The organism is Jatrophihabitans sp. (assembly GCF_035474675.1).
Taxonomy (GTDB): Bacteria; Actinomycetota; Actinomycetes; order Mycobacteriales; family Jatrophihabitantaceae; genus Jatrophihabitans_A.
Window position 1 is genome coordinate 1 of record NZ_DATINC010000087.1, and the last position, 40,827, is coordinate 40,827.

The following is a 40,827-nucleotide window of genomic DNA, read 5'->3' on the forward strand; positions in this document are numbered from 1 at the left end:
CGAGGACCTGGATCGGTCGATCCGGATGGTGCTGCTCACCGCGCCCGGGGAGCGGTTGATGCGTCCGGACTTCGGCTGCCGGATCTGGGACCTATTGTTCGAACCGGTCACCGGCAACCTGCTCGGCCTGATCGCCGAAGCCGTCCGGGATTCCCTCGCCCGCTGGGAACCGCGGATCGTCGTCGACGACGTGCAACCGGTCATCGACGCCGACGACGCTGCGCTGATCCGGATCACCATCAGCTACCGGGTCCGGGTGACCAACGACCGGCGCAATCTGGTGTACCCGTTCTACGTCATCCCGCACGAGCCGGAAGTCTGAGCCATGCCGCTGCCCGCCCCCAACCTGGACGACCGCACCTTCCAGGACATCGTCGACGAAGCCAAGCGGCTCATTCCCCGGTTCTGCCCGGAGTGGACCAACCACAACCTGTCCGACCCGGGCGTGGCGCTGATCGAGCTGTTCGCGTGGATGAGCGAGATGGTGCTGTTCCGGCTCAACCAGGTGCCCGAGCGGCTCTACGTGCACTTCCTGAACCTGGTCGGCATCGAGCCGTTCCCGCCGTCGGTGGCCCATGCCGACCTGACCTTCTGGCTGTCGGCGCCGCTGGACCAGCCGGTCGCGGTGCCACAGGGCACCCAGGTGACCACCGCGCTGAGCACCACCGCGGCCAACGCCGCCCGCGAGCCGGTCATCTTCACCACCAGCTCCGAGCTGGTGATCAGCCCGCCGGTGTTGCGGGCCGCACTGACCAGCACCGCGGCCGACGACCGGGTCACCGATGTCTGGGACGACCTGCGCTACCCCAACGTCACCGCCACCTGCTTCGCCTCCACCCCGCTCGCGGTCGGCGACGCGTTCTACCTCGGCTTCGCGCATAGCCTGGCGGGCCTGGCGATTCGGTTGACGGTGGCCGCCGATGCCGAGGGGATCGGGGTGGATCCGGAGAACCCGCCGCTGGTCTGGGAGGTGTGGAGCGGCGAGTCCTGGATCGCGGCACTGAAGCACTCCGACACCACCGGCGGCCTGAACCGGGCCGGCGAGATCGTGCTGCTGATCCCGATGCGGCACCAGCTGCTGACGATGGCCGGCAACGCCGCGTTCTGGTTGCGGGCCCGGCTGATCGCGCCGCGGCCGGGCCAGCCGTCCTACCAGGCCTCGCCGCGGATCGGCTCGCTGACGGTAGCCGCGATCGGCGGCACGGTCGGGGCGGAGCACGCCCAGCACGCGCCCGGCGAGGTGATCGGGCGCAGCGACGGCACGCCGGCCCAGTCCTTCGCGGTGAGCCGGGCGCCGGTGCTGCCCCGCTCCGACGGCGAGCACGTGGTGGTGATCGACCGGGGAGTGGCCACCGCCTGGCAGGAGGTCGAGGACTTCACCCGGTCCGGCCCGGACGACCCGCACTACCTGTGGGAGAGCGGCGGCGGGGTGATCCGGTTCGGCCCGCGGGTGCGCTACGCCAACGGGGTGGTCCGCCAGCACGGCTCGATTCCCCGTGACGGCAGCGAGATCACCGTCACCGGGTACCGGCACGGCGGCGGCGCCAGTGGCAACGTCGGGGCGCGCACCCTCACCGTGCTGCGCTCGACGGTGCCCTACGTCTCCAGCGTCTCCAACCGGCACCCGGCCACCGGCGGGGTGGACCCGGAGACCGTGGCCGAGGCGAAGGTGCGCGGCCCGCTGACGTTGCGCACCGGCCAGCGCGCCGTCACCGCCGGTGACTTCGAGCGGCTGACCAAGGAGGCCTCCATCGAGGTGGCCCGGGCCCGCTGCCTGCCGGCCGCCACCGGCAGCGGCCCGGTGCGGATGCTGGTGGTTCCGCAGGTGCGTACCGACCCGCGCCAGCACGCGCTGGACGACTTCGCGATCTCGGTGCCGCTGCTGCGCCAGATCACCGAGCACCTCGACGAGCACCGGCTGGTCGGCACCGCCGTCGAGATCGGCACTCCGTACTACCAGGGCGTCAGCGTCGTCGCCCTGGTGCACACCCCGCCGGGCCGGCCGGCGCCGCTGGTGCGGCAGCGGGCGGTCGACGTGCTGACCCGCTACATCAACCCGCTCACCGGCGGCGCCGAGGGCATCGGCTGGATGTTCGACACCGACCTCAACAGTTCGGTGGTCGCCCAGCTGCTGGAGTCGGTGGAAGGCGTCGAGCGGGTCGAGGAACTGCTGCTGTTCGAGTACGACCTGCGCAGCGGGCGGCGGCTGGGCAGCGGCCGGGACACCATCCGGCTCAAGCCGCACTCGCTGTTCCTGTCGGCCAAGCACCAGGTGGTCGTGCGTTGAGTGATTTTCGATGAGCGTCGAACCGATCGGCGGGACGGCGGCGGGACTGACCGGCAGCGGCGCGGTGGCCCGGGCCGGCCGGCCGCTGCCGGACTCCGTACGTACCCGGCGCCGCCCGGCCCGGCATCCGAACTGGCTGGTCAACCAGATGCCGATCGGCATGCTGGACAGCGACGAGGGCTTCTTCGTCCGGTTCCTGTCGCTGTTCCAGGAGCTGGGCACCACGCTGGTGGAGGGCGCCGACAACATCGAGAACGTGGTGGACCCGACCGTCGCCCCGGACGCCATGGTGCGCTGGATGGGTTCGTGGATCGGCGTCGACTCGGTCGACCCTTCGCTGCCCCGGGAGCTGCAGCGGATGATCGTGCGCAGCTCGGCTCGCACCATGAGCTGGCGCGGCACCCGGGCCGGCCTGGAGCAGTTCCTGGAGATGACCAGCGGCGGTCCAGCCGAGGTGGTCGACGGTGGCGGCATCTGGCGGGAGGGCGAGGCACCGGCCGACACCGCGCACGTGACCATGCGGGTGGCCTCCACCGGCTGGCTGGAGGAGGGCGACTTCGTCGCCCTGGTGCGCGACGAGGTGCCGGCACACGTCCGCGCGGAGCTCTGGATCGGCGACCGGCGGGTATGGTCATCGGCTGTGGAGGCCGGCACATGACCGTCGCCCGGGGCACCGATGCCGAGGCGGGACAGCCGGCCGACCAGATGCCGCTGGCCGACCAGGTGCCGCCGGCCGGCGCGCTGCCGCCTGCTGACCAGGTGCCGTGGACGGCGTCCTGGGAGTCCACCCCGCCGCCCGGCCTGACCGACGCCGAGCTCGCGACCGAACAGCAGCTGATCGCCCGTCGCTACCCGGCAGGACCCTCCGATGCCACCCAGGTACTGCCGGCGATCCCGGCCGCCTCGGTGCCTCCGGAGCCGCCGGTTTCGTCCGCGGCACCGGCCCGGGTCCCGAACGCCCCGCAGCACCCGGTGGCCATCACCTGCCCGGACTGCGGAGCGTCCGCGATGGTGGAGCTGACCCGGCGGGACGCGCTGGACTTCTGCCAGCGGTGCGACTTTCCGCTGTTCTGGGCACGGGATCAGGTGGTCATCGGCGATCCCGTCGACAGCAACGACGACGCGCTGCGCCGGCTGCCCGGCACGCTCGGCCGGGTGGTGATCGCCTCGCTGCCGTGCCCGCACTGCAACGAGCCGAACCTGCCGACCGCCAGCCTGTGCGTCCGGTGCGGGCTGAGCATGCAGGCCAGCGCGCCGCCGCCACCGCCCCGGCCGGTTCCGGTGCTGCTGCCCGAGCCGCCGATGGAACCGCTGGAGGACGAGCCGCACCACTGGTGGATCTGGCTGCTGGTGCTGCTCACCCTGCTGCTGGTGGCCGGCATCGTGCTGCTGGCCGCCCAGCCGTGGAACTGACAGCACTAACAGCATCGACGGCACTGGTTCCATAAACCGGTGGACTACCTGACCCTGGCCGGCGAGGTGCACGCCGAGCTGGAGGTGAAGCGGTCGAGGTTTCTGGCCACGGTGCGGCGGGTCGCCGACGAACCCGCCGCGCTGGAGCTGGTGGCCGAACACCGCCGGCTGCACCACGGAGCGCGCCACTCCTGCTCGGCGTTCGTGCTCGGCCCGGGCCAGGCGCTGGTCCGGGCAAGTGACGACGGCGAACCGTCCGGGACCGCCGGCGTGCCGATGCTGAACGTGCTGACCGGCATGGGCCTTTCCGACGTCGCGGCGGTGGTGACCCGGTACTTCGGTGGCACGCTGCTCGGAGCCGGCGGCCTGGCCCGGGCCTATTCGGGAGCGGTGTCGAAGGCGCTGGAAGACGCGGCCCTGGTCCGGCGCCGGCTGCAGGAACTGTTCCGGCTGTCGGTCGACCCCGGACAGGCCGGCCAGCTGGAATCCGCCCTGCGCGGCAGGGGAATTACCGTGGCCGAGGTGCGGTACGCCGCCACCGAGGTGCTGCTGACGGTGGCGGTGCAGCCGGACGCGGCGGGCTCGGTGCGGCAGCTGGTCGGCTCGCTCACCTCGGGCGGCACGGTGCTCGAACCGGCTGGCCAGGCCTGGGTGGACCAGCCGCTCTAGAAGTCACCGCCGGTGGGCAAATGGAGCGACTTTCGACCCGAACAAGACCTTTCGCCGTTGGCCGGTACCGCGCGGCACGGCTCGTTAAGATCCGCCGCATGACCAACGTCGTCTACTGGCCGGACGTCAGCCACTACCAGGTGAAGGTGAACGACCAGTTCGCCCGCCCGTTCCTGATGTTCAAGGTCTCGGAGGGTACGACCTATGTCGACCCGAATGCCGCCGCCAACGGTGCCTGGTGCCGTGCCAACGTCGGCCGTGGCAAGAAGCTCGTCGGTTACGGCGGCTATCACGTCTGGGCGCCCGGCAACGAGCAGGCCCAGGCCAACCTGTTCTTCGCGAACGCCCCGGTCAACCCGTACCTGGTCGCGATGATCGACGTCGAGTCCTGGGGCGGCAAGAACAAGGGCGACAACTCCAAGAGCATCACCGCGCTCGCCAACCTGTTCGCGGCCAAGCTCGGGCAGCGCCGGGTCAAGGTGTACGGAAATTCCGGCGACCTGGCCAGCCTGTACCCCACCCGGCCGTCCTGGCTCGGCGTCATCAAGGCCCGCTACTCCAGCGCCGCGCCGCCCGAGCCGTGGGTGGGCTGGCAGTACACCGACGGCTCGACCCAGTGGCCGGTGCTGTCCGGCTGGCCGCGCTCGTCCGCGCCGTTCGGAAACTGCGACCACAACGCCTACTACGGCACCGTGCAGCAGTTCGCGGCCGAGTACGGCCTGCCGGCGCCGGCCTAGCCGCTGAGGGTTCACCCGGCAGCGCCGGACAACCGGGTCAGTCGAGCAACCGGGTCAGTCGAGCAGCTGGGCGGCGTGCCGCAGGTCGGCGACCAGCCCGGCGTACATCTCCTCGCGGGCGTCACCGGCCCGCAGGATCGCCGACGGGTGGACGGTCACCACTACCAGCGGGTCCACCTCAGCGGGCTCCGGCAGGTGCAGCACCTCGCCGCGGTGCTGGCCCAGCCGGAACGACGGGCCGAACAGCGACTGGCTGGCCGTCGCGCCCAGCGCCACCAGCACCGCCGGCCGGACGGCCCGGAGCTCGGCGGCAAGCCACGGCCGGCAGGCCACCACGTGGCTGCGCTTGGGTGTCTGATGGATGCGCCGGCTGCCCCGCCGGGTGAACGCGAAGTGCTTGACGGCATTGGTGAGGTAGCTGCGGGCCGGGTCGACCCCGGCCTCGGCCAGCGCCCGGTCGAGCAGCTTGCCGGCCGGGCCCACGAACGGTTCGCCGCGCTGGTCCTCCACATCGCCCGGCTGCTCGCCGACCAGCATCATCGGCGCAGCCGCCGGGCCGCGGCCGAAGACCACCTGGGTGGCGTCGGCGTACAGCTCGCACCCGCGGCAGCCGGCGGCCGCCTCGGCCAGCGCGGGCAGCCGGTCGGTGTCGGGCAGGTACGGCTCGGCGGTACTGGTGACGACCATCTGCGTCCCTTCGCAGAACGCGGTCCGCGCGGGCTGGGCGGCCTGGACAACTCAGTCCGAGATCCTACCGAGCAGCCAACCCGCCCGGACGAGCATGCTGGAGGCATGACCGACACGACTACCGAGTTCACCCGCTCCGGCCCGCACTTCACCGACCGCATCACCGCCCGATCGAGCGCCACCGACGGCCCGGACGGCAACGGCGAGTGGCCGGTGGTGCCGGGCCGGTACCGGCTGGTGGCCAGCCGGGCCTGTCCGTGGGCCAGCCGCGCCATCATCGTGCGCCGGCTGCTGGGCCTGGAGGACGCCCTCTCGCTGGCGATCGCCGACCCGATCCAGGACGAGCGCAGCTGGCGGTTCACCCTCGATGAGGACGGCCGCGATCCGGTGCTCGGCATCCGGTTCCTGCACGAGGCCTACGACGCCCGGGAGCGCGACTACCCGAACGGGGTCAGCGTGCCGGCCATCGTGGACATACCCAGTGGCCAGTTGGTGACCAACGACTACCCGCAGCTGACCCTGGACCTCGAGACCGAGTGGACGGCCCACCATCGGCCGGGTGCGCCAGACCTGTACCCGGAGCCGCTGCGCGCCGAGATCGACGAGGTCAACGCCGCGGTGTTCGCCGACGTCAACAACGGCGTCTACCGGGCCGGCTTCGCGCACAGCCAGCAGCGCTACGACGAGGCCTACCAGAAGCTGTTCGACCGGCTGGACCAGCTCTCGGACCGGCTGGCCGGCCAGCGCTACCTGGTCGGCGAGTCGATCACCGAGGCCGACGTCCGGCTGTTCGTCACCCTGGTGCGCTTCGACGCCGTCTACCACGGCCACTTCAAGTGCAACCGGCACAAGCTCACCGAACTGCCGGTGCTGTGGGCCTACAGCCGCGACCTGTTCCAGACGCCGGGCTTCGGCGACACCGTCAACTTCGACCACATCAAGCGGCACTACCACTGCGTGCAGCACGAGATCAATCCGAGCCGGATCGTGCCGCTGGGGCCGGACCTGTCGGGCTGGCTCACCCCGCACGGCCGGGAACGGCTGGGCGGCCGGCCGTTCGGGGACGGCACCCCGCCGGAGCCGGCGGAACCGGAGTGGGCAGGACAGCTGTAGCCAGCTCCCGGACCTCCCGGCCGGATACCCCCGGTAGGCACGGTACCGAAAGTGGGCAATGATGGGATGGGGCCGCCGTTGGTCCGGATCAGCGACGGCTCAAGGCTTCGGAGGTTGGACAGACAGCTTCCGGAGCCGCCCCACCGCCGGCCATGCCGGATCGGTGGGGTCGGCGCTCGAATTCCGGTCTTACCTGACGGAGCTAGGCTTGAGAAACTGCTGATCCGGGTTTGCAGTCCTCTAACGCACGGCGTGAGAACGCGCGCGGGGGGGGAGGATGTCGTGACGACGGAGCTATCCGAATTCCTGGCCGACCTGGGCAGCCGCCGTCAGCGACTGCTGCAACTGGTCCGCCCGGACGAGCCCGCAGCCCTGATCGAGGAGCTGACCGAGCTCGGTGAGCAACTGATGATCGCCGAGGAGGAGCTGCGCGTCCAGCAGGAGGAACTGGCTGCGGCCGACGCCCGGATGCGTGCCTTGATGCAGGAGCGGGAGGAGTTGTGCGGCGACGCCGCGCAGCCGTACCTGCTGACCGACCGGCGCGGCGTGGTGCTGCGAGCCAATCCCGCCGCCTACCGGCTGATCCGGCAGCCCGCCATCCGGACCACTCCGCGGCCTGTCGCGACCTGGTTCGAGGTGGCCGACCGGCCGGCCATCCGCACCATGATCAGCCGGCTCGCCTCGGGTCAGGATGGTCAGGCTGAGGGGCGGGCGGTGCTGGTACGGGCTGACCGCAGCACGCTCGCCGTGCACGTCACGGTGACCGCCACGACCGGTGCCGACCCAACCCAGCTGGAGCTGCTCTGGCGGCTGGAGGCCGAGCCGACGGACGGCGAGCCGCCCGATCAGCACCGTGCGGAAGCCGACCCGCCGGTGGCCCTGCGGCTGGTGCCCGAGCCGGCGGAGGCCGCCGTCGGGGAGCGTGCCGCCCCGGTGCGGTATGAGCTGGCCGACGACCTGGTCATGCTGGCGGTGGAACTGGCCGGCTGTGAGACCGAGGAGCACCTGCTGTCGGTCGCGGTCGAGGAGGCCCGGCGGCTCGTCCCGCACGCCGAGCACGCCGCGCTGCTGTTACCGCGCCGCCGCGGTCAGTTCGACCGGGTGGAATCGGCCGGTGGGCCGGGGGTGGTCTACCTGCGGCAGGAGATCGACCTGCGGGAAGGGCCCACCTTCGCCGCGCTGGCCGGGCCCTCTCCGGTGCTGGTCGCCGACACCCGGTCCGAGACCCGCTGGAAGGCCTTCGCCGCGGCGACGGCCGGCGCGGGTGCCCGCAGCGTCCTGTCGGTGTCGGTGTCGGTGTCGGTGCCGGCTGGCGACCGGGTGCTGGGCGCGCTGAGCGTCTACGCCTGCCGGCCGAACGCCTTCGACACCGGATCGGCCGCGGCCGCGTCGATGCTGGCGATCCAGCTCGGGCTGAGTCTCGACCACCTTCGCACGGTGCACAACCTGCGGGCCGGTCTCGCCAGCCGCGCGGAGATCGGCGAGGCGATGGGAGTGCTCATGGAACGCCACCGGGTCACCCGCGAGATGGCCTTCCAGATGCTGGTGCGCGCCTCGCAGCACAACAACGTCAAGCTGCACGAGATCGCCAGGAACGTCTCCGAGACCGGTGAGAACCCCCGCATGCGCGACCAGCGATGACCGGACCGGCGCCGGCCGCCGGCACCAACGACACCCTCGTGGTGGTCGGTGCCTCGGCCGGCGGGGTCGATGCGCTGCGCTCCTTCCTGGGCGGCCTGCCCGCCGGCCTGCCGGCGACCGTGCTGGTGGTGCTGCACATCCCGATGGGGACCGGCAGCATGCTGCCCGACATCCTGCAGCGCGCCGGAGCCCTCCCCGCGGCGTTCTGTTCGCCGGGCGAACGGCTGCGCGCCGGCCGGGTGCTGGTGGCGCCGCCGAACCACCACCTGGTGGTGCGGGACAACCGCGCGCACCTCACCCACGGGCCTCGCGAGAACGGTCACCGGCCGGCCGTCGACGTGCTGTTCCGCAGCGCTGCCCGGGCGGCCGGCAGCCGGGTGATCGCGGTGGTGCTGTCCGGCATGCTGGGCGACGGCACCGCGGGGGCGGTCGCCGTCCGACAGCGTGGTGGGCTGGTCGTGGTCCAGGATCCGGCGGACGCCAGCTTCGCGAGCATGCCGCAGTCGGTGCTCGACCAGCTCACCCCGGACGCGATCGCGCCGGCGGCCGAGTTGGGCAAGCTGGTCGCGGACCTGGTGGAAAACCTGGACGCCGGCGCCGGGCCGCCCGGGCCGGTGCGGTTACTGGAGTACGAGGTGGACATCGCCGAGCTGGACGAGCAGGCGATCAATGCCGACGCCCGGCCCGGCCGTCCGGCCGGCTTCGGCTGCCCGGACTGCGCCGGCTCGCTGTTCGAGATCGAGGAGGCCGGCATGGTGCGCTACCGCTGCCGGGTCGGCCACGCCTGGTCCCCGCACGGCCTGCTGGTGGAGCAGAGCCAGGCCCTGGAGACCGCCCTGTGGACCGCGTTGCGGGCACTGGAGGAGCGCGCCGCGCTGAGCCGCGAGCTGGCCGCCCAGGCGGCTGACCGTGGCAGCACGCTCAGCCGCCAGCGGTTCCTGGAACAGGCTGACGAGGCGACCACCTCGGCAAGCCTGGTCCGGCACCTGCTCGAGGTGCCGCCGCCGGCCGGCGCGGACAGCGCTATAGGCTCAGCGGCCGAAAGCTGAGCAGCGCCAACCTGCGGTCGAGTCGCCACGAGGGAGGCGAGCCATGTCGGAGACGGAGAACCCGGCGCCGGACAGCGAGGAATGGGACGGCGACGACGATCCCGACGGCCCGGAGCCCGCGGAGCTGGCCGAGGATCCGCAGTTCGAACGGTTGTTGCAGTTCCTCAAGGAGAGCCGGTCGTTCGACTTCACCGGCTACAAGCGCCCCAGCCTGATGCGCCGGGTGCGCTACCGGATGCGGGAGCTGGGCGTCCAGACGTTCGAGGACTACCAGGACATGCTGCAGCTCGACCCGGACGAGTTCACCGCGCTGTTCAACACCATCCTGATCAACGTCACCAGCTTCTTCCGGGACTCTGAAGCCTGGCAGACGCTGCGCGAGGACCTGCTGCCGGCAATCCTGCAGGCGTCCGGCAGCGCGCCGATTCGGGTGTGGAGCGCGGGCTGCTCGGCCGGTCAGGAGGCGTACTCGGCCGCGATGCTGCTGCACGACCTGATGGGTGGCGACTTCCGCGAGCGGGTGAAGATCTACGCCACCGACGTGGACGAGGAAGCGCTGAACCAGGCCCGGCAGGCTTCCTACACCGAGCGGGAGATCCGCGGCCTGCCCGAGTCCTACCGGGAACGCTACTTCGATCTGAACAGCGGCCGGTACGTCTTCACCCCGGACCTGCGGCGCAGCGTGATCTTCGGCCGCAACGACCTGACCCGGGACGCCCCGATCTCGCGGATCGACGTGCTGCTGTGCCGCAACACGCTGATGTACTTCAACGCCGAGACCCAGTCCCGGATCGTCAACCGACTGGCGTTCGCGTTGCGGCCCAACGGCGTGCTGTTCCTGGGCAAGGCCGAGATGCTGCTCAACCACGCGTCGATCTTCGACCCGGTCGACCTCAAGCGCCGGTTCTTCCGCCGGGCCCGTTCCGACGTGGCCGAAGGAGCCGGCTTCGGCAGCGCCGGCCATGCCCCGATACGGGCGGTGCTTGCCGACAACGCGGCCCAGCTGCGCAACCAGATCATCCTGACCAACCCGGTGGCCCAGATCGCGGTGGGCGCGGACGGCCGGCTGGCCATGATCAACCACCGGGCCAACGGCATGCTGGGCCTGTCCGACCGGGATCTCGGACGCCCGTTCCAGGATCTGGAGGTGTCCTACCGGCCGCTGGAGCTGCGTACCCACCTGGCGGCGGTCGCCGAGAGCCGCGTTCCGGTCTGGTTGCGGGAGGTGGAATGGTGGCGCGGCGGCGGCCTGGACCCGGTGTTCGTCGATGTGCACATCGTGCCGCTCACCGACCACACCGGTGACGTGCTCGGCGCCTCGATCAGCTTCACCGACGTGACCAGGGCCCGGCACCTGCGGGTGGAGGTGGAGGCCGCGAACCGGCAGCTGGAGACCGCCTATGAGGAGTTGCAGTCCACCAACGAGGAGCTCGAGACCACCAACGAGGAACTGCAGAGCACCGTCGAGGAGTTGGAGACCACGAACGAGGAACTTCAGTCCACCAACGAAGAGCTCGAGACCATGAACGAGGAGCTGCAGTCGGCCAACGACGAGCTCCAGATCACCAACGAGGAGCTGCGCGACCGGACCCTGGAGATCAGCGCGCTGAACCGCTTCCTGCAGTCGATCCTCGGCAGCCTGGAGGCGGCGGTGATCGTGCTGGACCGGGATCTGGTGGTGCAGGTCTGGACCCGGCAGGCACACGACCTGTGGGGACTGCGCGCCGACGAGACGGTCGGCCACCACCTGCTCAACCTGGACAGCGGCCTGCCCACCACCGCGCTGCACCCGTGGCTCCGCTCGGTCATCACCGGACAGGTACCGGCCGTGGTGGGCCAGCGGGTGCAGGCCGTGAACCGGCGCGGCCGCACCATCGACCTGCGCATCACGGTCAGCGCGTTGCAGGGGGACGAGGACGCCCCGGCCGGCGCGCTGGTCCTGATGGAGGACGTCTCGGACGTCGACAGCTGAGCCGGCGCTACTACTCCGGCGGTTCCTCGGGCTCGCCGGGCAGCGGTGCCGCCCACCGCTGGGCGTGCTCGCGCAACGTGGCCGCCCGGCCGGCCACCTCCTCGGCGTTGCCGTTCCCGCCGCCGGTCGTGTCGCGGAGGTAGCGCAGCATTGCGGCCTGCTCCTCCAGCGCCGCCACCGCACCCCACAGCTTCGCCTCGGCGGTCTCGGCCTGCGCGGCGGACAGCGTCTGCGGGCTGTACTGGTGGCCGACGTGGCAGCGGAAGTAGCTGATCTGCGGCAGGTCCACCTGGGCCAGCGAGCCGCCGCACTCGGGACACACCATCCGGGTCAGCCTGCTCTCGCCCTCGGCCAGGTAGCCGGGGTCGCTGTCTGCCATTCCCATGTCTGCCTCCGCATCGTGGATGTGCATCGGGGCTGTGCCGGTGGCGCCGGTCACCCGCGCGAGCTGGTCGAGCACGCCCTGCGCGAGGTCCTTGGCCGGTGCCGCGATCGCACCCGCCGCCGCCGCCAGTGCCGCGGCCGGCATGCCCGCGAAGGCCGCCTCCGCCGGATCCTGCACCAGTACCCGGCCGCCGGCCCGGGCGACCAGCGCGGCACCCACCGCGCCGTCGTCGAGCACTCCGGACAGCACCACTGACACCGTCCGCCCGGCCGCCCAGCGCACCGTGCTGGCAAACAGCACGTCGATCGCCGGGCGGTACCGGTTCACCCGTGGGCCGTTGCGCAGCTGGATCCAGCCGTAGCCGGTCAACAGGTGCCGCCTCGGCGGCGCGACATAGATGCGGCCACGCCGGATCGGATCGCCGTCTTCGGCCATGCCGGCCGGCAGCGGGCCGGACCGGCTCAGGATGCTGGCCAGCTGGCCGGACGCGTGGTCGCCCCGGTGCACCACGATCAGTACCGCGGCCGGCAGCTCGGCCGGCAGGCCGGCGACCAGGTCGAGCAGTGGCGGAAGGCTGCCGGCCGAGCCGCCGATCACGACCAGTGCCTGAGGGGTCTCGTCTCCCGTGCCTGGAGGCGGGGGAACCGTGTCACGCCGGTTGAACCGGGTCATCGTGCCTCCCACGGCAAGGACCGGTAGCGCTAGGCGTCGAACGCTGCCTCCACCGTAGTACCCGGCTGGTGCCGGCCACGGAGCGGGCGTCACGGTGTGACGCCGGAAGTCACGCCGTAGGGGTGTCAGGCAATTTCCAGCAGAGGAGCAGCACCCATGACCACCGACGTCGCCATCAGCCAGACCACCCGCACCGCGCGCGAGCTGGCCGGCCAGCTCATCGACTTCCTGGAGACCGGCACCGCCACCGACGGGCTGTTCGCGCCGGACCTGTTCACCGACTTCACCATGCCCACCTGGCGGTTGCAGGCCGACACCGCGGAGGGATCGGTCGACCTGCGCCGGGCCGGCCACCCGATGGTCGGCCGGGTGCCGCGGTCGCGGTTGGACCTCACCGAGCGCGGTTTCGTGCTCGAGGTCGAGGAGAACTGGCAGGCGAACGGGGACACCTGGTACTGCCGCGAGCTGTTCCGCGCCGACGTGGTGGACGGCTCGATCGCCGAGCTCGCGGTGTACTGCACCGGCGACTGGAGCAGCGCCCGGGTGGCCGAGCACCGTGCCGCGGTGACGCTGATCCGTCCCTGAACAGCCTTGTCCGTTCGCAGTTCGTCCGGGCTGAATCGGTGACCCGGCGGCGGGAGGCGCCCTACCCTGTCGGGCATGGGCGGCCCTGCTGAGCGAGGAGAGCTGGTCCGGGCGTTCGAGGCCGGCCGGGCGACGGGGGACGTCGAGGCGATGGCGGCGGCAGCGCTGGGGCTGGCCGGCCAGCACCACTTCGGCACCCAGGCCGGCCGGACGCCTGCCTACCTGCACGAGGCGTACCGGCTGGCGTCCGGTTCGTTGCGGGTGCGGCTGGCGGCAGCGCTGGCCCGTACCTGGGTCTACGGCTCGGAGCCGGCCCGCGCGGTGCCGTTCGCGGCCGAAGCGGTGGCGGCTGCGGAGTCCGTCGCCGATCCGGCGCTGCTGGCCGAGGCGCTGGACGCCGACCTGCTGGTGCACTGGGGTCCGGACGATCTCGCCGACCGGTTGCGGATCACCGCGCGGTTGGAGGACACCGTCGCGCACCTGCCGGAGGTCGAGGCGCGGTTGTCGGCGCACCTGTGGCGGTTGACGACGGCGCTGGAAAGCCTGGATCCGGTGGTGCTGCAACGGCAACTGCGGGCGCTGGACGAGCTGGCCGAGGAGTCGGGCTCAGCGCGGGTGCGGCTGTTCGCGGTGTCGCGGCAGGCGACCTCGGCGTTGATCGCCGGTGACCTGGATGCAGCCCGGGCACTGATTCTCCAGACCGAGCGGGTCGGCGCGGTGGCCGGCGAGGCGGACACCGAGGCGCTGCTGCACGAGCTGGGGGCGCACGTCGCCCTGCAGTGTGCTGATCTTGCCGGACTGGCGGAGCAAGCGGCGGCGTTCGAAGAGTTCGGTGTCTCGCAGGGCGTCGCTTCGATCGCGGCCGAAGCTGCTCGGTTGTGGCTCGCCGCCGGATCTGCCGACCGGGCCCGGGCGCTGCTAGACCGGCTGGGACCGTTGGGCGCGGTGCCGCGAGACGTCGACTGGCTGCTCACGGTGTGCGTGCTGACCGAGGTGGCTTGCGGTGTGGGTGCTCTACCGGTTGCCGCGGAGGCGGTCGAGCTGCTGGCGCCGTATGCCGGGCGGGGTGTGGTCAACGCCGGCGGGGTCGCCTTCATCGGCGTGGTGGATGACTACCTGCGGATGGCGTGCGCTGCCTTGGGTCTGGCAGAGGAATCGGCTCGGTGGGCAGCCGGTGCGGCGGCGGGCTACCAGCGGATGGGGGCGTCCTGGTGGCTGCGCCGGTTGGCTGGTGTTGTTCCGGTATTGGCTGGACGTTCCGAGGTGCTGCAGTTCAGCCCTGGTGCGGGCGTGTGGACCGTCGGCAATCCGGAGCGGCCGGTCACGCTGCCGGAACGGAAGGGATTCCGGTACCTGGCGCTGCTGCTGGAACGTCCGGGTGTCGAGGTGCCGGCGCTGGAGCTGGTGGCGGCGGTTTCCGGCCACTCCGGCGCGGTGGTCGCCGAGGGCGGGGTCGGTGAGCTGGTCGACCGGCAGGCGCTGCAGGCCTACCGGCGCCGGATCGCCGAGCTGGACGAGGAGCTGGCGGAGGCCCGGTCCTGGTCGGACGATGCGCGGGCGGCCGCTTTGGCCGCCGAGCGGGGGATGCTGCTCGACGAGGTGTTCGCTGCTACCGGGCTGGGCGGCCGGCGCCGGACGGCCGGGTCGGCCTCCGAACGGGCCCGGGTGGCGGTGCAGAAGGCGATTGCCTCGGCTGTTGCGGCTATATCGGCTGCTGATCCAGCAGTCGGCCGCCTGCTGCGCGACACCATCCGGACTGGTACGGGTTGCTGCTACGAACCTGATCCGTCCCGCCCGGTGCGTTGGCTGCTTGAGGGTCAATCTCGCGCGCAGAGCCCGGGCTAGCTGCCTTCTCGGTCGGATGTGCCTGGCGGGCCGTAGCTCGACGTGTTGCACTCGTGCTGGATACGATCAACGCTATGGCGATTACGGTGACCACAAGCGTTTACGTCGGAGGGCAACCCCAATCTACTGAGACGTACGAGAGCGGGATAGAAGCCGTTACCTCAAACGGAGAGTTGCATATCAGGCGTCATGGTGGCGATGTAATTGGTGTCTATGCTCCAGGGGCGTGGATCTCAGCTCATGAGGACGGTTCCAAAAAGGCCAAGTACGCCTGAGCGTTGCCTTGGCCGGATTGGTTGTCACAAGAATCGGCCTGCGCAACTAGAACTACCTATGACCAGCAGTTTTGTCAGACCTCCCCTCTAGTGTCTGATGTATGGAAGTGCTGGCTGAGAGTCGTCCCACCCCATCTTTGATTGGACTTTCTGCTTCGGCGAGTGAGTATCTGCGCAGTATTGATTCCTCTGGACTCGCGCAGCTGTCTGATGGCGATGTGCTGACAGAGCTACGAGAACTGGAAACACTGCGCCGCCGGTTGGCAGCAGCAGACCATGCGCTCATTGCCGAGATCGATCGGCGCGGGCTGGCCGGCCGGCTGGTGATGCCGTCGGCTTCGGCGGTTCTGCAAGGCGTGCTCAGGCTGTCACCGCACGAGGCCAAGCAACGTGTCACCGCCGCTCGCACCTGCGGGCCGCGGGTCACCCTGACCGGCCAGCCGCTACCACCGCTGCGGCCGCTGCTGTCCGACGCCCAGGCAGCCGGGCAGGTATCGTCCGAGCACACCAAGGTGATCCTGGCCGCTCTGGATGCATTACCGGCAACCCTCAGCGTCGAGGACGGCCTGCTTGCCGAGAAACATCTGGTCGAGGCAGCGCTCACCCTGCGACCGCGCGAGGTCAGGCTGCTGGGTCATCGGCTGGCTGCCTACCTGCATCCCGATGGCATCCTCGCGCCCGACAGCGAGCAGCAACGACGCCGGAACTTCACGCTGCTGCCCAATGCCGACGGCAGCTACACCGCCACGGGGCGGCTCACCCCGGCCTGCGGTGCACAACTGCTCGCGTGGCTGACGCCCCGGTCGGCGCCACGGCCCAGCGACGACGCCGGACCGGACCCGCGCTCCTACGGTCAGCGGATGCACGATGCCCTGGAACAGCTCGCCGGCCTGGCGATCCGGCGCACCGAGCTGACGGAATCCGGCGCGCCGGCGCAGGTCATCATCAGCATGACGGCCGACCAGCTCAGCACCCGGCGCGGGCTCGCCGAAACCTCCTTCGGTCACCTGCTCACCGTCGACGACGCGTTGCGCCTGGCTGACGAGGCCAGCCTGCACTTCCTGCTACGCGACCAGCACGGCGCCGTTCTCAAGCACGGCCGTGCCAAGCGCATCGCGACCCGGGCCCAGACCATCGCCCTGACTGCCCGAGACCGCGGCTGCAGCTTTCCCGGCTGTGATCACCCACCAGAACACTGCCAGCGGCACCACGTGGTGAGCTGGGCCGACGGCGGCACCACCGATCTGGACAATCTCACCCTGCTCTGCGGCTACCATCATCGGGAATTCGATCGAGGCGGATGGGCATGCCGAATGATCGACGGCCAGCCGCACTGGATTCCACCCGTCTGGATCGACCCGGCCCGAGCCCCGAGGCGCAATTCCAGGATCAGCCGGCAATGAGGACCGGGCTCAGTTCACAGCGCGCAGCATGGCGTGTTCCCATCTTGGGCCTAGGCTCGGCTGCTGCCGGCATGGGATACCGTTTCGACCATGGCAAGCAAGGATCCGTACGAACTCCTGGGCGTTCCACGCGACGCTACGGACGAGCGGATCCGCGCTGCCTACGAGCTGGAGGTCAACCGCGCGACGCGCGAGGGTGCCTTCCGCTACGCCGCCGAACTGGCCACTGCGTACGAGACGATCTCGAATTCCCGCCGGCGGGCGCTGTACGAGCGGCACGGCCTCACCGCCATCCGGGAACGGTCGCCCGGCAGCGCACCGCCACCTCGGTCGTGGCGCGCCGCGCCGGCCGGACCGTCCCGAAGAGGCCGCCGCCGTTCCCGCCGCTGGCTGAAGTGGGTGCTGATACTCCTCGCAGCAGCAGCGCTCATCGGGCTGTTCGCGCTGATCGGAGCTCAGTAGCCGCTGACCACCAGGTCCGCTGCCTGCGCTGGTTGTTCCGCCTGCTCGTAGTAGTCCTCGGCGGCTGCCCACCGTGCGATCCAGCCCGCGTCGTTCTCGCCCCGCGCATACAGCCGTGCCTGCCTCAGCTCCCGCGGTGTGTCGACATAGACGGAGAAATCCCAGTACCCCCGCAGCTCCCGGCGGAGCAGGTAGACACCCTCGACCAGCACGACACCCCGCGGTTCTACGGAAACCCAACCGTCCAAGGTGTTGCTTTCCCAGTCGTAGCGCTGGAAGCGAGCAACCTGCCCGGCCCGGAGCGGCCGCAACAGCTCGCGCTCCACCCGCTGATGGTCGAAGTAGCGTTCGTAGCCCTGCTGCGGCGTCCACGAACGCCAGTCGCGTTCCTCCGGGCCGTAGAAGTCATCGCCGTGCACCAGGGTGATGTCCGCCGAGCGCGCCGCCAACTGCCGGGCCAGTGAGGTCTTGCCGGACCCACCCAGGCCCTCTATGCAGACCAACGAGACCCTTCCGGCGGACGGGCCAGGAAGCCGGCTCAGGACAGCCGTGAGCACGTCCTCGCCGTACGGCATGACCACCCCGGCTCAGGGAACCGTCTGGATCTGGATGGTGACCGACTGCGCAACCGTCGCCGCGGTGACCGTCACGTGCACCGTGCCGCTCTGGGTGGTGGTGACGGTGGTGCCGCCGGCCCCGGTCGTGGTGGTCGTCTTGGTGGCGGTCAGGTCGTATTCACCCGGCGGCAGCTGGCTAAAACCGGCCACCCCCTTGTTGTCGGTGATGTCGTCGGTCGGCGGGGTGACCGCGGTGTCCACCGGGGCGGCGCTCACCGTGGCACCGTCGACCAGGGCCCCGCCGGTCTTCTGCCGGACCGTGATCGCCAGCGAACCGCCCTTCTCGTTCAGGGCAACCGTCGCCGCCACCGGGGTACTCGACGAGGCCCCGGACGACACCGAGGCGGTCGCGGTGCTCCAGCCCACCCCGTAGCTCGTTCCCGGGTCGGCGGTCAGGGTGTACGACAGCGCCGGCTGCACCCAGATCGACGTGACGTTGCTCAACGACGACGTCGAGGTCGGGAAGTTCGCCGAGCTGTAGAGCGTCACCGAGCCCTGCTTGACGGTCAGCGCCACGGTAGCCGGCACCGGGTTGGTGTCCAGCGCCAGCGCGGTGGCCAGCACCTTCAGGTCGAGCTGGTTCTCCACGATCGCGAACGCGGCGGTGGTGTCCAGCCCGGTGCCGGTACCGGACACCGTTATCGCATAAGGCGAAGCGGCGGTGACCTGCACCGGCGTGGCACCGGTCGACATCACCCGTCCGTTGTGGTTGTCGGGCAGCTCGATCCACACCGTCCACGAGCCCGACGGCACCGAGTTGAACGTGGTGGTGTACGAGGGCGCGGTGCCGGTCATCGTCTGGGTGGCCTGCGGCGGGTTGCTCGTCACCGGGCTGGCCGTCAGGTGCACCTTGGCCCCGTCCACCGCAAAGCCGTTCGACGCGGTGAAGGTGACCACCACGTTGTTCTTCACCCGGTCCAGCGACGGGCTCAGCGTCGGGTTCTGCCCGGAACTGACCGAGGTCGGGACGTTCAGCGTGACGTAACCGGTCTTGGCGAACCGCACCACGTAGGAGTCCTCGGTCACCGGGCTGAACCCGAAGAAGCCGGTACCGGCGCTGCCGCCGCTGGTGGTGGTCTTGACCACGCTCGAGTCGCTGATCCGGATCAGGCTCACCGTCACGCCGTCCATCGGGCTCGCCACCTGGCTGGTGCCCTGCTCACCGGACACGATGCCGGAGATCGAGCTGGTTCGCACGTCGGTGCGGATGTAGATCGTCTGGTTCGCCACCCCGACGAACACGGTGATCTGCACGTTCAGGGTGGCGATGTTCGGACCGCTGATCTGCAGCGTGTAGGCGGTCGGCACGATAGCGGGAAACGCGTACAGGTTGCTGGTGGTGTCACCCGGCGCGGACTGGGTGACCGAGGCCTGGCTGCCATCGGTCGAGGACAGCACCAGGGTCGCGTTGGTGACCAGGTCCGCCGCGGCGTTCGAGTCGGAATCGGCCACGCCGACCTTGAGGTTCACCTTGTTGGCGTCGAGTTTCAGCAACCGGGTCGAGTCGGTGTCGCCGGTCGTCACCTGGAAGTACTCGCGCTGCTGGGCGGTGTAGCCGGCCGCCGACATGTCCACCACCCAGCCACCGGCGGCCAGGCCGTCCCGGGCGTTGGTGCCGGTGATCCGGAACTGCCCGGTGCTGCTCGAGATCGCGGTGAACGGAACACCCGAAGGGGTCGACGGGCAGTCGGCCAGCTTGGTCGCGCCCGCCCCGCAGTAGGTCGCCGAGAGCAGCACGTTGCCCAGCGCCTGGGTGACGCTGCCGCCGAACACCGCCTGGGTAGTGCCGACGATCGCGCCGCGCGGGTTCAGGGTGGCCACGCACTTGGACTGCGCGCCGGGCGAGATCGAGATGCTGATGGTGCCGTCGGCGCAGGACACCGCGATGTCGGTCGCGGTGCTGCCGAAGGCGTAGCCGGCCGCCTGGATGCGCACCTGGTAGGACGCCCCGGGGACCAGGTTGGCGAAGGTGACGTTGGAAGAACCCGGCGGTGCGGTCTGGGTGACCGGGGTGGCCCCGCCGCCGGACAGCACGAAGACCGCGTTGGTCACCGCCGCGCCGCCGGTGCCCACCGCGGAGATGTCCAGGCTGCCGAGCTGCTGCAGCTCCATCGCCGGCACCACGCAGTCCACGCCCAGGTCACAGCTGAAGTTGACCGTGCTGCTGGCATACCCGGGCAGACTCGCGGTGAGGGTGTAGTTGCCCGGCCGGACCAGGTTCGGCTGGGCGTACTCGGAGTCCTGCCAGCTCAGCGCGCCGTTGTCGTCCACCCCGACGTCCACCGTGCCGGTGCCGGTTGCCTTGCGGTTGACGGTGATCGTGACGTTGCTGCGGTGCACGCTGACATCGACCGGGCTGATCGTCACGGTGCCCGAGATCGGCCGGGCGATCGGCACCATGTTCACGGCGATCAGCGAACCGGTGGTCACCGCCATGCCGGTGACGTTGAAGGCGTTGAACTTGTCGGCGGTGATGGACAGGTCGGCCTGCCCCACCACCAGAGCCAGCCGGGCCCGGGGGATGTCGGCGAGGTTGGTCGCGCACGCCCCCATCCCGGACGTCGGCGCGTTGCCGTCCGCGGTCACCGCGAAGCAGCCGCGCGAGTCGGTGACCACGTTGACCTGGGCCCGGATCGGGGTGGTGCCGGAGTAGGCCACCACGCCGCTGACCGTCACCGAGGCGTTGGCGAGCCCCGTGGTGGTGCCGGTGTAATTGGAGGTCACCCAGCCGATCAGCTGCGGAATGGACTGGGTCATCGCCAGCTGGGTGGTGATCTCCTGGTCCTCGCCGACCGGCACCGACATCGAGCCGCTGTTGGCGCCCCGGGACGCCGCCACGACGTGCGACCCGGCGCCCAGGCCGACGATCCGCACCCGGCCGGCCACTCCGGTGGAGATAGTCGGCTGCGCCACCAGCGGCGCCGGGGTGACGGTGACCGGAACCGGGTCGGTGGCGTTGACCAGCCCGCCCGAGTCGTTCGGCGCCAGCACCGACAGCACCAGCCGGGCCAGCCGGTGCAGGTTCGCGTCGTAGCGCCCGGTGGCGCCCCGGTCCAGGATCACCTGGGCGCCGGCCACCGGCCGGTACTCCGGATTGAGCGGATGCACGTAGACCAGGTGGGTGCCGTGTGCCAGGCCGCGCACCGTGTACGACCCGTCCGAGACCGAGGTCAGCGAGCACTTGCCGGCCGCCGGCACCGGCGCGCAGGTCGGCACCCCGCCCGCGCTGGCCGGCGGGACGAGCGTGCAGGTCGGCGCGGTGGCCGGCACCGGTCTCGCCGGGATCACGATCACGCAGGTGCGGTAGTCCACCTGATGGGCGTAGTCCTGGCCGGTGGGCACCGGCTCGTCCGGGTCGTCGACCTTGGTCAGGTCCGGGCCGGTGCTGAGGTTGCCGACCGCGGCGTTGATGGTGCCCACCACGGTGGCCGACGGGTACAGCGCCAGCTGCGGCGCCGCAGCGATGCCGCCGAGCGGCACCTGGACGTCCACGGTGCCGCTCTCGTAGCCGGGCGCGCTGATCGCCAGGTGATGCAGCCCCGGCAGCAGGCCGGTCACCGGCTGGGCGTCGAGGGAGGGAACGGTGTATTCCTGGCTGGGATCCACCCCGCAGACGATCATCGGATCCGGAGTGCCGCCCGGCGCGCAGGCGGCGTCCACGGCCGCCTGGGAAACGTCCACCCCGACGTCGAGCTTGCACAGGGCCACGTTGGCGGGGCTGCCCGGCGGCAGCAGCGGGTCGTAGGCGTCGGCCTGGTCGCAGCTGAGCGGGCCGCCGCTGCGCGCGTCGGTGACCCGGCCCTTCACGTGCGAGGTGGCCGGCAGCACGCCGCCCGGCGTCTCGGCCAGCTTCAGCACCGCGGTGGCCACCCCGCCGATCTTGGCGGTGACCGTGGCGTAGCCGGTGACCCGGCCGTACATCTCGGCGCTGAGCACGTAGGTGCCCGGCGCCACCCCGTTGAACCGGAACGAGCCCAGCGGGCTGGACACGCTCATCGTCTTGTAAGTGTTGGCGGGGCCGGTCAGCACCAGCCCGACGCCGACCAGCCCGGTGCCGGCCGCGTCGGTGACGGTGCCGCCGACCACCGCGGTGGCGGGGCTGAGCATCGCGTCCGCGACCGCCTTGGACTGCCCGGTGCCGAAGGTCACCTGCTGGGTCTGGGCCAGGTAGCCGTCCAGGGTGTAGCTCACCGTGTAGCTGCCCGGCACCGGCAGGGCCGGCAGGGTGTAGCGGCCGACCGGGCCGCTGGTGACGGTGGTCGCGGTGCGGGTGATCGTCCCGTCGGTCGCGGTGACCGTCACACCACCGACGCCGCCGGTGACGCCGAGGCTGTCGGTGCCCTGCACCAGGCCGACCAGCGACCCCCGGCCGGCCTTCAGGCCCAGGTCCAACGACTTGGACTGGCCGGCCGCCAGGGTGACCAGCGCCGACTCCAGGCTCAGGCCGTCCTTGCTGGCGCTGACCAGGAAGGTGCCGGGGGTGGACAGCCCCTCGACCTTCCAGTTGCCGATGCCGCTGCCCGCCGAGGTGGAGCTGGTGGCGACCACGTTCTGGCCGTCGCTGATGGTGATGGTGGCCCCGCCCACCGGCCCGCCGGGCCCGGTGATCCGGCCGGTCAGGCTGCCCCGGCCGGCGGTCATGGCAACCGGCAGTGGCTCGGCGGCGTCGGCGTCCGCGGCGTTGAGGATGTACTGCCGGGTCTGGTAGCCGGCCTTGGCGAAGGTGAGCAGGTAGTAGCCGGGCGAGCTGACCCCGGCGAACGACCAGGCGCCGTTCTGCCGGGTCAGGGTGGACTGCCGGGCCGAGACCGCCGTCTGCGCGCTGACCGCCAGCTGCTGGGCCGGAATCTTGCCGACCACCGTCCGGCTGGCGGTGATCGCCGCCGCCGACGCGCCGACTGGCTGGGCGCCGGCCGCCTTCTCGTCCACCAGCGAGGTGGGCTGCAGCGAGACCTTGACACCGGCCGGCGCGGTACCGGTGACGATGCCGTTGAGCCGGACGCCGACCGGTTGCGCGGCGGCCGGCGCGGGCTTGGCTGGGGTGCTGGGCTTGCCGGCGCCCGAGCTGGATCCCTTGCCCGGGCTGGTGGCGCCCGGACCGGCCGAGCCGGACGGCTGCCCGCCGGCCTGAGAACTGGCGGCCGTGGAACTGGCGGCCTGCGGACTGGCCTGGTGGCCGCGTACCGACCGGGCCAGGATCGGGATGCCCACCCCGGCGAGCGTCACCCACAACCCGAGGACGGTGGCGATCGCCAGCAGCTTCACCCCGAGCGGGCTGAACATCGGCCGCGAGGTGACCGAGCCGGTCACGCTGGTCGGCGCGCCCAGCCCCCGGGCCGCGACCAGGAACGGGTGCCGGGCCCGGCCGCCGAACATCCGGGGCCGGCTCAGCGTCAGCCGGCCGCGGATCCGGGCCGAGCCGCCGGGCAGCACCTCCAGCCGGTGCCGGCTCAGCCGCAGGTGGGCGCCGTCGGACACCTCGGAGCGCAGCTCCACCCGGGCCGGGCTCTGGCCGGTGTTGCGCAGCAGCACCTCGATCCGGCGGCCGAACACCGCGGTGGAGTCCAGCGGGCTGACCTCCATGCTCAGCCGGCTCGGCTCGTCGACGACCAGCGAGCCCTCGGCCAGCGTGGTGGCGGTGGCGACGCCGCGGCCGTCCGGGTCGCTGGCCTGCACCGCCACCGCGAACGGGTAGCGGGCCGGCAGGGTGCCCGACGGCGGGCGCAGCACCAGCTCGACCACCCGGCTGGCGCCGACCGCGACCGGCCCGACGTGCAGCGGCAACGGCAGCCAGGCCGGGTCCAGGCCGAGCACCGTGACGGTCAGCATCCGGGGCTCGTCGGCCTGGTTGACCAGGCCCAGCTCCACCACGACGGTGTTGCCGGCCCCGGTCCGGCTGACGGCGCGCAGGGTCGCCTGCGGCGGCGGCTCGGCACCGGCCGGCCGGCGCCGCGGAGGTAAGGGCGTGCTCATGCCGGCTCAGCCGCCCGGATTCGGCACGGTGATGTCAGCGGTCAGCTGCTCGCTGGCGTTGATCTGCCGGGTGACCGAACCCTGGGCCGCCCCCGAGGCGGTCGGCCGGGCCTCGATCACGTAGCTCTGCGGGGCGTCGACGTCGGGCAGCACGTAGCGTCCGGAGCTGTCGGTGGTCACCGTCCGGGCGATCACCGTGGGGTACTGGCTGGCCAGGTAGAGCTGCACCACCCAGCCGGGCCGCAGCTGGCCGCCGACGGTCCTGACCACGCCGCTGATCTGGGCCGGGGCGGCCAGCACCGGGTTGTAGGTGCGCACCTCGCCGGCGGCCAGCGTGATGATGGTCGAGGTGGGGCTGGTGCCGCGCCGGTTCACGCTCAGGGTGTAGGTGCCCGGCGGCACCCCGTCGATCTCGAACTGGCCCAGCCGGTTGTCCGGCTTGCTGGCGCTGGTCACCGCGAAGCTCGACGTGCCCGAGACCAGGTTGATCTGCACCTCGCCGGTGCGTACCGGCCCGCCCTCGTCGTTGGCGGCGCCACGCTGCGAGACGGTGCCCCGGACCACCGCGGTTGAGGACTGCATGCCGACACTGATCCCGTCGGAGGTGATCACCGCGCCCTGCGAGCCGGGGGTGATGGTGCCGGCCTGGTCGAGCGAGACCGACACCGTCTGGCCGGCCAGGTCCGGGCGGGAGAAGGTGACCGTGTAGGTGCTGGGCACGGTCAGCCCGCCGACCGTCCAGCGGCCGACATCCCCGGTGCTCTGGGTGACCGTCTGCACGGTCAGCGCGCCGTTGGTGACGGTGACGGTGACGCCCTGGGCTGGCAGGCCGCCGGGCAGCACGCTCACCTTGCCGGACAGGCTCCCCGCCGACTGGCCGAGGCTCACCGAGACGCCGGTCAGCTTCTGCCCCGCCGACAGCGCGATGGTCACCGTCTGGGAGGCGTAGCCGGGCTTGCTGACCACCACCGTGAAGCTCGCCGGGGTGGGCAGGCTGATCAGGGTGAAGCTGCCCACCTTGTCCTGGGTCAGCGACACCGTCCGGGCCACCGTGCTGCCCGAGGTGGCGGTGACGGTGGCCCCGCCGAGCGCGCCGGACGGTGAGTTGACCTGCCCGCTGATCAGGCCGTCCCCCTTGCGCAGCCGCAGCTGGACGCCCTTGCGGTCCTCGCCGCCGCCGAGGTCCACCCGCTGCACGTCGTTGGCGTAGCCGGGCTTGGTGACCACCAGGTCGTACACGCTGGGCGAGGGGACTTGCGCGATGCTGAACTGCCCGTCCGAGCCGACCGGCACGGTGCGCACGATCGCCTCGGTGGTGCCCGGAGCCGCCGACGCCGACGGGGTGGCCGCCTTCGCGGTGCCGACCGTGCCGGTGCCGGCGCCGGGCAGTTCCAGGTACACCGAGGCGCCCGAGACGTCGTCGCCGCTGACGGTCCCGGAGATGGTGGCCGGCACTCCGCCGAGCCGGACGTCCAGGCCCTGCCGGTTCTGGCCGGGGGAGATGGTGACGGTGCTGGCGTCGGCGTCGGTGGCCGCGCCCGGGTACCACAGCTGGACGAACCCGGCGCCGCGGAAGCGCAGCTTGTAACTGCCCTCCGGCAGGTTGGGCAGCCGGAAGGTGCCGGCCGAGTTGGTGGCGGTGGTGGCGATGGCATTGGCCACGTCGGCGGTGCTGAACGCCTCGACGGCCACCCCCGGCACCGGGGTGCCCGAGGTCAGCAGCCGGACGGTGCCCGACATCGCGGCGGTCCCGGTGACGCTGCCGGCGGTGCGGGCCTGTGCCACCTGCAGCGCCAGGTCCCGGTCGGCCGCGGACTGGCCCACGAGCCTCGCCAGCGCCACCGTGATCACCACCGCGAACACCGTCACCGCGGCCAGCAGGCCGAGCAGCGAGATCGGCCCGCGGGACAGCCACGGCCGCTGCAGGAACGTCCCGGTGGCCAGCGGCGGCAGGTCCGGCGGGATGGCCGGGTCGGCCGGGTCGACAGTGACCAGCGGCAAGGCCGACTCGACTGATTCATCCAGGTGCACCGTGAAGACGCGCACCAGCGGCGAGCCGGCCAACGGGCGGCGGGCCCGGGTGGTGAGCTCGACGATCCGGTGCTCGCCGGGGGCCAGCCGGACGGCCGCCGGGGCGAAGCCGAAGCGGATCTTGTCCTCGGCGTCGCCACCGGCCAGCCGGCCGATGACGGTGGTGTTGCCCTTGTTCTCGATCACCGCGCCGAACGAGGCCCGCCGGCCGCCGTAGACGGTGACCGGGTCCAGCTGCAGGTGCACCGCGGGCGCGGCCGGCACCTGCAGCTCGATCTCCTCCACCGCGTTGGCGTACGGCGGGGTGAGCTCGCGCACCTGGATCGCGATCCGCCGCTCGCCGGCGGCGATCCCCTCCGGGACGGCGACGTTGACCTGCACGGTCTGCGAGGTGCCGGGGAACAGCGACAGCTGGTCGGTGTCCAGCTGCACCCAGCTGGGGTCGGCCCCCAGCACCCGCAGCGTGTAGCCGCCGATCAGGTCGCCGGTGTTGGTGACCAGCACGGTGATCGGCACCGGCCGGCCGGGCTCGGCGACGCTGCTGCGGGGTGAGACGTCGACGCGCATGTCAGCTGCCCGGCCCGAGCCGCAGGTTCTGGCTGACGGTGGTGCCGGCGGTCACGGTCAGCAGCGCGGTCTGCTGGCTGAAGCCGGGCATGCTGGCGGTGACGGTGTAGGTGCCAGGTGCTAAGTCGGTGAGCAGGAAGCCGCCCGCCGACAGCCCGCCGCCGGCGCCGGTGGCCTGGGACTTCCAGCTCTGCCGGCCGTCGGTGGCCAGCACGCTGGCGCCCGGCAGCGGGGAGCCGTCCGGGCCGGTGACCACCCCGGTGATCCGGCCGAGCGCGGTGGCCAGCACCGCCCGCACCCGCGGCGGCGCCCCGTCGGCGGACAGCTCCACCGGCACGGTGGCGGCGGCGTGGCCGGGCAGGCTGAAGGTCAGGGTGTACGAGCCGGGCGCGGGCAGGGCGTTGAAGCTGAAGTAGCCGACCGCCCCGGTGGTCAGCGTGGTGGTGGTCATCGTGGTCGGCGCCCCGCCCACCGTGACGCTCGCCCCGCCCAGGCCGTTGCCGTCGGAGTCGGTCAGCACCCCGCTGACGCTGCCTACCCCGGCGGCGAGCGCGACGTTCAGGCCGGACCGGCTCTGCCCGGGGCCGAGCTGCACCACCGAGGTCTGGGCGCCGTAACCGGGGGCTGCGAAGGTGATCACGTACGTCCCCGGGGTGGGCAGCGCCGGGATCACGAAGCTGCCGACGGTGCCGGTGGTGGGCGTGCCGATGGTGACGTCCTTGCCGTTGACCGTGGTGGTGATGGCCACCCCGCCGAGTGGCCGGTGCCCGTCGGTCACCACCCCGCCGATCTGGCCGTTGCCGACGCTGAGCCGGACGGTGGACTGGAACCGGTTCTGCCCGCCTGCCACCGTCGTCACCACGGTGGTGGCCTGGTAGTTCGGGGCGGTGAAGCTGAGCTGGTAGGTGCCCGGGGCCGGCAGGTTGGCCAGCCGGTACGTCCCGCCGGCGCCGGTGACGGTGGTGGCGACCGGCCTGGTGACCTTGCCGACCAGCGAGGTGGCCTGCACCGTGGCGGTCACCGGTGCCAGGGTGTCGCCGGGGTCGATGGTGCCCTGGATGGAGGCCGGCAGCCCTGGAATGGCGACGTCGATCCCGCTGGTGGCGGCCTCGGTGTCGGCGGCGACCGGCCGGGCGCCGGCCTGGTTCGGCGCGCCGGGGTACCACACCGTCTTGTACCCGGTCGCCGAGAAGCGCAACAGATAGTCAGTGGGGAACAGCCCGGCCAAGGTGTAGGTGCCGTCGGTCTGGCTGGCCGCCGAGCTCGCCACCTGCAGGCCCTTGTCGGTCACCCGCAATGCTTCGACAAGGATCCGGCCGGCCGGCTGGTGGTTGCTGGTGGCCATCACCGTGCCGGTGATCACCGCGCCCACCCCGGGCGGCAGCGGTCCGGACTTGGGCAGCGCCCCGGCGGGGGCCGGGTCGCCGGTGACCGCGGCCGCGTTGGCGATGCCGCCGGACTGCCCGGCAGCCCCGGTGGCGGCGAAGAACGAGGCCGGTGCCTGCTTGGTCATCGGCTCGCCCTTGAACGCCTGGTTCAGGCCCAGCAGGAACACCGCGGCCCACAACCCGATGATGGCCAGCAGCACCAGAGCGGTGAGCAGGCCGCGGGACAGCAGCGGCCGTTGCCGCAGCCGGACGCTGCCGGTCCGCGCGATCGGCTCCAGCGCCGACGCGGGGTCCGGTTCGACAGCGGGGTCGTCCGGGGCGGGGGCGCGCAGGTCGGCGAGCCAGTCCTCGTCGTCGTCGGGGCCGGTGTAGTGCACCGCCGGGGCGGCCTCGGCCGGCGGGAGCACCGGACCGGCGGGCACCGCGACCGCCTGGACGGTGACGGTGCGGTCCAGCTCCGCGCCGGTGATCATCCGCGGTCCGCGGACCCGCAGCACGCAGACCGCGACGGTGCCGGCCTCGATCCGCAGCCGGGCCGGGGTGAAGGAGGTGCTGACCGCCCGGTCGGCGTCCGCCGCGGTCAGCTCGACGTCCAGCGCCAGGTTGCCGGTGTTGGCCAGCTGCAGCACGAACCGGGCCTGCCGCCGGGCCCGGGCCACCTGCGGCCGGCAGGCCAGCGACAGCTCCATCCGGGGTGCCACCAGCATGTCCAGGTCGAGGTAGGCCGACGGCAGCCGGGCGCCCACCGAGGCGACCTCGATGGTGACGGCGTGCCGGCCGGCCGGGTAGCTGGGCGGCACCCCGACCGACAGGGTGACCTGGCCGCTGGCGTCGGGGAACAGCGGCAGCAGCATCGGCTTGCTAGTCACCCCGGACGCGGGCAGCCCGATCACCCGGGTGGTGACCCCGTCGATGATCGAGCTGGTGTTGCGGACGTCGAGCACCACCTCGGCGCTGCCGCCCGGCGCGATGTCGAGGAGGTCGGTGTCTGCGGTGACGAGCATGGGACTAGGACGCCCCGGCCGGTGCCGGTGCCGGCGCGGCCGGTGCCGGTGATGCAGCCGGCCGGGTCGGCAACGGCGCGGTGAGGGCCTCGATCCGCTGCACGCTCGGGGCGATGTCGGCCCAGGCCCCGACATCCAGGGCGGTGGTCAGCACGATCTCGAACGCCGCGCGCATCGAGCCCTCGACCGAGGCGAAGACGTCCTTCACCCGTGCCGTATCGGCCGGTGCCAGTGCGATCTGCACGCTGGACAGCAGGCTGGGGGCGGCGAACTCGGCGGGCAGCACCTGGTGGGTGAGGAAGCAGCCCAGCACGTCGCCGAGCAGCTCGTGCTCGTCGCGGACGTTGCCGGCCCAGGCACTGACCAGGTAGTTCAACTCGATCATCGGCACCGGGCCGCGCCGCTGCGGCCGACCGTCGGTGCCGCTGCGCTCGGGCATCGGACGGGGCGGCTGCGGGCTACGGCCCACCCCGAACAGGAACATGCTGACCGTGATCCGGCTCAGCTGCGCCGCCCAGCTGCGCGAGGGCGGGTCGAAGGAAACCGCTCCCACCTGCTCGGGCAGCGGCAGCGCCATCCGGACGAGCTTCTCCAGGCCTTGTTCGACAAGGGGGATCAGCACTGGTCCATCCCCTCGAGCGTGCGGCACAGAATGCGACGGATACCCCGTGTAGTGACCCCGAGGACATGGCGGTCGGTGCCAGCCCAAACCTGCTACCGGCCGAGGTAACACCAGGCTCGCAAGTGTGGGGTCACTGTTAGCACTTGTTTACCGGAGATCACCCCGGCCACCGTGCGGACGCGCCCACGACGCGCCGAAAAGGTGCGCACTGCCCGGTACGCCCGGCTGCCAGACTACGAACCCGACAGTTACCCGGTGCCGGGCCGGAGAGGACGTGCATGCGACAGCGATTGGCCGAGCTGGTCGAACAGGTCGCGGTGGCAGCTCGCCGCCGGGCCGAGGCGGGCGGCTCGCCCGGCGTCGCCGAGCTGGACGCGATCGTCGCGGTGCTGCGGTCGGACTACCAGCCGGCCGGGGACGGCGCGGCGGACGATGTCGCCGAGCGCGACGTGCTGACCGGGGTCGGCGAGGTGTTCGGCCTGGACCCGGTGGACGCCGGTCTGCTGACCATCGCGGTGGCCGCCGACCTGGACGCCAACCTCGGCATGGCGTTCGGGCTGCTGCGCGGGCTGACCGGCCCGGCCCGGCCCAGCGTCGCGCTGGCGTTGGAGCTGACCGGGATTCCCACGCTGGCCGCCGACGGCTTCGACCGGCTCGGCCCGGACGGACCGCTGCGCCGGCACCGGCTGGTCGAGGTGCAGGGCAACGAGCCGTGGCTGGGCCGGCAGTTGCGGGTGCCCGACCCGGTGGCGGCCTTCCTGGCGGGTTCGGACGCCTCCGACCCGGCGGTGGCCGCCATGCTCAGCTTTCCGGTGCCGATCGCGCTGGCCGAGACCCCGGCAGTGGCGGCCGCCATCGACAACGGCGTGCCGCTGGTCTGGATCTCGGCCAGCGCGGCCGCGGCCGGCAACTCGCTGGCGGCCGGTGCCTTCGGCGCGCTCGGGCTGCGGTGCCTGGCCGTGGACCTGCGCCGCTGCCCGGCCGACGTCGACCTGCTCACCGCGGTGGCCGCCGCCGCCCGGGAGGCCGGCCTGCGCGGCTGCGGGCTGGTGGTCACCGGCGCCGAGCTGCTCGGCGAGCCCGCGGCAGTGGCCGGCCTGGAACTGCTGGAACGGGCCGCGGTGCCGGTGATCGCGGTCGGGTCCCGGCCGTGGAACCCGGCGTGGCTGCGCCGGTTCCCGCTGGCCGTGGACGCCCGCCCGCTGGCGGTCGCCGACCGGGCGGCGATCTGGCGGACCGGCCTGGGGGAGCTGGCCAGCTCCGACGAGCAGTTGCGCAACGCCCTGCTCGGGCTGCGGTTGACCCCCGAAGAGGTGCTGGAGACCGCCCGCTACGCCCGGATGCTCGCCGACTCCCGGCACCGGCCGCTGTCGGCGGAACTGGTGCGCGAGGCGGCCCGCCGGGTCGGTGGCTCCGGCGGGGCGGGCGTGCACCGCATCCCGGCCCGGTCCGGTCCGGCCAGTCAGGGCCCGACGTTCGATGACCTGGTGCTGCCCGAGCATGCCCGCCGGTCGTTGCAGCAGCTGGTCAGCTGGGCCCGGGTGCGCGACCAGGTCACCGCCCGCGGCCCGTTGCGGGCCAAGGGCAGCGGCATCGCGGCCCTGTTCACCGGCAGCCCCGGCACCGGAAAGACCCTGGCGGCCAACGTGATCGCCGAGGAGCTGTCCATCGACCTGTTCCAGGTGGACCTGTCGGCGATCGTGGACAAGTACATCGGCGAGACCGAGAAGAACCTGGAGAAGGTGTTCCAGTCGGCCGAGGCGCTGGACGTGGTGCTGTTCTTCGACGAGGCCGACGCGCTGTTCGGCAGCCGGTCGGAGGTGCGCGACTCGCGCGACCGGTACGCCAACCAGGAAGTCGCCTACCTGCTGCAGCGGATGGAACAGTTCGACGGGATCACCATCCTGGCGACCAACCTGCGAGGCAACCTGGACCAGGCCTTCTCCCGGCGGATGAGCTTCATCGTGCACTTTCCCGACCCGGACGCCGCCACCCGCCGGCGGCTGTGGCAGAGCCACCTCGGGCAGCTGCCGGAACTGGATCCGGAGGACCCGATCGACCTCGACTTCCTGGCCGAGTCGGTGGAGCTGTCCGGCGGCGACATCCGCAACATCGTGCTGTCGGCCGCCTACGACGCGATCAGCGCCGATCAGCTGGTCGGCATGCGGCACCTGGCGGTGGCCACGGTCGGGGAGTACCACAAGCTCGGCCGCCGGGTACCCGAGCACGCCTTCCTGCCGGCCTGACCGGTCCGGGCGCCACCGGCCTGACCGGTCAGCGGCGCCGGTCGGCCCGGACTCGAGAACCGGCCGGCCCGGACCGGGAGGTGTCTGACGGGGCCTGCCGCAGCCGGCAGCCCGGCGGTCAGCCGCCGACCGGGCGCCGGCCCAGGTCGGCCTCGCGGAAGACGTCGACCGGCTTGCGCAGCACGTCGTCGACCTCGGTGCCCTGCCAGACCCAGCCACCGGCACTCTTCATCAACGCGATCAGCTCGTCGTCCTGGCCGTTCTGGTAGAGCTGCTCGCAGGATTCGCACATTCCCCAGAAGCTGGGAACCACTTCGTCCTTGCCGAACCGCCGGAACAGCACCCGGTCGGTGGCCAGCGGATGGACCCAGACCACCTGCCTGCAGCCACAGAACGCGCAGGTCTGCTCGACCATCTGGTTGGGTGGACCGTCCTGGAGGGAGGTCTCGTCGGGGTGCGGGTCCTCGTCGTCGCCGTGCGGGCCGGTGCCGGGAGTGGAAGCCACGGAGCGTAACTCTAACCGCTGGCTGCGAAGGATCGCTCCTAGTTTGCAGGAGAAACTCGATCCAGTTCGACCACTGCGCGTAGTCGATCGGTAACTAGTTTGCGGCTTGTGTGCTCGGCGCTTGCCTCGCTACGCTTTCTCCCGTACGGGGGTACACGAGGGACGCAAGAGCAGTAGAAGCCCTGTCGCGATGGTACGGGGGTACCAGGGGTCGCGCAGGGCTTCTCTGCGTCTACAGGCGGTATTCCACCTGTAGACAAGGCTGTTTCGCAGCTGCTCCGTGCTGTCCGGGCTGGTCCGTACTGATGTGGGCCGGCCTTGCAGACAGCGGGGGGAGTTCCGGCCCGGAATAGGCAGTACAAAATCGGGCAGTTTGGAGGCATCCAAAGCGCGCACGCCGGTTTACCCTTCCTCCTATGACGGCGATGCGCTCGGACGATGTGACCACAGCTCTCGATGACCAGCTGTGCCTGGCGCTGTACCTGGCGTCACGGGCCATGACAGCCACCTACCGCCAGGTCCTCGACGAGCTGGGCCTGACCTATCCGCAGTACCTGGTCCTGACCCTGCTCTGGGAGCAGGGGACCTCCTCGGTCGGCGAGATCGGCGCCCGGCTGCACCTGGAGTCCAACACCCTCTCACCGCTGATCAAGCGGCTGGAGGCCATGGACCTGGTCACCCGGCAGCGCCGGCCCGGCGACGAGCGGACCGTCGACGTGCAGCTGACCCGGCAGGGCAAGGCGATGCGGCGGCGGGCGGCCGGGGTACCCGGCCGGATCGGCGAGGCGACCGAACTGGACCCGGCGAGCCGGATCCGGTTGGTCCGGAAGCTGCGCCGGCTGACCGCGGACCTGGAGAAGAAGCACGGCTGAGCCGGAGGGTCGCACGGCGGACGGGACGATCCGTCCATAGGTCGAGCGCGATAGGATCGCCTACGTTCAGCTGCGCCAACCGTCGCCCCCGACCGTGAAGGAGCCCTCATGCCCACGCGTATCGCTCGTACTGCCTGGAACGGCACCCTGCAGGAGGGGTCCGGCCAGGTCGAGCTGAGCAGCTCGAAGGTGGGCACCTATCAGGTGTCGTTCCCCAAGCGGGCGGCCGAGGACGCCGACGGCACCACCAGCCCGGAGGAGCTGATCGCCGCCGCGCACTCGTCGTGCTACGCGATGCAGCTGTCCGCGCTGGTCGCCCAGGCCGGCGGCACGCCGCAGAGCCTGGAGGTCACCGCCAAGGTGTCGCTCGGCCCGGACCCGGCCGGCGGCTTCCGGCTGACCGGCATCGCGCTCGAGGTGCACGGCAAGGTGGCGGGCCTGGACGCGGCCGGGTTCGAGGCGGCGGCCGAGCAGGCCAAGCAGGCCTGCCCGGTCAGCAAGGCCCTGACCGGCGTGCAGATCACCCTGGACGCCTCGCTCGACTGACCCGCCGATCAGCCGGCGGACCCACCGGTTTCAGCCGGCGGCGACGGCCTGCCGGGCCACCGCCTGCAGGGTGGCGTCGGAGTAGTCCGACGGCCCTTCGGCGTAGCCGGCCTCGGCGACCAGCACCCGGCTGCCGTCCTGCCGGGACGCGAAGGCGGCCGGCGGCAGCTTGCTGGGCGAGCCCGGGTACCGGCTGCCCTCGCGCAGCAGGTCGTTGACGTTGCCGGTGCCGTCCGAGGTCACCAGCCGCAGGTACTCGCCGGCCTGGCCGGAGCTGGCGAAGGTTACGGTGCTCGCCGCCACCACCACGGCCCGGCCGCCGGAGGACGTGCTGAACAGGCTGCGGTGCACCGCCGTGCACGGTGTCCGGGTGAAGAACACTTGCACCTGGCCGTAGGAGTGCGCGGTGCAGTCGGTCTGGTCGTCGGCGGCCCGCAGCTGCCAGCCGGCCGGCACCGCGCCGCTGGGCCCGGCACTGCTGGCCGAGCTGCCTGGGCTGGTGACCGGGGCGCCGGGTGCGGAACTTACCGGCGTGCCGGGAGAGCGGTGCCCGGAGTCCCGGTCGTCGAAGCGCAGCAGGACGACCAGCACCAGCAGGCTGACGGCCAGCCAGCCGGCCAGCACCGCGGCCACCAGCCGGAGCCGGTTGCGGGGCGGCGGCGGTCGGGACTGCCAGTCGGAGTCCAGTTCGGTCAGCCAGCTCACGCGGACACGGTAGCCCGTCCGGATGTGCCGGCGGATCGGCTTCGCGGGACCGGGTGTGGGACGCGCGGCCTGTCTGCGAGATCATGGGGCCCGAGCGCAGCGGGCTGCTGCGCCGAGCTTGCGCCGGAACGAGGGGAACCATGAGCGAGCGGTATGACGTGATCGTCGCCGGGCTGGGCGGCATGGGCTCCTCGGCGGCCTACGCGCTGGCCCGGCGCGGCCGGCGGGTGCTGGGCATCGAGCAGTTCACCCCGGCGCATGCGCTGGGCTCCTCGCACGGCGCCACCCGGGTGGTGCGCAAGGCCTACTTCGAGAAGCCGGACTACGTGCCGCTGCTGGTGTGGTCCTACCAGCTGTGGGACGAGCTGTCGGCCGCCGCCGGCAGCCAGCTGTTCACCCGGTGCGGCGCGCTGATGATGGGCCCGCCGGACAGCGAGGTGGTCGCCGGAACCCTGGCGTCGGCACGGCACTGGTCGCTGCCGCACGAGGTGCTCGACCCGGCGGCGCTGCGTGCCCGGTACCCGCAGTTCGAGCTGCCCGCCGGCCAGTTGGCGGTCTTCGAGGCCGACGCCGGTTTCGCGCTGCCGGAGGCCACCGTCGCCGCCAACCTAGAGCTGGCCGCGGCCGCCGGCGCCGAGCTGCGGTTCTCCACGGTCGTCGAGCAGCTGGAGCTGGGCCCGGACGGGGTGCACCTGGTGGCCGGCGGCGAGGAGCTGCAGGCCGACCGGGTGGTGATCGCCACCGGCGCCTGGGCCGGCCGGCTGGGCGGGCTGGACGACTTCCCGATCACGGTGCAGCGCCAGACCGTGCACTGGTTCCGGCCGCTGACCTCGGTGGCCGACTACGCCCCGGAGAAGTTCCCGGTCTACATGTGGAGCCATCCGGTCGCCCCCGGCGAGCCCCGGATGGAGCTGTACGGATTTCCCTACCAACCCGGCGACGACGGGGTCAAGGCGGCGCTGTACCACGACTGGCTGGAGACCGACGTCGACCCGGACACCCTGCGGCGCACCGTCTCGGAGCCGGAGTACCGGACGGTGCGGCAGCTGCTCGCGCGGTCCCTGCCGGGGCTGGCCGGCGACTGCGTGGCGAGCTCGGTGTGCATGTACCCCGGCACGCCGGACGACGACTTCCTGCTGGGCATCCACCCGGACTCCGCGGGCCGGGTGGTGCTGGCGATGGGGTTCTCCGGGCACGGCTTCAAGTTCGTTCCGGTGGTCGGCGAGATCGTGGCGGACCTGGTGGTCGACGGCACCACCCGGCACGACATCGGCTTCCTGTCCCCCGAGCGGTATGCCGTTCGGCGATGAGCCTTCGGGTGCTGTTCGCACCGGACAAGTTCAAGGGCAGCCTGCCGGCACCGCAGGCCGCCGCGGCGCTGGCCGCCGGCTGGCGGTCGGCCCGGCCGGACGACGAGCTGGTGCTGCTGCCGATGGCCGACGGCGGGGACGGCACCCTGGAGGTGCTGGCCGCCGACCAGCCGGACGCGGAATGGGTGTCGGTGCCGACCGTGGACGCGGTCGGCACCGCCCGGACCGCCCGCTACCTGCGCACCGGCGACACCGCCGCGGTCGAGCTGGCCGAGATCTGCGGCATCGCCGGGCTGGACCCGCTCGACCCGATGGGCGCACACACCATCGGGCTCGGCATCGTGCTGGCCGCGGCGCTGCTGGCCGGGGCCGGCCGGGTGGTGGTGGCGCTGGGCGGCTCGGCATCCACCGACGGCGGCGCCGGGGCGCTGTCGGCGCTCGGCGCCCAGCTGGTCGGTGCCGGCGGGCTGCTGCCGGTCGGCGGCGTGGGCCTGCCGGGCCTGGTGGCGGTGCACCCCGACCGGCTGGTGCCGCTGCCGCCCGGTGGCGTCCAGGTGCTGGTCGACGTCCGGGCGCCGTTGTTCGGGCCGTCCGGGGCGGCGGCCGCCTTCGGGCCGCAGAAGGGCGCCGACCCGGCACAGGTGGCCGAGCTCGACCGCGGGTTGCGCCGGCTGGCCGCGGTGCTGGGCAGCGATCCCGAGCAGCCCGGCTGCGGCGCGGCCGGTGGCACCGGGTACGGGCTGGCCTACTGGGGCGGCGAACTGGTGCCCGGCGCGGCCGCCATCGCCGAGCTGGTCGGGCTGCCGGCGGCGGTGCGGCGGGCCGACCTGGTGGTGACCGGCGAGGGGCGCTTCGACGCCGGCTCGCTGACCGGCAAGACCTGCGGCCAGGTGTTGCAACTGGCCGCGGCGGCTGGCGTGCCGGCCCGGGTGGTGGCCGGGTCGGTGGCCGGCGGGATGGCCGCCGCGGTGCCCGGGGTGGGCCTGACCGGCCTCACCGAGCTGGCCGGGTCCGAGCGCGCCGCGCTGGCGGATCCGGTGCGCTGGCTGACCGAGGCCGGCCGGCGAGCCGCCCTGGCCTAACCTGCCGGGCTGATGGCGGTCAGGCCTGGTCGGTGGCCGGGAACACCAGCTCGCGCACCAGCACCCGCAGGATCAGCGCGACCGGCACCCCGAACAGCGCGCCGGGCACGCCGAGCACCGCGCCGCCGAGGATCACCGACGGCACCGTGACCACGCCGGGCAGCTCGACGGAGAACTTCATCATCCGGGGCTGGATCAGGTAGTCCTCGGCCATCCGGTAGCTGATGTAGAAGATCAGCGTGATGATCGCGGTGGGCAGGCTGACGGTGAGGGATACCAGCGTCACCACCGTGCCGCCGACGGTGGAGCCGATCACCGGAACCAGCGACAGCACGGTCACCAGCGCGCCCAGCAGCACCGCGTAGGGGATGCCCCAGGCCAAGGACCAGAGCGTGGTGCCCAGCCCGAACAGCATGGCGATCAGCACCGTGGAGAGCATGAACCGTCCGACCAGCAGCGTCAGCTCGTCGAGGATGCGGGCGGTGCGCACCTGGCGGGACGCCGGCACCGCCTTGAGTGCCAGCTCCCGCAGGTGCGGCAGCTCGATGGCGAAGTACAGCGACAGGAACGCCACCACCACGATGTCGGTCACCGCGGTGAACAGCAGCGCGCCGCCGGTCAGGACGTAGTCGAGGACCTCGGTCGGGTTGATCGAGCCGCGGGTCGGTGAGTCGGTGGCGGCAGCCAGCCGGTCGCCGAGCACGCCCAGATGGCTCTCGGCGTTGCGGATCAGCTCGGGGGCAGACTTGATCAGCGCCGGCAGCTGGGTGCTGGCGGCGTTCACCGCCAGCACGATCGGGGTCGTCAGCAGCACCACGACTCCGAGCCAGGTCAGCAGCGCGGCAACCGATCGGCGCATCCCGCGCCGCTGCAGGAAGCCGATCAGCGGGTCGAGGGTCACGCCGATCAGCAGCGAGAACGCCAGCAGGTACAGGATGGTGCGCAGCTTCTCGACGATCAGGAAGCCCAGGTAAGCCACTCCCACCCCGAGGGCGAACCAGCAGGCGAACGCGATGACCGAGCGCGGACGGCGGACGTTGACCATCTGCTCGACCGGCTGCCCGCCGATCGGAACCGCGCCCTTGACGTCCATTCGGCCAAGGCTAGTGGAGCGGGCCCTCGATCCGGGGACGGTCTGCCGCGGTCACTGGAACCGCAGGCTGACCTCGGGCGTCACCGGATGGGACTGGCAGGCGAGCACCAGCCCGGCGGCCAGCTCTTCCGGCTCCAGGGCGTAGTTGCGGGTCATCGAGACCGAGCCGGCGGTCACCATCGCCCGGCAGGTGCCGCAGACACCGCCCTTGCAGGCGTAGGGCGCGTCCGGCCGGCTGGCCAGCACCGCATCGAGGATGCTCGGGCCGGTGTAGCCGACCGGAATGGTGGAGGTCCGGCCGGACAGGGTCACCGTCACCTGGCTGCGCTCGGTCGCCGCATGTTCTGGCGGGGCCGGGGCAGCCAGCTCCGGTGGCTCGTCGCCGACGTAGAAGAGCTCCGAGTGCACGGCGGCGGCAGGCACGCCGCCGGCCACCAGCGCGGCGCGGGCGGTCGAGACCAGGCCGAGCGGGCCGCACAGGTACCACTCGTCGGCGTCCTTGCACAGGCCGTCCAGCAGGATGGTGATCTTGTCCTCGTCTATCCGGCCGGTCAGCAGGTCCGACAGCTGCGGTTCGGCCGACAGCACGTGCAGCAGGGTGAACCGGCTGGGGTAGCTGTTCTTCAGATCCGCCAGCTCCTCCAGGAACATCACGTCGTTGGAGGTGCGGTTGCCGTACATCAGGGTGACCCGGCTGGCGGGCTCGGCGCGCAGGATCGAGGTGACGATCGACAACACCGGGGTGATTCCCGAACCCGCCGCCAGGCAACAGACGTGGCGCTCGTTCGCCGGCGCGACCGGGGTGCCGAACCGACCGGCCGGGGTCATCACCTCGATCGCCGCGCCCGGCTGCAGCTCGCCGGTCAGCCAGCCGGAGAACAGCCCGTTCGGGATCCGCTTGACCCCGATCCGCAGCGCGCCGCGCTCGGCCAGGTCGGCGGGCGTCGAGCAGATCGAGTAGGTGCGGCGCTCCTCCTGGTCACCGGCGGGCAGGCGCAGCGTCAGGTGCTGGCCCGGAGCGAAGGCGTACTCGTCGCGCAGCTCGGCCGGCACGGCGAAGTGCACCGCGCAGGCCTGGCCGGTGAGCGGCTCGACCCGGGCGACGGCGAGGGAGTGGAAGCCGCTCACAGCGACTTGAATTCGTCGAAGGGCTCGGCGCAGCTTCGGCAGCGGCGCAGCGACTTGCACGGTGTGGAGCCGAACTGGCTGATCAGCTCGGTGTCGGCGGAGTCGCACCGCGGGCAGCGGGCCGCGTCGGTGGCCGCCGGACGCACGGCCGGCCTGCTGCCGAGCTGAACCGGGACGGGGCCGGCTCTCGTCGGCCGTGGCGGGGCGATGCCGTAGTCGCGCAGCTTGGCCTTGCCCTCGTCGGTGATCCAGTCGGTGGTCCAGGCCGGCGCCAGCTCGATGACCACCCGGGTCTGCGGATCGACCTCGCGGGTCTGGGCCAGCACGTCCGCGCGGATGGCCTCGGTGGCCGGGCAGCCCGAATACGTCGGGGTCAGCACCACCTCGGGCCGGCCGTCGGCAGCGAACCGGACGTCGCGCAGGATGCCCAGGTCGGCGATGGTCAGCACCGGTATCTCGGGGTCCGGAACCGCCGCGGCGGCCAGCCGCAGCGCGGCCAGCCGTTCGAGGGCGGACTCGGTCGTCACCATGGCCGTCACCACCGGGCTCCGGGATGGGACCGGTGCAGGTGCTGCATCTCGGCCAGCAGGTAGCCGAAACCTTCGGTGTGCAGGCCCGCGCGGCCCCCGGTGGGCTTCCAGTCATCGTCGGGAAGGGTCAGGGTCGCCTCGGTGAGGATGCCCTGGACCGTTCCCAGCCAGGCCGGCCGCAAGCCCGACGGCAGCGGGCCGACGCCGAGGTCAGCGATCCGCCGGGCCAGCTCGTCGTCGGCGAACATCTCGTGGCTGTAAGGCCAAACCCCCTCAAGGGCGGCCTGGGTACGGTCATGGCTCAGCTCGGTGCCGTCGCCCAGCCGCAGGATCCAGGTGCTGGCGTGCTCCACGTGGTAGGCCACCTCCTTGACGGCCTTGGCGGCGATCGCGGCCAGCTGGGCGTCCCGGGACGATTCCAGGTCGCGGTAGAGCTCGTGCTGGTAGCAGGAGAACAGCAGCTGCCGCACCATGGTGACCGCGAAGGTGCCGTTCTCCAGCTCGGCCAGCTGCAGGTTGGTGAACTGGCGCTCCTCGCGCAGGTAGGCCAGGTCGTCCTCGGAGCGGCCGCTGAACGAGCCGCCGTAGGTCAGCAGCGAGCGGGCCTGGCCGAGCAGGTCGAGAGCGATATTCGCCAGCGCGATGTCCTCTTCGATCTGCGGCGCGTGGGCTGACCATTCCGACAGCCGGTGCGACAGGATCAGCGCGTCGTCACCGAGGCGGATGGCGTACCCGGCGACCTCGGCGCTGGCCGGTGCGGAGCTCTGCGTCATAGGTGCTCGACGCCCTCGGGGATCGTGTAGAAAGTCGGGTGCCGGTATGGCTTGTCGGCCGACGGCTCGAAGAAGGAGTCCTTCTCCTCGGGTGAGCTGGCGGTGATGTCGGCCGAGCGCACCACCCAGATCGAGACGCCCTCGTTTCGGCGGGTGTACAGGTCGCGGGCGTTCTGCAACGCCAGCGTCGCGTCGGCGGCATGCAGCGAGCCGACGTGCACGTGGTTGGTGCCGCGCGCGGGCCGCACGAACACCTCCCACAGCGGAGTCAGCGCGGTACTCACGCGGCCTCCGTCACCGTCGCTGCCTGCTGCTTGGCCGCATAGGCAGCGGCGGCCTCGCGCACCCAGGCGCCGTCGTCGTGAGCCCGGCGCCGGGTGGCGATCCGCTGCCGGTTGCACGGGCCGTTGCCCTTGAGCACCTGCTGGAACTCGGTCCAGTCGATCACGCCGTAGTCGTAGTGGCCGCGCTCGGCGTTCCACACCAGGTCCGGGTCGGGCAGGGTCAGCCCCAGCGTCTCGGCCTGCGGCACGCAGATGTCGACGAAGCGCTGGCGCAGCTCGTCGTTGGAGAAGCGCTTGACCTTCCACGCCAAGGACTGGGCGGAGTGGGTGGAGTCCGCGTCCGGTGGGCCGAACAT

At 72.0% G+C, this 40,827-nt stretch carries 34 protein-coding genes; 19 read left to right on the forward strand and 15 right to left on the reverse strand.

Features of this window, described 5'->3' with window-relative positions:
- The 6 genes from VLJ82_RS10860 to VLJ82_RS10885 form a co-directional block, all read left to right on the forward strand.
- Window positions 1-322 (forward strand): GPW/gp25 family protein (locus VLJ82_RS10860; protein WP_408663365.1); only part of this gene is annotated, 322 nt, incomplete at its 5' end.
- A gap of 3 nt (window positions 323-325) precedes the next feature.
- Window positions 326-2,287 (forward strand): putative baseplate assembly protein, encoded by a 1,962-nt coding sequence (locus tag VLJ82_RS10865; RefSeq protein WP_408663366.1) that lies wholly within the window; start codon window positions 326-328, stop codon window positions 2,285-2,287.
- 10 nt (window positions 2,288-2,297) lie between these two features.
- Window positions 2,298-2,945: a phage tail protein gene (locus tag VLJ82_RS10870; protein WP_408663367.1), complete on the forward strand. Its 648-nt coding sequence runs from the start codon at window positions 2,298-2,300 to the stop codon at window positions 2,943-2,945.
- Window positions 2,942-3,700, forward strand: coding sequence for a hypothetical protein (locus tag VLJ82_RS10875; RefSeq protein WP_408663368.1), 759 nt, complete (start codon window positions 2,942-2,944; stop codon window positions 3,698-3,700). The genes VLJ82_RS10870 and VLJ82_RS10875 overlap by 4 nt, the downstream gene beginning before the upstream one ends.
- Before the next feature lie 39 nt (window positions 3,701-3,739).
- The gene (locus VLJ82_RS10880; protein WP_408663369.1) at window positions 3,740-4,369 is read left to right on the forward strand and encodes an IMPACT family protein; all 630 of its coding nucleotides are present in this window, start codon (window positions 3,740-3,742) and stop codon (window positions 4,367-4,369) included.
- A gap of 98 nt (window positions 4,370-4,467) precedes the next feature.
- Window positions 4,468-5,106, forward strand: coding sequence for a GH25 family lysozyme (locus VLJ82_RS10885; protein WP_408663370.1), 639 nt, complete (start codon window positions 4,468-4,470; stop codon window positions 5,104-5,106).
- A 54-nt stretch (window positions 5,107-5,160) separates the two neighbouring features.
- Here VLJ82_RS10885 and VLJ82_RS10890 read toward each other — a convergent pair whose 3' ends face one another.
- A complete protein-coding gene (locus VLJ82_RS10890) occupies window positions 5,161-5,793 on the reverse strand; it encodes a UdgX family uracil-DNA binding protein (protein ID WP_408663371.1) in 633 nt (210 codons plus the stop codon).
- Window positions 5,794-5,898: 105 nt separating this feature from the next.
- On the opposite strand from VLJ82_RS10890, the gene VLJ82_RS10895 reads away from it, so the two are divergent.
- The 4 genes from VLJ82_RS10895 to VLJ82_RS10910 all read left to right on the forward strand — a co-directional run bounded on the left by VLJ82_RS10895 (window position 5,899) and on the right by VLJ82_RS10910 (window position 11,568).
- On the forward strand, window positions 5,899-6,906 hold the full coding sequence (locus VLJ82_RS10895; protein WP_408663372.1) for a glutathione S-transferase family protein: 1,008 nt from the start codon (window positions 5,899-5,901) through the stop codon (window positions 6,904-6,906).
- A 282-nt stretch (window positions 6,907-7,188) separates the two neighbouring features.
- On the forward strand, window positions 7,189-8,547 hold the full coding sequence (locus tag VLJ82_RS10900; RefSeq protein ID WP_408663373.1) for an ANTAR domain-containing protein: 1,359 nt from the start codon (window positions 7,189-7,191) through the stop codon (window positions 8,545-8,547).
- Window positions 8,544-9,596, forward strand: a complete 1,053-nt coding sequence (locus tag VLJ82_RS10905; RefSeq protein WP_408663374.1) for a chemotaxis protein CheB — start codon at window positions 8,544-8,546, stop codon at window positions 9,594-9,596. The genes VLJ82_RS10900 and VLJ82_RS10905 overlap by 4 nt, the downstream gene beginning before the upstream one ends.
- A 43-nt stretch (window positions 9,597-9,639) precedes the next feature.
- Entirely contained in the window at window positions 9,640-11,568 is a 1,929-nt protein-coding gene (locus VLJ82_RS10910) for a CheR family methyltransferase (protein WP_408663375.1), read from the forward strand.
- A gap of 10 nt (window positions 11,569-11,578) precedes the next feature.
- On the opposite strand, the gene VLJ82_RS10915 is transcribed toward VLJ82_RS10910, so the two are convergent.
- Window positions 11,579-12,550, reverse strand: coding sequence for a chemotaxis protein CheB (locus VLJ82_RS10915; protein ID WP_408663376.1), 972 nt, complete (start codon window positions 12,548-12,550; stop codon window positions 11,579-11,581).
- Between the two features lie 231 nt (window positions 12,551-12,781).
- Between VLJ82_RS10915 and VLJ82_RS10920 the strand changes: the two genes are divergently transcribed.
- From VLJ82_RS10920 to VLJ82_RS10935, 4 genes are all read left to right on the forward strand, one after another.
- Window positions 12,782-13,210 carry a hypothetical protein gene (locus VLJ82_RS10920; RefSeq protein ID WP_408663377.1) on the forward strand — a complete coding sequence of 143 codons (429 nt, stop codon included), beginning with the start codon at window positions 12,782-12,784 and terminating at the stop codon, window positions 13,208-13,210.
- A 75-nt stretch (window positions 13,211-13,285) separates the two neighbouring features.
- Entirely contained in the window at window positions 13,286-15,055 is a 1,770-nt protein-coding gene (locus VLJ82_RS10925) for a hypothetical protein (protein WP_408663378.1), read from the forward strand.
- 376 nt (window positions 15,056-15,431) lie between these two features.
- Window positions 15,432-16,733, forward strand: a complete 1,302-nt coding sequence (locus VLJ82_RS10930) for an HNH endonuclease signature motif containing protein (protein WP_408663379.1) — start codon at window positions 15,432-15,434, stop codon at window positions 16,731-16,733.
- A gap of 90 nt (window positions 16,734-16,823) precedes the next feature.
- Window positions 16,824-17,195 carry a hypothetical protein gene (locus tag VLJ82_RS10935; RefSeq protein WP_408663380.1) on the forward strand — a complete coding sequence of 124 codons (372 nt, stop codon included), beginning with the start codon at window positions 16,824-16,826 and terminating at the stop codon, window positions 17,193-17,195.
- Here the strand turns inward: VLJ82_RS10935 and VLJ82_RS10940 are convergent.
- From VLJ82_RS10940 to VLJ82_RS10960, 5 genes are read right to left on the reverse strand one after another with little or no spacing between them, the layout of a single operon-like run.
- On the reverse strand, window positions 17,189-17,770 hold the full coding sequence (locus VLJ82_RS10940; protein WP_408663398.1) for a uridine kinase family protein: 582 nt from the start codon (window positions 17,768-17,770) through the stop codon (window positions 17,189-17,191). The two genes, VLJ82_RS10935 and VLJ82_RS10940, sit on opposite strands and share 7 nt — an antisense overlap.
- Before the next feature lie 12 nt (window positions 17,771-17,782).
- Window positions 17,783-23,785 (reverse strand): hypothetical protein, encoded by a 6,003-nt coding sequence (locus tag VLJ82_RS10945; protein ID WP_408663381.1) that lies wholly within the window; start codon window positions 23,783-23,785, stop codon window positions 17,783-17,785.
- Window positions 23,786-23,791: 6 nt separating this feature from the next.
- Window positions 23,792-26,383 (reverse strand): carboxypeptidase regulatory-like domain-containing protein, encoded by a 2,592-nt coding sequence (locus tag VLJ82_RS10950; RefSeq protein ID WP_408663382.1) that lies wholly within the window; start codon window positions 26,381-26,383, stop codon window positions 23,792-23,794.
- A 1-nt stretch (window position 26,384) separates the two neighbouring features.
- Window positions 26,385-28,775: a carboxypeptidase regulatory-like domain-containing protein gene (locus tag VLJ82_RS10955; protein ID WP_408663383.1), complete on the reverse strand. Its 2,391-nt coding sequence runs from the start codon at window positions 28,773-28,775 to the stop codon at window positions 26,385-26,387.
- 4 nt (window positions 28,776-28,779) lie between these two features.
- Window positions 28,780-29,397 carry a DUF4255 domain-containing protein gene (locus VLJ82_RS10960; protein ID WP_408663384.1) on the reverse strand — a complete coding sequence of 206 codons (618 nt, stop codon included), beginning with the start codon at window positions 29,395-29,397 and terminating at the stop codon, window positions 28,780-28,782.
- A 278-nt stretch (window positions 29,398-29,675) separates the two neighbouring features.
- On the opposite strand from VLJ82_RS10960, the gene VLJ82_RS10965 reads away from it, so the two are divergent.
- The gene (locus VLJ82_RS10965; RefSeq protein ID WP_408663385.1) at window positions 29,676-31,643 is read left to right on the forward strand and encodes an ATP-binding protein; all 1,968 of its coding nucleotides are present in this window, start codon (window positions 29,676-29,678) and stop codon (window positions 31,641-31,643) included.
- Window positions 31,644-31,761: 118 nt separating this feature from the next.
- On the opposite strand, the gene VLJ82_RS10970 is transcribed toward VLJ82_RS10965, so the two are convergent.
- On the reverse strand, window positions 31,762-32,148 hold the full coding sequence (locus tag VLJ82_RS10970; RefSeq protein WP_408663386.1) for a hypothetical protein: 387 nt from the start codon (window positions 32,146-32,148) through the stop codon (window positions 31,762-31,764).
- Window positions 32,149-32,564: 416 nt separating this feature from the next.
- Here VLJ82_RS10970 and VLJ82_RS10975 point away from each other — a divergent pair, with 416 nt between their 5' ends.
- Both VLJ82_RS10975 and VLJ82_RS10980 read left to right on the forward strand, forming a co-directional pair.
- On the forward strand, window positions 32,565-33,020 hold the full coding sequence (locus VLJ82_RS10975) for a MarR family winged helix-turn-helix transcriptional regulator (protein ID WP_408663387.1): 456 nt from the start codon (window positions 32,565-32,567) through the stop codon (window positions 33,018-33,020).
- A gap of 108 nt (window positions 33,021-33,128) precedes the next feature.
- Window positions 33,129-33,566, forward strand: coding sequence for an OsmC family peroxiredoxin (locus VLJ82_RS10980; protein ID WP_408663388.1), 438 nt, complete (start codon window positions 33,129-33,131; stop codon window positions 33,564-33,566).
- 30 nt (window positions 33,567-33,596) lie between these two features.
- Here the strand turns inward: VLJ82_RS10980 and VLJ82_RS10985 are convergent, their stop codons facing one another.
- The gene (locus VLJ82_RS10985) at window positions 33,597-34,271 is read right to left on the reverse strand and encodes a hypothetical protein (RefSeq protein WP_408663389.1); all 675 of its coding nucleotides are present in this window, start codon (window positions 34,269-34,271) and stop codon (window positions 33,597-33,599) included.
- Between the two features lie 140 nt (window positions 34,272-34,411).
- Between VLJ82_RS10985 and solA the strand changes: the two genes are divergently transcribed.
- Window positions 34,412-35,581 carry an N-methyl-L-tryptophan oxidase gene (gene solA, locus VLJ82_RS10990; RefSeq protein WP_408663390.1) on the forward strand — a complete coding sequence of 390 codons (1,170 nt, stop codon included), beginning with the start codon at window positions 34,412-34,414 and terminating at the stop codon, window positions 35,579-35,581.
- Window positions 35,578-36,663 (forward strand): glycerate kinase, encoded by a 1,086-nt coding sequence (locus tag VLJ82_RS10995; RefSeq protein ID WP_408663391.1) that lies wholly within the window; start codon window positions 35,578-35,580, stop codon window positions 36,661-36,663. The genes solA and VLJ82_RS10995 overlap by 4 nt, the downstream gene beginning before the upstream one ends.
- Before the next feature lie 19 nt (window positions 36,664-36,682).
- Here the strand turns inward: VLJ82_RS10995 and VLJ82_RS11000 are convergent, their stop codons facing one another.
- From VLJ82_RS11000 to VLJ82_RS11025, 6 genes are all read right to left on the reverse strand, one after another.
- A complete protein-coding gene (locus VLJ82_RS11000) occupies window positions 36,683-37,756 on the reverse strand; it encodes an AI-2E family transporter (protein WP_408663392.1) in 1,074 nt (357 codons plus the stop codon).
- A gap of 51 nt (window positions 37,757-37,807) precedes the next feature.
- Window positions 37,808-38,884 carry a 2Fe-2S iron-sulfur cluster-binding protein gene (locus VLJ82_RS11005; RefSeq protein ID WP_408663393.1) on the reverse strand — a complete coding sequence of 359 codons (1,077 nt, stop codon included), beginning with the start codon at window positions 38,882-38,884 and terminating at the stop codon, window positions 37,808-37,810.
- Window positions 38,881-39,414, reverse strand: coding sequence for a 1,2-phenylacetyl-CoA epoxidase subunit PaaD (gene paaD, locus VLJ82_RS11010; RefSeq protein ID WP_408663394.1), 534 nt, complete (start codon window positions 39,412-39,414; stop codon window positions 38,881-38,883). Before paaD ends, VLJ82_RS11005 begins: the two co-directional genes overlap by 4 nt.
- A 5-nt stretch (window positions 39,415-39,419) precedes the next feature.
- A complete protein-coding gene (gene paaC / locus VLJ82_RS11015; protein WP_408663395.1) occupies window positions 39,420-40,187 on the reverse strand; it encodes a 1,2-phenylacetyl-CoA epoxidase subunit PaaC in 768 nt (255 codons plus the stop codon).
- Window positions 40,184-40,471: a 1,2-phenylacetyl-CoA epoxidase subunit PaaB gene (gene paaB, locus VLJ82_RS11020; RefSeq protein ID WP_408663396.1), complete on the reverse strand. Its 288-nt coding sequence runs from the start codon at window positions 40,469-40,471 to the stop codon at window positions 40,184-40,186. The genes paaC and paaB overlap by 4 nt, the downstream gene beginning before the upstream one ends.
- The coding region (locus VLJ82_RS11025) for a Phenylacetic acid catabolic protein (protein WP_408663397.1) at window positions 40,468-40,827 on the reverse strand (360 nt) is incomplete at its 5' end. The genes paaB and VLJ82_RS11025, both read right to left, overlap by 4 nt.

What these genes read in the sequence shown, in the direction of transcription:
- VLJ82_RS10965 (WP_408663385.1), top strand. Translation starts at nt 29,676, where the DNA reads ATGCGACAGCGATTGGCCGAGCTGGTCGAACAGGTCGCGGTGGCAGCT.
- VLJ82_RS10930 (WP_408663379.1), top strand. Translation starts at nt 15,432, where the DNA reads ATGGAAGTGCTGGCTGAGAGTCGTCCCACCCCATCTTTGATTGGACTT.
- VLJ82_RS10905 (WP_408663374.1), top strand. Translation starts at nt 8,544, where the DNA reads ATGACCGGACCGGCGCCGGCCGCCGGCACCAACGACACCCTCGTGGTG.
- VLJ82_RS10955 (WP_408663383.1), bottom strand. Translation starts at nt 28,775, where the DNA reads ATGCTCGTCACCGCAGACACCGACCTCCTCGACATCGCGCCGGGCGGC.
- VLJ82_RS10935 (WP_408663380.1), top strand. Translation starts at nt 16,824, where the DNA reads ATGGCAAGCAAGGATCCGTACGAACTCCTGGGCGTTCCACGCGACGCT.
- VLJ82_RS10950 (WP_408663382.1), bottom strand. Translation starts at nt 26,383, where the DNA reads ATGCGCGTCGACGTCTCACCCCGCAGCAGCGTCGCCGAGCCCGGCCGG.
- VLJ82_RS10925 (WP_408663378.1), top strand. Translation starts at nt 13,286, where the DNA reads ATGGGCGGCCCTGCTGAGCGAGGAGAGCTGGTCCGGGCGTTCGAGGCC.
- VLJ82_RS10940 (WP_408663398.1), bottom strand. Translation starts at nt 17,770, where the DNA reads ATGCCGTACGGCGAGGACGTGCTCACGGCTGTCCTGAGCCGGCTTCCT.
- solA (WP_408663390.1), top strand. Translation starts at nt 34,412, where the DNA reads ATGAGCGAGCGGTATGACGTGATCGTCGCCGGGCTGGGCGGCATGGGC.
- VLJ82_RS10890 (WP_408663371.1), bottom strand. Translation starts at nt 5,793, where the DNA reads ATGGTCGTCACCAGTACCGCCGAGCCGTACCTGCCCGACACCGACCGG.
- VLJ82_RS11000 (WP_408663392.1), bottom strand. Translation starts at nt 37,756, where the DNA reads ATGGACGTCAAGGGCGCGGTTCCGATCGGCGGGCAGCCGGTCGAGCAG.
- VLJ82_RS10870 (WP_408663367.1), top strand. Translation starts at nt 2,298, where the DNA reads ATGAGCGTCGAACCGATCGGCGGGACGGCGGCGGGACTGACCGGCAGC.
- paaD (WP_408663394.1), bottom strand. Translation starts at nt 39,414, where the DNA reads ATGGTGACGACCGAGTCCGCCCTCGAACGGCTGGCCGCGCTGCGGCTG.
- VLJ82_RS10980 (WP_408663388.1), top strand. Translation starts at nt 33,129, where the DNA reads ATGCCCACGCGTATCGCTCGTACTGCCTGGAACGGCACCCTGCAGGAG.
- paaC (WP_408663395.1), bottom strand. Translation starts at nt 40,187, where the DNA reads ATGACGCAGAGCTCCGCACCGGCCAGCGCCGAGGTCGCCGGGTACGCC.
- VLJ82_RS10975 (WP_408663387.1), top strand. Translation starts at nt 32,565, where the DNA reads ATGACGGCGATGCGCTCGGACGATGTGACCACAGCTCTCGATGACCAG.
- VLJ82_RS10895 (WP_408663372.1), top strand. Translation starts at nt 5,899, where the DNA reads ATGACCGACACGACTACCGAGTTCACCCGCTCCGGCCCGCACTTCACC.
- VLJ82_RS10995 (WP_408663391.1), top strand. Translation starts at nt 35,578, where the DNA reads ATGAGCCTTCGGGTGCTGTTCGCACCGGACAAGTTCAAGGGCAGCCTG.
- VLJ82_RS10875 (WP_408663368.1), top strand. Translation starts at nt 2,942, where the DNA reads ATGACCGTCGCCCGGGGCACCGATGCCGAGGCGGGACAGCCGGCCGAC.
- VLJ82_RS10920 (WP_408663377.1), top strand. Translation starts at nt 12,782, where the DNA reads ATGACCACCGACGTCGCCATCAGCCAGACCACCCGCACCGCGCGCGAG.
- VLJ82_RS10910 (WP_408663375.1), top strand. Translation starts at nt 9,640, where the DNA reads ATGTCGGAGACGGAGAACCCGGCGCCGGACAGCGAGGAATGGGACGGC.
- VLJ82_RS10885 (WP_408663370.1), top strand. Translation starts at nt 4,468, where the DNA reads ATGACCAACGTCGTCTACTGGCCGGACGTCAGCCACTACCAGGTGAAG.
- VLJ82_RS10945 (WP_408663381.1), bottom strand. Translation starts at nt 23,785, where the DNA reads ATGAGCACGCCCTTACCTCCGCGGCGCCGGCCGGCCGGTGCCGAGCCG.
- VLJ82_RS10865 (WP_408663366.1), top strand. Translation starts at nt 326, where the DNA reads ATGCCGCTGCCCGCCCCCAACCTGGACGACCGCACCTTCCAGGACATC.